We start from the raw sequence: 57,671 nt of genomic DNA, 5'->3' as shown, positions 1-57,671 counted from the left end.
CCATAAGGATCGACCTGCGTGTGCCCGATTTCGACCAGATTCCGACTTCTCGCATGGAGGATGCGGCCACCGGTAATCACACCCGCACCGACGTTATGGTCGATCACCACCTGAATCACATTTTGGCAATCGCGCGATGCGCCGTATAGCGCTTCGGCCATCGTCCAGGCGCAGATATCATGCTGCAAATACACCGGCAACCCCGTACGTTGTTCCAGTGCTGGGCCAATCGCCATTTCCTCAACGTCATAAAAGGGCATCCGGTGAATAATGCCCTTACTGGCATCAATCATGCCCGGTGCGGTAATCGCGATTGCCGTTAGTCGTTCCAACCGCTTTTGATGACGAATAAAAAACTGGTCGATTTCATTCAAAATACGGTCGAGCAGCGGCTGTGGTGATACGGCGGGAAGCGGGATTTCTTCTTCCACAACCAGCTTGCTGCTGAGATCGCGCAGCGCCAATAACAGGGTATTGTGGCTGATGCGTGCGGAAAGATAATGCCAGGCCTCGGTATCGAGAATCAGGCCGATAGCGGGACGCCCTCTGCTGCCCACATCCTGATATTCAGTTTCCTGTACCAGATGGGCTTCCAGCAGTTCGCGGACGATTTTGGTAATACTGGCGGGCGCGAGCTGAGCGCGTTTGGACAGTTCGATACGTGATATCGGGCCGTACTTATCGATCAGCCGATACACTGCACCGGCATTCATTTGTTTAATTTGATCGATGTGTCCTGGTTGACCGTCGGCTATCACAAACCTGGCTCCTACTCATTATTGCTGGCACTGCTGTTGAAAAATTTATCTTTATTATTGCGGCATGACTATTTTTCACGCTGCAAAATAAAAAAACTGCGGGTATGGTGGGGCTTTTCACTAAACTCGTCAAATATTTGATTCGTTATGTGATTTAGCGCGCATATTTTAACGATTATCCGCCCAGCATCAGCGACATCAGCACTTTCGCGGCTGCACTTTGCGGCTGATGCCGTGCCGTCACCAGCCAGACTTCCGTTGTGGCGTCCTCTTCTTCCAGCAGCAAATATTTCACGCCATCGACCCGAATTCGCAAAAACGATGCAGGCAAGATGGACACGCCCAATCCCGCAGATACCAGCCCGACGATGGTCATCGCCTCACCCACTTCCTGCGTAATGTAGGGGCTGATGCCATAGCGTTTCAGCAGCGTTAGCGTGTCGTCATACAGCGCCGTTCCAACCGCGCGGGAGAAGAAAACGAACGGCTCATTCGCCAGCTGTGTAATGCTGATGGCCCGACCTGCATCCTGCTGCGCTAACGGATGGGATTCCTGCACGACGGCGATCAGCGGTTCGCGCAGCAGCAACTGATGATCCAATGCGTCCGGCAACGGGTTATTGCGCATAATGCCGATATCGAGCTTACCGTTCAGCAGCGGTTCAATTTGCTGCTTGGTATTGAGCTCCATCATTTGAATATGCACTTCTGGGTAGGTTTGGCGAAAACGCAGCAGGCTGCTGGAGATCTTTTTGATAAACGGCGCGGAGGACGTAAAGCCGATCGTTAATTCGCCAATCTCGCCGCGTTGAATGCGGGACGCCCGTTCCGCCGCCTGATCGACCTGACTGATAATCGACCAGGCCTCTTTCAGGAACATCTCGCCTGCTGGCGTGAGTTGGACATTCCGGTTGTTGCGTGCCAACAATTTCGCCCCCACCAGCTCTTCCAGAATCTGAATCTGTTGGCTCAGTGGCGGTTGTGAAATGCGTAATCGTTCTGCGGCTCGGCCAAAATGCAGCTCTTCAGCGACCGCAATAAAATAGCGAAGGTGACGTAGTTCGATATTCATACTTTAAACATATCAATCATGATTATTAATATATTATACAAAATAATATCACTCTTCTATGATCCTCACATTGTTGTTTTACGCCTGATTTACCTTTCTTGGTAAGGAATTATTGTGAGTAACCTGCCATCTTCTGCACCGAACGACTGGCCTCTTTCTATGGCCGACGATGTAGATGATATTGCCCCGAAACATTCTGGTAAAACGCCTTATATTACGCGTGGTACGCCACAATTTATGCGCGTCACGCTGGCGCTGTTTTCTGCCGGGTTAGCAACGTTTGCCCTGCTGTATTGTGTTCAGCCGCTGCTGCCAGTGCTATCTCAGGATTTCGGTATTTCGCCAGCGACCAGCAGCCTGTCACTTTCCGTCTCAACGGTAATGCTGGCGTTTGGGCTGCTGTTTACCGGGCCGCTCTCCGACACCATCGGTCGTAAGAATGTGATGGTCGTGTCCTTGATGCTGGCCGCGGTCTGTACCGTGATTTGCGCATTTATGACCAGTTGGAACGGCGTATTGGTCATGCGGGCAATGATGGGGCTGTCGCTCAGCGGCGTCGCGGCCGTCGCCATGAGCTACCTGAGTGAAGAGATTCATCCCAGCGTGCTGGCGTTTTCGATGGGGTTATATATCAGCGGTAACTCAATTGGCGGTATGAGCGGACGTCTGGTCAGCGGGGTCTTAACGGACTATTTCCCGTGGCGAGTCGCCATCGGTACGATCGGCGTACTGGCGCTCATTGCCGCGATTACGTTCTGGCGTATCCTGCCAGAATCACGCCATTTCCGCCCCGGTTCGCTACGCCCGAAAACGCTGCTGCTGAACAGCAAACTGCACTGGCGCGATGCGGGTTTGCCGCTGCTGTTCCTTCAGGGGTTTTTACTGATGGGCACGTTCGTTACCCTGTTTAACTACATTGGGTATCGGTTACTGGCTCCGCCTTATTTACTCAGTCAGGCGGTGGTTGGCTTACTTTCCGTGGTTTATCTCACCGGAAGCTACAGTTCACCGAAAGCCGGCGCATTAACGGCCTGCTACGGACGCGGCCCGGTGCTAAGCGTCGCAATCCTACTGATGCTAGCGGGACTGGGAATGACAGCCTTGACCCCGCTCTTCGCGATTTTTGGCGGAATGATGCTTTTTACCGCCGGTTTCTTCGCAGCCCACTCGGTAGCCAGCAGTTGGATTGGTCAACGGGCGCGGCGCGCGAAAGGTCAGGCATCATCAATGTATCTCTTTTCTTACTATCTGGGCTCCAGTCTGGCCGGCACGCTGGGAGGATTCTTCTGGCATTCATTCGGCTGGATGGGGATCACCGCGTTTCTGAGCGCCCTGTTACTTCTCGCACTGGCAGTCAGCCTGATACTCAAACGCCGCCTTTAAACTCCTTTCTTACCGGAGTTTGCCTGAATCAGGTAAACTCCGCGTTGTTTCCGCTCGCCCCCTCGATGCCCCCGTTAATCCTGCTTGAAATAATGACGACCACGATTGCTGAAGTGTCCATTTATTAGTATAAAGATAAGTATGTTGTAACTAAAATGAAGTTTATCTATGAATCACTACGCGCTAATCGATCGCATGAACCGCAGTTTCCAGTCGTTAGAAACGAAACTGGCGCTGATGCAGCAACAGTTTGCCGAGTATCGGCTTCTGGCCGGGCGCGTCTATTCCCTTCCGCATGTGGAAAAAGGAACGGAGCACGATCCCATCGAGCATATCGCCGTCACGCAGTACGTCGGGCAGGAGGCGCGCGATAAAGGGTTAGCTCACTTTCAGCGACTGTTCATTCACCACTATCCGGAAACACTCAGTAGTAAAAGCGCGATCCGCTTGCCGGGCGCACTCTGCTTTTCCGTCAACGCCGCGCAGTATCAACAAGCTCAGTCGCTCATCACGGAAATTAACGCACTGAAAAAAGAGTTGGAACAGATTATTACCGTCGAATCCGGGCTGGAGCCGGAACAGCGCTTTGATTTCGTCCACACGCATTTGAAAGGATTGATCACGCTTAGCGCTTACCGTTCGCTGACGCTCATAACGAACCCCGCGTCAGTCCGTTTTGGCTGGGCGAATAAGCACATCATTAAAAATATGACGCGTGTGGAATTACTGGAGAAACTAACCAAAAGCCTGAATGCGGCAAAAAACGCCGCACCGTATACCAAAGCGCAGTGGATTGAGCATGTCGAGCAGGAGATTGACGCTGTATTGTCGCTGCCGGAAGACGCCATTTTGAAGATCAAGCGCCCGGTCAAAGTACAGCCTATCGCCCGAGTGTGGTATCCCGAACAGCAGAAGCAGGTTCAGCATCCCTGCCCGTCTCCCCTACTTGTGCTTTGTCAGCAGGAATCAGGCGGTGACATCCCTATTATCGGCGAACTCAATCCTTATGACGCCAACAACATCAAGCATAAACACAAACCGAAAGCGGCCGAACTTCGCCTGCTCATTCAGCGTTTACACCTGTATACCGATACACCGAAATGAAAAAGAAAAAGCCTGCGGGTAAACACCGGCAGGCTACAGGATAAAACGCTGACTATCGCGTCATTACTTTTTCAGGCTACCGACCATCTCTTCCGGTCGAACCCACTCATCAAACTGTGCTTCGGTTAGGTAGTTCAGTTTGAGCGCAGCCGATTTCAGCGTCAGCCCTTCTTTGTGCGCTTTTTTGGCAATTTCTGCCGCTTTGTCATAGCCAATGTGCGTGTTGAGCGCCGTCACCAGCATTAGAGATTCGTTCAGCAACTGATTGATGCGATCGCGATTCGGTTCGATTCCTACCGCACAGTGCTCATCGAAGCTCTTCATGCCATCAGCCAGCAGGCGAATCGATTGCAGGAAGTTATGAATCACCATCGGGCGATACACGTTCAGCTCAAAGTTACCAGACGCACCGCCGATATTCACCGCAACATCGTTGCCCATCACCTGACAGCACAGCATCGTCAGCGCTTCGCACTGGGTCGGATTGACCTTGCCTGGCATGATGGAGCTACCCGGCTCGTTCTCAGGAATACTCAGTTCGCCGATACCACAGCGCGGGCCGGATGCCAGCCAGCGCACATCGTTGGCAATCTTCATTAACGATGCAGCCAGCCCTTTCAAGGCACCGTGCCCGTGAACCAACGCATCACAGGTCCCCAGCGCTTCGAATTTATTCGGCGAAGTCACAAACGGTTGACCGGTCAGCGTCGCCAGCTCGGCCGCCACGCGCACCGCGTATTCGGGATGCGTGTTTAGTCCTGTTCCGACCGCAGTACCGCCCAGCGCCAGCTCGCAAATGTGCGGCACGCTGTTTTCGATATGCTTCAGGTTATGCTGCAACATCGCGGCCCAGCCGGAGATTTCCTGCCCCAGCGTCAGCGGCGTGGCATCCTGTAAATGCGTACGGCCGATCTTGACGATATCCTTAAACTGCTCGGCCTTCGACGCCAGCGTGGCGTGTAACGCTTTCAATTCAGGAATCAGGTGTTCGTTGATCGCGACGACAGCGGCGACGTGCATCGCCGTTGGGAAAACGTCGTTGGAACTCTGACTTTTGTTGACATCGTCATTGGGATGAACCAGCCGATTGTTGCCCCGCTCTCCCCCCAGCAGTTCACTGGCCCGGTTAGCCAACACCTCGTTCATATTCATATTGCTTTGCGTGCCAGACCCCGTCTGCCAGATCGCTAACGGGAATTCCCCGGCATGCTGGCCAGCCAACACTTCGTCCGCCGCCTGAATAATCGCATTTCCCCGATCGGCAGGCAGAAGCGTGAGATCCATGTTGACGCGGGCCGCCGCACGCTTGGTTTGCGCCAGCGCATAAATCAGCGCACGGGGCATTTTCTCTTCAGAAATACGGAAGTGTTCCAGCGATCGTTGTGTCTGTGCGCCCCATAACCGTTCAGCAGGAACATCAATCGGTCCCATTGAGTCTTTTTCACTACGCGTCGTGCTCATTACCTTTCCTCCTTAAAACACACATTCAAATAGTAGAAGACATCGAATCACATCGCTGGGCCTATTCTGATAACACTCACTGGCCTTATCACGCTTATTGGTCGACTAACACTGTCTGGTATCGCGCTACATAAAACATTACCATGAAGCGAAGAAGATGCAGTGTATTCATAATCACTCAAGCAATTAACAGCTAGCATCACAGAAATTAACAATTAATGTAATAGCAGGGAGCCGACATGCAAAAAATGCTCAATTGCGTCCAGCACTATGCCTGGGGCAGCAAACACGCCTTAACTGAGCTATATAGCATTGATAACCCTAACGATTTACCGATGGCGGAACTTTGGATGGGCGCCCATCCTAAAAGCAGTTCGGCGATTATTGATGAAAAAGGCAACACCCGCAGCCTGCGAGACGTGATTGCCGAAGACGCGACCGCCCATCTTGGCGCAACGATCGCGCAACGTTTTGGCGAATTGCCCTTTTTGTTTAAGGTATTGTGCGCGGAACAGCCGCTTTCTATTCAGGTTCACCCCAGTAAATCGTCGGCAGAACAAGGCTTTGCAAAAGAGAATGCTGCTGGCATCCCACTCGATGCGGCCGAAAGAAACTACAAAGACGCCAATCACAAACCGGAATTGGTCTACGCATTAACGCCCTTTCAGGCCATGAATGGGTTCCGAGAATTATCTGAAATTGTGCAGTTGCTAGAGCCTGTCGCCAGCGCACATCCGTCAATCACCGCATTTTTACAACAGCCCGATGCGAAAAACCTCGCCATGCTGTTCACCAACCTGTTGAGTATGGAAGGTGAGCAAAAATCACGCGCGCTCGGCGTCTTGAAAGCGGCGCTAAATAGTCAAAATGACGAGCCTTGGGCGACCATCCGCGCGATAACCCAATACTATTCTGACGACAGCGGATTGTTCTCTCCGCTGCTGCTGAACGTCATTACGCTGCAACCTGGCGAAGCCATGTTCCTGTTTGCACAAACGCCGCATGCTTATCTGAAAGGCGTGGCATTAGAAGTCATGGCGAACTCAGACAACGTGCTGCGTGCTGGGCTAACGCCGAAATACATTGATATTCCAGAGCTGCTGGATAATGTCGTGTTCGAAGCCAAACCCGCAAACCAGCTGCTGACGACGCCACACCGTCAGGGTAATGAACTCAGCTTCCCGATTCCTGTTGAGGATTTTGCTTTTTCGCTGCACGAACTGAGCCAGAGCCCGCAGACGCTCAGCCAGAATAGTGCCGCCATTGTATTTTGTATTGACGGCCATGCCGTCCTGCAAAAAAATGAGCAGCGGCTCTCGCTACGTCCGGGAGAATCCTGCTTCATTTCCGCCAGTGAGTCACCGATAACGGTTGAGGGACAGGGGCGTCTCGCTCGCGTATTTAACCGATAACTTGTTCCATACGCTGCGGTTACCTGTGGGAAGTTGCCAGCGTTTCGCGTTGAAAACGCGCATTTTTTTACTAAAGGATGAATAAAAATGAAGAAATCGTTAGTCGCCGTAGGCGTTATTGTTGCTCTGGGTGCCATCTGGACCGGCGCATCTTGGTACACCGGCAAGCAGATGGCTCAGCAAATTGATGGTTTTACCGATACGCTGAATACCAAGCTCAAGCAAGCCTACCCGAACGCGGGCCTGAAAGTCGTCTATCGCGACTATAAGGGTGGCGTATTCAGCAGTACGCTATCCTATGTGCTGCAAGCAGATGGCTCAATAGGCACAGCAGAAGGCGCGAAGATCCTTGCGCCCGGTGAAGAACTCGTCTTCAACGAAACCGTGTCTCATGGGCCGTTCCCGCTAGCACAGCTCAAGAAGTTCAACCTCGCTCCGGCGATGGCGTCTGTCCATACCGAGTTGGCCAACACACCTGCCATCAAAGCCTGGTTTGAGCTGACGAAAGATAAACCGTTCTTTACGGCCGAAACGCGTGTCGCTTACAGCGGTGATACGCAGTCACTCGTTACGCTGGCCCCTATCGACCATCAGTCGCCAGAACAGAAATTTTCCTTCAGCGGCGCGGAAGCCGTGGTGGATATCGGGCACGACCTGCGCAGCAGCAAGCTGGATACCACCATCAGCAGCGTGAAGATGGAAAGGAAAAATGCCTGGGGCCAAACAGAGAACGTCGATCTCACCGATTTCTCCATTAAGGGAACCAACCAAAAAGGCAAATTCGATCTTGATTTAGGCGATGGCAATCTGTCCTTTAAAGCGATGACGTTTGCCGTAGAAGGCGGTGAACCCGTTACGTTGAACGACTTCTCTCTGCAAAGCAGCGCAACGGAAGATGATAAAAATCTGGCGGGCAAACTGGGCGTAACGCTGGGATCGTTAATCATCGGCGACCGCAATCTGGGTTCTGGTAACGTGAGTATGTCCATTTCGCAGCTTGACGGCGCGGGCACCAAACAGTTCCTAACCGCCTATCAGGAAAAAGTGCAGAAAATGTTGCAGGATCCGACCGCTATCGATCCTGACACGTATCAGCACGACGTTGCCATGTCGGTTCTGCAATATCTACCACAGCTGCTGAAAGGCAACCCGAGCATTGCCATCTCTCCGGTCAGTTGGAAAAACAGCAAAGGCGAAGGCACGTTCACGCTGGCGCTGGATTTAACCGATCCGTTGCAGAGCACGGATAAAGCGAACGATGCAACCCTGTCGGATGAAGAAAAAATCATTCGTCAGTCGGTCAAAAAACTCGATGCCAAACTCAATCTGCCACTGGATATGCTGGCGGAATTGATGGTGCAGATGAGCCCAAAAACGACCAATGCGGAAGAGCAAAAACAGCTTACTGACATGTCGAAACAACAGGCTGAAATGATGGCCCAGATTGGTGAAGCTAACCAACTGAGCGTCACAAAAGACAACGCCATTACCAGTTCACTGCACTATGCCGATGGTCAAATTGATTTCAACGGCAACAAAATATCACTGGCTGATTTCATCGCACCGTATTTCTCTGTTCCAACGGAAGAAGGTGAAGAGTCTCTGCCTGGCGCACCGCAAGAGCCAATCGCACCACCGGCACAATAATTCGGTAGCATTACGCGCTAAAACACACGGTGGCCGCCCCTGCAGCCACCGTTTTTTCTGCCCGACACTTTCTGCTTCATATTGAGATGACACCATGTCCGCGTTGAAACCCTTCATGGAAACCCATCAGGCTGCGATCTATTTTGTTGCCGTGATAGCGGCAGTGGCAACAGCACTGGTGCTGCCGGGAACGGATCAACTGGATGTAGTAATTAATCCGGCGCTGGCGCTGATGCTGTTTGTCACGTTCCTGCAAGTGCCGCTGACCACGATCGGAAAGCGCATCACTCAGGTCAGATTCATCGGCGCGTTGCTTACTGCCAACTTCATCGTGATTCCCTTGCTGGTCGCGGCGCTGTTGCCCTTTCTCCCCGCCGAACCGCTGGTGAAATTGGGCATCATATTGGTGCTACTCGCCCCCTGTATTGACTACGTAGTGACATTCGCGCATCTGGGACGCGCAGATGCCGCCCGCCTGTTGGCCGCAACGCCTATTTTATTGATGCTGCAAATGTTGGCTCTGCCCTTTTACCTGACGCTATTTCTCGGCCACGGCGCTGCGGGGCTTATCGTCTTCGCGCCCTTTATCGACGCGTTTATCTGGCTGATTGCCGTGCCTTTAGCGCTGGCCGCGCTTCTGCAATGGCTAGCGGCGCGCCAACGCACAATGGCAACATTTTCGGATGCATTGAGCTATCTTCCCGTTCCGGTTACCGCTCTGGTGCTGTTTATCGTCATTGCGGCGGTCATTCCTCAACTCCGTACCACTTGGGCGTCGGTGCTGCTCGCGGTACCGTTTTATCTGCTCTTTGCGCTGCTGGCACCACTGCTCGGCTGGTTCACTGCCCGCGTGTTTCGATTGGATTCGGCTGGCGGGCGCGCCGTGGCCTTCAGCGCCAGCACGCGAAATTCTCTGGTTATTCTGCCGCTGGCGTTGGCAATACCCGGCGCACTGCCTCTGCTTCCGGCCGTGATTGTCTGCCAAACGTTAGTCGAATTGATCAGCGAACTCATTTATATCCGAGCTATTCCTAAGTTGAACGCCCGTTTTACGGGGCAAGAAAAGTAATAACAGATTGTTTTTGCTCAATGATTGTCCATAACACATGAATTTCGACGGTAACAATTAGCTATTTACCACGATTTCTTTTTATACTTTGTCGTACGAAAAACAGTAATCAGACAATAATATTATGATTGATTCTCGCTTACCATTGACAGACATCCACCGCCATTTGGATGGCAATATCCGCGCCCAGAGTATTCTGGAGTTAGGCCGCCAGTACAATATTGCATTACCTGCCAGCGATCTTGACACGCTCCGCCCTCACGTCCAAGTCACCAAGAATGAACCTGACTTACTGAGCTTTTTACAAAAGCTCGACTGGGGCGTAGCCGTACTCGGTTCACTGGATGCCTGCCGCCGCGTGGCTTACGAGAACGTTGAAGATGCCATGAAAGCCGGGTTGGATTACGCAGAACTGCGTTTCTCTCCCTACTATATGGCGATGAATCATAAACTGCCGATTGCTGGCGTTGTTGAAGCCGTGATCGACGGTATTACTGCTGGCAGTCGTGATTTCGATACCGATATCCGTCTGATTGGCATCATGAGTCGGACATTCGGCACTGAGGCCTGCCAGCAAGAGCTGGACGCCCTGCTGTCGCAACGCGATCGCATCGTCGCACTCGATCTGGCGGGTGATGAGTTGGGCCATCCTGGCGCGCAGTTTACTTCTCATTTCCGACAAGCTCGCGATGCCGGCTGGCATATCACCGTTCATGCGGGGGAAGCGGCTGGGCCAGAAAGTATCTGGCAAGCGATTAACCATCTGGGTGCAGAGCGCATCGGGCACGGCGTCACCGCCATTATCGATCCTCGCCTGATGACGCACATGGCGGAGCATGGGATCGGCATTGAATCCTGCCTAACCTCTAATATTCAAACCAGTACCGTGGAAACACTGGATAAACATCCGCTGATCCACTTCCTGCGTTATGAAATTCCTGCAACTATTAATACGGACGACCCAGCAGTTCAGGGCATAGAGATTCGTCACGAATATGAGGTCGCAGCCCCACTTGCTGGCCTGACGGCGGTAGAAACGCGCAAAGCGCAGGAAAACGGCCTGAACATTGCGTTTATCAGCGAGCAGGAAAAGCAGCAACTACGCGAAAAGGTTCTGCGCAAACGCGGTGCTACGCAGTAATTTTTATCATCAGCACACAAAAAACGGCTAACTTCCGTTAGCCGTTTGATACGTACTTGTTAAAGATAAATTACAGAGATCAGCTTGGGTTTGCTGAGGAGTGGTGCGACGTAATCAACCACTGCTTCTGTTTCACGTCCCAAGCGTAAGTGTAGGTATAGCGCGCTTTGGCTACGCTACCATCACCGAATGTGAAGGTGTAGGTTCCGGTATCAACGGCCTTATTACAGCCGATGCGGATCGTGCTGGTGTCAATCTTACCAACCGGCTTTTTCGCCAGGAAATGTTCGAAGTAATCAATACGCTCTGCGTCAGTCGTACGCGGTTGATCGGACAGCGTTGGCAGCAGCACCGCGTCTGACGCATAGTTTTTCGCAACTTGCTTCGCATCGCCCGTTTTCAGCGATGCATTCCAACGGTCAAATAACGACGCAATCTCTTTTTGACTGGTTTTTACGCATTGTGCACCCTGAGCAGCCTGCACAGATGCAGAAGCCAGCGTCCCTAACATCGCTAAAGTTAACACCGTTTTTTTAAACATATTTCCCTCGATCTCAAAATAATAATTATCATTAACTGTGTCTTGCTCTATCGCCAACACATCTCGATGAGCGACTATTGTTATAACGTAACGCAACAAAAAAGTAACACCCCTCTGAAACTATCACTGTAATAGATTATTTCTTGTGTTTCCGTGGAGTTACAAGTGTTTGTTACAAATGACAACGCCCTCGGCCTGTGTAGACCGAGGGCGTTTTGTATGATGCGAGAGAACGATAACCTTTTACTGACGGGGCGTATCCTGTTCCTTGTTTATCCGCTTGGCATAGCGCTGGGCCAGCGCGGCGCAGACCATCAGCTGGATTTGATGGAAAATCATCAGCGGCAGCACCATCGCACCAACCGCAGCGGCAGGAAATAGCACGTTTGCCATCGGGATCCCATTAGCCAGACTCTTCTTCGAACCGCAGAATACGATGGTGATTTCATCGGCAGTATTAAAGCCCAGCTTACGGGCGACCAGCGTATTCACCACCAGCACAATCGCTAGCAGCACTATCGAACAACCGACAACGGCGAGCAATGACCAGACGTTGATCTGTCCCCAAATCCCCTGCACAACCGCCTCGCTGAAGGCGACATACACCACCAAAAGAATCGATGACCGGTCAGTGATATTAATCAGCTTACGGTTACGTTCAACCCACTTGGCAATCAACGGGCGAGACAGATGGCCAATCACGAAAGGCACCATTAACTGCATGATAATAGAACCAATAGCGTGCAGCGTATCCGTTTCTCCTCCTTGCGTATGCATCAGCAAACCGACCAGAATCGGCGAGAGAAATACGCCCAAAATACTGGATGCCGAGGCGCTACAAATCGCCGCTGCGACGTTACCACCCGCCATTGAGGTATAAGCAATCGCTGACTGCACCGTCGCCGGTAGCGCGCACAAATAGAGGAAGCCCAGATACAAGGTCGGCGTCAGTACAACGGGCGACAGCAGACTCATGCCGATTCCCAGCAGCGGGAACAGAATAAACGTGCTGGCAAACACCACCAGATGCAAACGCCAGTGCCCCATGCCAGTGGTAATCGCTTCACGCGATAGCTTCGCGCCGTGCATAAAGAACAGCAGAGCAATCGCCGCAGTGGTCAGATGCTCAAAGAAAACCTTCACGGAGCCTTCAGCCGGAAGAACCGACGCCGTCACCACCACAAAAATCAGAACCAATAAGAATTTATCAATGCGTAACCGTTGTAACCACCCCATCCCCGACACCTTTCCCCTAGCCTGTTATCAGCCGAATGAACACCCTAACAAGACGGGCGATCCGAGGATCGCCCAAAGTTATCTATGACTAAATGTGAATCCAGAAATCTGAGCCGATAAATCTGTTTACAGACAGAAAACGGTGGTAATGAGATAAAGGCATCAGAAGCGCCTTCCGAACATCGTAAATCGAACGTAAAAAGACGCATGTACCGCATTTTTACCCTCGACCATTATCACCGTTCGATTGATTTTCTCAGCAGTCTAGGGCGATCCTAAGATCGCCTGTTTAAACAAACCATTAACTATCTGGAATAAAACGCGGTAAATCTAGCTATTTTTCAGCGTGACGGCTTTTTTCTGCTCGTGGGAAAGCAGCCCTAGCTCGATCAGTTCCATCACCTGAATCGCCTGATGCACGCTGACGGGGTTTTCGCCTTTACCCGTCAGCGCATCGCGCACTGCCGCATAGTAAGCCGGATAATTACCTGGAATCGTGGCGATCGTTTGCTCCGCCGTTATGCCATCGCGAGACAGCGTCAGCACGCCATCGTGCTTATCCTGCCCCCAGTCGGCCAGCGGTGGGCGCTCACCCGCCTTCAGGCGATCTTCCTGTGGGTCAAGGCCGTATTTTACAAAGCTGCCGCGTGTGCCATGCACGATATAACGGGCAGACGCTGCTGCCACCAGCATGCTGGCGTGCAGGACAATTCGGCGTTGCGGGTAAATCAGCGTCGCGTGGAAATAATCAATTGCCTTACTGCCAGGTCTCAACCGTGCCATATCGACCTGAATCGCCACTGGCAAGCCAAACAGCTCCAGCGCCTGATCCAGCAAGTGCGGCCCAAGATCGTACCAAATCCCGCTGCCTTCGCTGCCGTCTTCCCGCCAGCGCTGACGCACTTCGGGGCGGAAGCGATCGAAATGCGATTCCATATACACCACATTTCCTAACGTTCCCGCCGCCAGCAGCTGTTTCAGCGTCAGAAAATCGCTGTCCCAACGGCGGTTATGGAAAACAGAAAGCATTTTTCCGACGCGGTCGGCGATGGCACCCAAGTCATATGCTTGTGACAACGTCACCGTAAACGGTTTATCGACGACGACATGCTTGCCCGCTTCCAGCGCCTGTTTCGCCAGCGGGAAGTGCGTGTCATTGGGGGTAGGAATAACAATGAGGTCAATATCGGGATCGTTAAATAACGCCTGAGGGTCTTTCTCTACTCGCAGATTTGCCCAATCTGCATGCACTTTTTCAGCACTGCTGCTGGACACGGCCACCAGCTCCATACCCGTCGTACCTGCAATCAACGGCGCGTGGAATGTCTTACTGGCATAGCCATAGCCCAGCAGTCCAACACGAACGGTCTCACTCATGACGATTCCCCTTAGCTTATTTTGACTTTGTGATTTCTCACTCAGTATATACCCGTCATCCGCCAGATTGCAGAGAGGGATAATAGCCAGGGGAATCTGATTCGTTTTAGTTCACTAGCCGCTCACGGCGCTGGGCATCCGTTCTTCCCACGCCACGGGCAGCGTTTTGGCTGCCGGATAGTTGATTTCACTGCTGCGACGGCGGAAATCGCTGGGGCTAACGCCGACACGCTTACGGAACACGCGTGAGAAATACAGCTGATCGTCATACCCCACCACGCGACCAATGTTGGCGATAGATTCCTGCGTCGTCTGCAATAACAGTTTGGCGCGAATCACGCGCTGATCTTCACGCCAGCGCAGAATGTTAATGCCTACCTGTTCACGGAACAGATGCGCCAACCGAGAAGGCGACAGACAAACGTGCCGCGCGACTTCGTCAATACGCAGCTCACCAGCCAGATTGCTGGTAATAAACTGGCAGGCCTCTATCACACGCGGATCCATAATCTTCTGCGGGCTTTGCGGATCTTCTTCCATCGCGCGGAGCAACAGTCGTTCCAGCAGATTCATACCCAATTCTTCTGAAAAACGACGCCCGGAACGCTGGGTCTGCTCGATATTGGCAAACAGTCTGTCGAATTCCAGCAGCAGTTGGTTATTCGGCAGGCTCATGCGACCAATACCGCTGCTTTTGGTATGCCATTCCAACCAGTCAGCCCAGTAGGCACGCGGGCGAAAATAGACCCAGCGGTGATACCAGCAGTCGCTGCTAGATGAACGACCATAAAAATGCTTCGATTTCGGCGGGAACAGCAGCAGGTCACCGGGATTACAGAAAAAGGTCTCATCGCCATCAAAGACCTGACCCTGACCTTTCATGGTGAGGTTAATGATGTAGCCTTTCATACCATCGGGACGATCGATAAAGAAGTCGAGCGGCCCTTCTGCCAGAATCGGTGTCATACCTGCAACAAGATAAGCGTTGAACGAATATCCCGGCAGCAGCGGATTAGGCTGAGAGTCATGCGCCATACGGTGATACATCGAGCCTCCGGTACACGCGAGTAATGAGATAAAGCGGCAGGGTAACTCACCTGCCGCACGGGCATTTATATCGTTTTCTTCGACAGCTGTTTGTAGCGGTCGAAGATAACCGCCGCCAGCAGAATCAGACCGCGTACCACATACTGGGCAAACGGAGAGATGTTCAGCAGGTTCATCGCGTTTTCAACCGTACCTAAAATCAGCACACCGGCTATGACATAGGAAATTTTACCGATCCCGCCTTTCAACGACACACCGCCCAGTACACAGGCAGAAATCACGATCAGCTCATACCCGATGGAGGTCATCGGCTGACCGCTAGTCATACGCGATGCCAGAATGATCCCCGCTGCCGCCGATACCAGACCGGACAAGGCGAAAATGATGATTTTGGTACGTACGACCGGCACCCCAGCCAGACGCGCCGCCTCTTCATTGCCCCCAATCGCCAGCGTATTACGGCCAAAGGTGGTTTTGTTCAGCAGCAGGCCAAACAGAATCATGCAGCCGATGGTGATCCAGATTGGCGCAGGCAAGCCCAGCCAGTTGGCATAGCCCAGTTCGAAGAAACGCTCATCTTCAATCCCTACCGCTTTACCATCGGAAATGATGTACGCCAGACCGCGCGCAATCTGCATCGTTGCCAGCGTGGTGATCAGCGCGTTAATCTTCAAACGAGCAATCACAAACCCGTTAAGCAAACCGAACGCCACGCCCAGCAGCAGCCCGGCACCGACGCCGATCCACAGGCTTTCACTGATATTGATCACCACCGCCGTCGCTACGCCAGCGCAAGCAATTATTGACGCGACCGACAGGTCAAAATCACCGGAAGCCAGACAGAACAGCATTCCACAAGCCACCATGCCGGACATGGAGATCGCCAGCCCAAGCCCTTTCATATTGATAAACGAGGCGAAGTTGGGGACGAAAATCGCACAGCCAAGAAACAGCACGGCAAACACCACCAGCATGCCGTAGTTATCCCAAATGCGAGATAATCCCGCGCCGTTTTTCTTTTTTTCTGAGGTTGCAGACGTAACCGTTGACATTATTTTGCTCCTTCGCGGTCAGGCAACCGCAGATTCGATATCGGGGGTTCGTAACATGGCCAGACTGAGCACCTTCTGCTCTGTGGCATCGGTATGCAGCAGTTCGCCGGAGACGGCACCTTCGCGCATGACGATAATCCGGTCGGCCAGCCCAAGCACTTCTGGTAAATCGCTGGAGGCAAACAGCACCGCGATCCCCTGATTCGCTAGTTCATAGATGACATGATAAATTTCGTGCTTCGCGCCGACGTCAATGCCGCGCGTGGGTTCATCGAGCAAAATGACCTTCATCTCTTCGGACAGCCAGCGACCAAGAATGGCTTTCTGCTGGTTTCCCCCGGAAAGATTCATAATCAGCTGTTCATCGGACGGCGTTTTGATGTTCAACGCGTCAATGCGCTTCGCGGCGTTATCCGCTTCCCACTGATTATTAATAATAAAACCGGCTTTCAGGCTCTTACGTCTTGCGCTGATATTGATGTTGTCACGCACCGAGTGCACCGGAATGATGCCGTCGGCTTTACGATCTTCCGGGCAAAGCATCACGCCCTGACGAATCGCATCAATGGGGGAATTCACTACCAGCGGTTTGCCATCCAGCAGCACCTGACCGTTGGTGATTTTGGTCGCGCCAAACAACCCTTTCATCAGTTCGCTGCGGCCAGCGCCCACCAGACCAAATAGCCCGACAATTTCTCCCTGCTTCACGTTCAGGGAAACCGTAGATTTCACGCCCGGCGCTTTTACGTCTTTCAGCGTCAGACGCTCTTCGCCGTGCGGACGCGGCGCATAGCCATAGATATCCCCCAGGTTACGCCCTACCATCGCCTGTACCAGCGACTCATGGTTCACCTGCTGCATATCGTCGAACGTGCGCACATAGCGGCCATCTTTAAACACGGTAATGGCATCGCTCAGCGCAAAAATTTCTTCCATCCGGTGCGAAACGTACAAAATGACCCGGCCTTCACTGCGCAATTCCTTAATCACGCGGAAAAGCTGCTCGATTTCACGGGCAGACAGCGAACTGGTCGGCTCATCAAAAGCAATAACCTTGGCGTTACGGGCCAGCGCCTTGGCGATTTCCACCATCTGCCATTGCCCGATAGAGAGGTATTTCAGCGGGGTATCAGGATCGATATCCAACCCCAGATGCTGCAACTGAAGTTTGGCTTCATAGCGCAGCAGCGAATAGTTCACCATGCCGTATTTATGCGGCAGCTGACCTAAGTAGATGTTCTCGGCGACCGTCATTTCCGGCACCAGATGCAGTTCCTGATAAATGATGGCAACGCCCGCATTCAGGGCATCCATCGTGTTGTTAAACTGCACGGGCTTGCCCTGAATATGAATCTCGCCCGCTGACGGTGAATAGTTACCGCTCAGGATCTTTAACAGCGTCGACTTGCCCGCCCCGTTTTCCCCCATCAATGCATGGATCTGGCCGGCATGGCAGGAAAAACTGATATCCGAAAGCGCCTTAACACCGGGAAATTCTTTGCCAATCCCATGAAACGACAAATAGGGTGACTGTGCTGTCATGTCTGTTTCCTCATAACGATGCAGGTAGAGCGCGGATAACCTCGACCAGCATCATGCTGACCGGCGTTATCCGCGTCTTTACGAAATCAGGCGTGATTACATCAGGCCTTTTTTCTCCAGTTCGACCTTAAAGTTGTCACGAGTGATCAGCACCACGTCAGTCACTTCGGTGAATTTCTCCGGCTCAACGCCTTTGGTCACCCAGTCATTCAGCATCTGGATACTCTTGTAACCGTGGATATCTGGGCTCGGCAGCAGTGAACCAAAGAAGCCCGTTGCCTGACCTTTAGACAGCTCGCTCACCGCATCCACGCCGTTGATACCGATACCAATGACGTTTGCGGCTTTAAAGCCCTGACCTTCCGTTGCACGCACGCCACCCAGCACGGTGTTGTCGTTCATGCCGATAATCAGCCAGTTTTTCACGCCCGGATGCTGGACCAGCATGGAGTTAGCGGCGTCAAATGCACCGGGGATATCGTTAGATTTGGTCGGCACTTTGTAGATCTGTTTTTCTGGGAACCCTGCGGTTTTCAGCGCGTCCATAGAGCCAGACGTGCGGCGACGTGCGGTATCCAGCTCATCAGCGGTAATCGCCATCACGGCGGTTTCCTCTACTTTCCAGCCGCGTTTGGTCATCTCTTTATACAGTTCCTGACCCTGACGCTCGCCAATTTTGGTGGCCGCCATCATCACCAATGGCACGGTATCCATTGGTTGGCCTTTGGCATTCACGAACTGGTCATCAACCGCAATCACTTTCAGATTGTAGCTGCGTGCTTTCGCTATAATGGCTGGCCCCAACTTCGGATCCGGCGTACAGATAACGAAGCCTTTCGCGCCACTAGCCGCCAGACTGTCGATCGCGTTCAGGGTCTTTTCACCATCAGGAACTGCGATTTTTATCACATCAAAACCAAGGTCTTTCCCTGCTTTATCAGCGAACTTCCATTCCGTCTGGAACCAGGGTTCTTCCGGCTGTTTAACCAGAAAGCCCAGCTTTAAGTTCTCTGCCATAGCTGATTGTGACATAACAGCGGCCAACCCGATTGCTGCCAGCGCCTTAGTGAATTTATGCATGATGTTCTCCGGTGTAATTATCTTTTCATTCGTCAGCAACGCTGAAACGAGTTCGAGTTCCTGGTAGGGTATTTCCGGTCTGGATAAAGGAAAAACACTGACTTAGCACAATTCCTTTACTCAGTAGCATTCAGACGCTTTATGTTTTAGTCGTTATTCTCGGTAAGAATGTAGAGCTTTATCACAGTCCGGAACAATGACAGGTTTGTGCATACATTTAGCGAATTTAACCAATCATTAACCTTTGACCAGCATCACAAAATGGCTGCTGGCGACAGAAAAATACATACTTCCAGCTAACCGCTCCTCACCGCCTCTCGTTATCCCTGCCATCGTAAACACCAACGATCTGGGATTAATGAGGAGCAAAGCATGAGTGCGGGCGCTATTACGATTGGTCTCGACTTCGGCAGTGATTCGGTACGCGCCTTAGCCGTTGACTGCCAAAGCGGGCAAGAGTTGGAAACAGAAGTGGTCTACTACCCCCGCTGGCGCGAGGGGAAATATTGTCAGCCTGCCAACAACCAGTTCCGACATCACCCACTGGACTATATTGAATCGCTGGAACAGGCGGTTAAGGTCGTGGTCTCCCGCCTGACGCATGAACAGCGGCAGAACATCATCGGTATTGGCGTGGATTCAACCGGGTCAACCCCTGCACCGATTGATGAGCAAGGCCAGATCCTCGCACTACGCCCCGAATTTGCCGACAACCCCAATGCGATGTTCGTGCTGTGGAAAGACCACACGGCAATAGAAGAAGCAGAAGCCATCAACGCGCTGTGCCGTAGCGGCCAGTTCCCGGATTACACCCGCTATATCGGCGGCGTTTATTCGTCCGAATGGTTCTGGGCCAAAATCCTGCATGTCTCGCGCGACGACGCAGCGGTGCGTCAGGCCGCCGTATCCTGGATCGAACTGTGTGACTGGGTGCCCGCCCTGCTTTCCGGTACGCAAGCGCCAGCCGATATTCGTCGTGGACGGTGCAGTGCCGGACACAAATCACTCTGGCACCCGAGCTGGGGCGGACTACCGCCGAAAGATTTCTTGCACGCACTCGATCCCTGCCTGACCGAGACATTACAGTACCCGCTGTTTACCGATACCTGGACCGCCGAACAGCCGGTCGGCACCATCACCGCCGAGTGGGCACAGCGGCTCGGCATCCCCGAAACGGTCATCCTGGCGGGCGGTGCGTTTGACTGCCACGTCGGCACCGTCGGCGCAGGCGCACAACCTTATACGCTGGTCAAAGTGATTGGCACGTCCACCTGCGACATTCTGATTGCCGACGACGCACGCATTGCCGATCGCACCATCGCCGGTATCTGTGGGCAGGTCGACGGCAGCGTTGTTCCCGGTTATATCGGTCTCGAAGCTGGGCAATCCGCTTTCGGCGACATGTACGCCTGGTTTGGGCGACTGTTGGGCTGGTCGTTACAGGAAGCGGCGAAAGACCATCCTGAACTCAAAACGTCATTACAGGCGATGGAAGCCAAACTGCTGGAGCGACTCACGCACAGCTGGGCGGAAAACCCGACGCTGGATCACCTGCCTGTCGTGCTGGACTGGTTCAACGGCCGCAGAACGCCGTTCGCCAATCAGCGACTGAAAGGCGTGATTACCGACCTCAATCTGGGCACCGATGCCCCCACGCTGTTCGGCGGTTTCATTGCTGCCACGGCCTTTGGCGCGCGCGCGATCATGGAATGCTTTGAAGATCAGGGCGTTCCCGTCGAGAACGTGCTAGCGCTGGGCGGTATCGCACGGAAATCCCCCGTCATCATGCAGGTCTGTACCGACGTGATGAATCGCCCCTTGCAGATCGTCGCCTCCGATCAGTGCTGTGCACTGGGCGCCGCGATCTTTGCCGCCGTCGCCGCTGGCGTTCACGGCGATATCCCAACGGCACAGCAGCATATGGCCAGCGGCATAGAGCGCACCTTAATGCCGGACAGCCAGCGCGTCGCCCGTTATCAGCAGCTTTATGAGCGCTATCAGCAGTGGTGCCGCCTCGCGGAACCAGCCTATAGCCCAACGTCTACGGCAAAAAACTAATTTTATCCCTCTGGGGATCACGTTACAGGAGTCATCATGGATCATTTTAAGCAGCTTGAAGTCTGGTTCGTCATCGGTAGCCAACATCTCTACGGGCCGGAAACGTTACGTCAGGTAAAAGAGAACGCGGAAAAAGTCGTCGCCGGATTGAATCAACAGGCCAACCTGCCCGTTAAGCTGGTACTGAAACCGCTGGTGAAAACACCAGACGAAATTCTGGCACTGTGTCGCGATGCCAATTATCAGGATAACTGTATCGGCCTGCTGACCTGGCTGCATACCTTCTCTCCGGCCAAAATGTGGATTGGCGGCCTGAGCGTACTCAGCAAACCGCTGCTACAATTCCACACCCAGTTCAATGCCGAAGTACCGTGGGACACCATGGACATGGATTTCATGAACCTGAACCAAACCGCGCACGGCGGACGTGAATTTGGTTTCATCGGTGCCCGGATGCGGCAGGCACATCAGGTTGTCGTCGGCCACTGGCAGGATAAGAACGCCCATGCCCGTATCGGCAAATGGATGCGGGTTGCCGCCGCCATCCAGGAAAGCAAACAGCTGAAGGTTGCGCGCTTTGGCGACAACATGCGTGAAGTTGCCGTCACCGAAGGCGATAAAGTCGGCGCGCAGATCCAGTTCGGTTACTCCGTCAGCGCCTGGGGATTAGGGGATTTAACCGCCGTGGTCGATGCCGTAACCAAAGGCGATATCGATGCGCTGGTTGAAGAGTACGAAGCCAGCTACCAGTTAACAGATGCGGTGAAACTCAACGGTGCGAACCGTCAGAACCTGCTGGACGCGGCACAAATTGAACTCGGGATGAAACGCTTTTTGGAACAAGGCGGCTATCACGCGTTCACCACCGATTTTGAAAACCTGTACGGCTTGAAACAACTGCCGGGTCTGGCGGTACAGCGCCTAATGCAGCAAGGCTATGGTTTCGGTGGCGAAGGCGACTGGAAAACCGCCGCGCTGCTGCGCATTATGAAAGTGATGGCCGGCGGGTTGTCGGGCGGGACGTCCTTCATGGAGGACTACACCTATAACTTCCAGAACGGTAACGATCTGGTCGTCGGCTCTCACATGCTGGAAGTCTGCCCGACGATTGCGAAAGAGCAGAAACCGATTCTGGATGCGCAACACCTTGGCATTGGCGGCAAAGCCGACCCTGCCCGTTTGATTTTCTCAACGCCGGCTGGGCCGTCTCTCAACGCCAGCGTGATCGACATGGGTGACCGTTTCAGGATGCTGGTTAATCTGGTCGATACTATCGAACAGCCGCGCCCGCTGCCGAAATTGCCGGTTGCCCGTGCTATCTGGAAAGCCCAACCGTCGCTGGAAGTGGCGGCCGAAGCCTGGATTCTGGCTGGCGGTGCGCACCACACTGTCTTTAGTCAGGCGCTGGATCTCGAACATATGCGGCTCTACGCCGAGATGCAGAACATTGAACTGCTGGTGATCGATAACGACACTCGACTCCACGAATTCAAAGATGCGCTGCGCTGGAACGAGGTGTATTACAAACTGTGTAGCCGCTAAGCCTGTTCTCAGGGGTAGGTTGTCTATGGATTCGTCGTCCGTGAACAATCTGCCCCTTTGTAGGCACTCGTATAGGCACTCGCCACCTCACGCTCCGATTTGCCATCGCCCTACCACCCGACGCTCCCCTAAACGCCGTAGTATTTTCCTGTCAATCTATTATTTTTCATTTTCATTCGTTTGTTGTTGAAAAATAAGCGTACTTTTTTCATCACCCTCTAGACAGGCTTTTTCGCTTGAATATACTTAGTCATCTCAACCACATAACTATTAGACCAATCACCATGACCGTTCATGACTATTTGCTCAAATTCAGGAAAGTCAGTTCAACAGAAAGTCTGGAAAAACTCTTTGATCACCTCAATTATTCTCTGACAGACAGTCAGGAAATCATCAACATGTACCGTGCTGCGGACCATCGGCGGGCCGAGTTGGCATCTGGCGGGCGCTTGTTCGATCTCGGCTGCGTACCAAAATCTGTCTGGCATCACGTTCTGTAGTTGTTAGCAACAAAAAGAATAGTTATGCAATAATTTCCTTCCGGGATATTACGCAGAACGCTCAGCTCGTTACTGTATAATAGCCCGGTGCTTCTGTTATTAAGCGAATCTGACCTTCCGCCCCTTGAAGGGGACGGCGATAACCCTACTTTGGGTATGTTGTCGAAAACCCAACAATGCCTGATAATAGTCCGGTTTTGTTTTCTAGGCACCGTAATGACCGAATACGCATTGCTCTTTGTTAGCATCCTTCTGGTAAATAATTTCGTCTTAGTGAAGTTTCTTGGGCTGTGCCCCTTTATGGGCGTGTCCAAAAAGCTCGAGACGGCGATTGGCATGGGCATGGCGACCACGTTTGTGATGACTGTCGGCTCCATGTTTTCCTGGTTGGTCAACGAATTTATTCTCGTTCCGCTCGATATTCTCTATTTGCGCACCATGGCCTTTATTTTGGTGCTCGCCGTGGTGGTGCAGTTCTCCGAGATGTTCGTGCGCAAAGTCAGCCCTGAGCTGTACCGACTGCTGGGGATTTTCCTACCGCTGATTACCACCAACTGTGCGGTGCTTGGCGTCGTGCTGCTCAACATCAACCTGTCGCACGGTTTCCTGCAATCGACAATTTATGGTTTCGGCGGCGCGGCGGGCTTCTCGCTGGTGATGGTACTCTTCGCCGCCATTCGTGAACGCCTTGCCGTGTCAGATATTCCTGCACCGTTCCGCGGTTCGTCTATCGCGCTGGTCACCGCAGGCCTGATGTCGCTGGCGTTTATGGGCTTTGCCGGACTGGTGAAATTCTGATGATCGCTATCTGGATTGCCATTGCGGCATTAAGCGCTCTCGCGCTGGCATTCGGTCTGGTGCTCGGCTACGCCTCCCGTCGGTTTGAAGTCGAAAACGATCCGATTGTGGAAGAAGTGGAAGCCATGCTGCCACAAAGCCAGTGCGGCCAGTGCGGTTACCCTGGCTGTCGGCCCTACGCCGAAGCGGTCGCGCTGAATGGTGAAAGTATTAATAAGTGTGGCCCCGGCGGCGAAGCGATGATGCTGAAGCTGGCTGAAAAGCTCAACGTCGATCCGCAACCGCTGGAAGGTGACGCCGATGTTCAAGCTCCCGCGCGCCATGTTGCCTGGATCGATGAAAGCAACTGCATCGGCTGCACCAAGTGCATTCAGGCCTGTCCGGTTGATGCCATCATCGGTAGCACCAAAGCGGTACACACCGTCGTCAGCGATTTGTGCACCGGCTGCGATCTCTGCGTCTCCCCTTGCCCGACGGACTGTATCGAATTACGTCCTATCGCGCCGACTCCCGCTAACTGGAAATGGGATCTCGATACGATTCCAGTACGCGTTATTCAAGTAGAACGACATGCTTAAGCTGTTTTCCGCCTTTAAAAAAGACAGAATCTGGGATTTCGACGGAGGCATTCATCCGCCGGAAATGAAGACGCAGTCCAGCCAGATACCACTGCGCCAGATCCCGCTGCCAGAACAGTTCATTATTCCGCTCAAGCAGCATCTTGGGCCGGAAGGCGAGATCTGCGTCAGCGTCGGCGATAAAGTCCTGCGCGGTCAGCCGTTAACGCGGGGAAAAGGCCGCACCTTGCCCGTTCACGCACCGACGTCGGGAACGGTGAACGCGATTCGCCAGCACACGACGGCGCACCCGTCTGGCCTGTCCGAACTCAGTATTATCATCGTGCCGGATGGCGACGATCGCTGGTGCGAACGCCAAACCTTGACGGATTACCGTGCGCAAAGCGTCGATACCCTGCTTGCCCATCTGCATCAGGCTGGCATCGCGGGCTTGGGTGGCGCCGGCTTCCCTACCGCGGCCAAGTTACAAGGCGGGATGCGCGGGATTGAAACCCTGATTATCAACGGCGCAGAGTGTGAACCCTATATCACCGCCGATGACCGACTCATGCAGGAGTGCGCCGAAGAGATTATTCAGGGCGTCGAGATTCTGTCATTCCTGTTGCAGCCGAAACGCATTCTGATTGGGATCGAAGATAACAAACCGGAAGCCATCAGCGCTCTGCGACTGGCCTTGGGTAAACGCAGCGACATGCAGCTGCGCGTCATCCCAACCAAGTATCCATCAGGCGGTGCCAAACAGCTCACCAAGATTCTGACTGGCAAGGAAGTCCCGTTCGGTAAACACTCCGCCGCCATTGGCGTACTGATGCAGAACGTCGGAACGGCTTTCGCCATCAAACGTGCCGTGATCGACGGCGAACCGCTCACCGAACGCGTGGTAACGCTGACCGGTGAAGCCTTGCGCCAGCCCGGCAACGTCTGGGCACGACTGGGGACACCAGTACGCCACCTGCTCAAACAAGGTGGCTTCCACGTCAATAAGCAGCCGATGGTCGTGATGGGTGGGCCGCTGATGGGCTTTACCCTGCCGTCGCTGGATGTCCCTATCGTCAAAATCAGTAACTGCCTGCTCGCGCCGTCACATGCGGAAATGGAGCCCGTTGCTGAAGAACAATCCTGCATTCGCTGTAGCAAATGTGCCGATGCTTGTCCGGCAGGCCTGTTACCGCAGCAGCTTTACTGGTTCAGTCGCGGGCAGGAACACGAAAAAGCCCGCAATCACCATCTGTTTGACTGCATCGAATGCGGTGCCTGCGCTTACGTCTGCCCTAGTAATATTCCGCTGGTGCAGTACTACCGTCAGGAAAAGGCCGAAATTCGGGCCATCGATGAAGAGGCACAGCGTGCTGCGCAGGCCAAAGTGCGCTTTGATGCTAAACAGGCTCGTCTGGAGCGGGAAAAAGCGGCACGCGAACTGCGCCACAAAAAGGCGGCGGCTAGCGTTTCCACCACGGATAAAGATGCCGTTCAGGCCGCGTTGGAGCGCGTACGCCGTAAGCAAACCGCTGCAACAGAGGTCGGTTCGCCAATCGAGGTCATCCCCGACGCACAGCCGGATAACAGTGCCGCCATCGCCGCGCGTGCTGCCCGCAAAACATTAGTACGCGAAGAACGGGCACGTGAAGAACGCTCACGTGAACAACCGACGCAGCAGGAAGCGCCTGCGGTCGAGGTTCCCTCTGCCGAGCTTGACGATCCCCGCAAAGCCGCCGTGGCCGCCGCTCTGGCACGCGTTAAAGCGCGTAAGGCTGCACAGCAGTCTGAGGCAGTAAACCCAGAAAGTACGGAAGAAGCGTCAATTCCCGCGGTTTCCAACGTGGCGGCAGAACCGATTGCTGTTGTTGAAGTACAAGAGTCGGACGATCCGCGTAAAGCTGCTGTTGCCGCTGCTATCGCACGCGTTAAAGCCCGCAAAGCCGCGCAGCAACCTGCAACAACCACGGAAGAGCCTGTTTCGGCGGCTGCCCCTGACGTAGTAGCAGAACCGACTGCCGTTGTTGAAGTACAAGAGCCAGAAGATCCACGTAAGGCTGCCGTTGCCGCCGCTATCGCGCGCGTTAAAGCTCGTAAAGCCGCGCAGCAATCAGCAACAAATACGGAAGAGCCTATTCCGTCGGCTGTCCCTGAAGTGGTAGTAGAACCGATTGCCGTTGTTGAAGTACAAGAGCCGGAAGATCCGCGCAAGGCTGCCGTTGCTGCCGCTATCGCTCGCGTTAAAGCCCGTAAAGCCGCGCAGGCATCGTCATATCAAGAGGAATAAATGGCTTTTAGAATTGCGAGTTCACCGTTCACACATAACCAGCAGCGCACACAGCGCATCATGCTGCTGGTCATTCTGGCCTGTCTGCCGGGTATGCTGGCGCAGTATTACTTCTTTGGCTACGGTAACCTGATTCAGGTCGGGCTAGCATCTGCTACCGCGCTTATCGCAGAAGGTGTGACACTGTCACTGAGGAAATTTGCCGTACGCACCACGCTGGCTGATAATTCCGCACTATTGACCGCCGTACTGCTCGGCATCAGCCTGCCACCGCTTGCGCCCTGGTGGATGGTGGTCATGGCGACCGTCTTCGCTATCATTATCGCTAAACAGCTGTATGGCGGCTTAGGGCAAAACCCTTTTAACCCTGCGATGATTGGCTATGTGGTGCTGCTGATCTCTTTCCCGGTCCAGATGACAAGCTGGCTGCCGCCCGCGCCGCTGCAAACCATTCCCGTCGGTTTCCATGATGCGTTAGTTATCATCTTTACCGGACACACCCCTGACGGGTACACCATGCAGCAGCTGATGCACAACGTTGATGGCGTCAGTCAGGCTACCCCGCTGGATACGTTTAAAACCAGCCTGCGCTCCGGCCAAACGCCGCAGGACATTCTGCAACAGCCGATGTTTGCCCAATCGCTGTCCGGTATTGGCTGGCAGTGGGTGAATATCGGTTTTCTTATCGGCGGACTGTTTTTGCTGATGCGCGGCACCATTCGCTGGCATATTCCGGTCAGTTTCCTGCTGTCGCTGATGTTCTGCGCCTCGCTAAGCTGGATCATTTCGCCGGAGAAATTCGCGCCACCGATGCTACATCTGCTGTCCGGGGCGACTATGCTCGGCGCATTTTTCATCGCAACCGATCCCGTTACCGCATCAACCACCAACCGAGGCCGCCTGATTTTCGGGGCACTGATTGGGTTACTGGTCTGGCTGATTCGTACCTACGGTGGCTACCCGGACGGCGTCGCGTTTGCCGTTCTTCTGGCAAATATCACCGTGCCGCTGATCGACTATTACACCAAGCCACGCGCTTACGGCCACCATCGCTGAGGAGACGCCCATGATGACGACAATGCGCCGCCACGCGACAACACTGGCCTTATTTGCTGCTGGCACGACTGCACTAACCGCCGTGGTGAACATGTTAACGGAACCGACGATCTCGCATCAGGCGATGTTGCAGCAAAAGATGCTGTTGGATCAGGTGGTTCCCGCCGAGTTATACAACAGTGACATGCAAAAAGAGTGTTACGTTGTCACTAACCCTGCACTCGGATCGTCAGCGCCGCACCGCGTGTTTATCGCCCGCCAGAACGGAGAACCGGTCGCTGCCGCACTGGAAAGTACCGCGCCAGATGGCTATTCTGGTGCTATTCGGCTGCTGGTCGGGGCTGATTTTCACGGAAAAGTACTCGGTGTTCGCGTTACCGAGCATCATGAAACACCGGGGCTCGGTGATAAAATCGAAGTACGAATCTCAGACTGGATCACTCGATTCAGTGGACAAACGGTACAGGACGAGCGAGATGCCCGCTGGGCAGTGAAGAAAGAAGGCGGAATGTTTGATCAATTTACCGGCGCCACCATTACGCCGCGCGCCGTCATTAACAGCGTAAAACGCAGCGCCCTTTACCTGCAAACGCTGCCGCCACAAATCAACACGCTGTCCGCCTGTGGAGAGAATCAATGAGTCAGACCAAAGCACTTTTCATTGACGGGTTATGGAAGAACAACTCGGCACTGGTTCAATTGCTGGGCCTTTGCCCCCTGCTGGCCGTGTCATCAACTGCGACTAACGCGCTGGGATTAGGGCTGGCAACCACGCTGGTTCTCACCTGTACCAACATGGCTGTCTCCGCGCTGCGTCGCTGGGTACCGGCGGAAATCCGTATTCCCATTTACGTCATGATCATCGCTTCGGTGGTTAGTACCGTGCAGATGCTGATCAACGCTTACGCCTATGGCTTATATCAATCGCTGGGGATTTTTATCCCGCTGATCGTGACGAACTGTATCGTTATCGGCCGGGCAGAAGCCTTTGCCTCCAAGAATGCGGTTTTCCCTTCCGCCATTGACGGTTTGGCAATGGGTTTAGGGGCGACCAGCGCACTGGTGGTACTCGGTTCTCTACGTGAAATTCTGGGTAACGGCACATTATTCGACGGCGCAGATTTGCTGTTGGGTAGTTGGGCTAAAGCTCTGCGCATTGAGGTTGTCCACCTCGATTCCCCGTTCCTGCTGGCAATGCTGCCACCGGGCGCGTTTATCGGCCTGGGACTGTTGCTGTCCGTGAAATATTTGATCGATGAGAAAATGAAACAACGCCGAGCCCGTGCCGCTGCCGCCGAAGGGAAAGCGGTGCCAACAACGGGTGCTGTAGGGGAATCGCTGTGAACAAGGTCAAACGGGTTGAGATCTTAACGCGTTTACGCGACAACAATCCCCATCCGACGACTGAATTACATTTCAGCACGCCGTTTGAACTGCTCATTGCCGTGCTGCTTTCCGCTCAGGCAACCGATGTCAGTGTGAACAAGGCAACCGCAAAGCTCTACCCTGTTGCCAACACGCCGGAAGCCCTGCTTGAACTCGGCGTAGACGGTGTGAAAGACTACATCAAGACAATCGGCCTGTTTAACAGCAAAGCGGAAAACGTCATCAAGACCTGCCGTTTATTGCTGGAAAAGCATCAGGGAGAGGTTCCCGAAGATCGCGCCGCGCTGGAAGCCTTACCCGGCGTAGGACGAAAAACGGCAAACGTCGTCCTGAATACCGCGTTTGGCTGGCCGACGATTGCCGTTGATACGCACATCTTTCGCGTCAGTAACCGGACAGGATTCGCTCCGGGTAAAAATGTCGAACAGGTAGAGGAAAAACTGCTGAAAGTGGTTCCGGCAGAATTTAAAGTCGACTGCCATCACTGGCTAATTCTGCATGGTCGTTACACCTGTATTGCCCGTAAACCGCGCTGCGGTTCCTGCCTGATTGAAGATTTATGTGAATTTGGCGAAAAGGTAGACGCCTAATCTGTCGTGGTCTGGTGGAATCCTTCTCACCAGATCGCCTTCTCCGTTATTCCTCACTCAGCCTCGTCTTTTGCTCTCTCATTAGCAAAGTGAGCCGCGTGTTCTCCACATTTTACTGCTCAGACAACGATGCTCTCAGGGGGTTTATTCGATGTGCTGTCGCGTATTCCTCTATCAAAAAGCCTGTATAAAAGTACAAGTAACCACTATTTAAGGCTAATAAGTTATTTTTAATAGAAAATTTAGTGATTGAAAGTCACGTGAGGTGATTATATCGATATTTATCTTATCGCCTGCTATTGATGTATTTTTATACTCACTGCATATTTAGTGATATGCAAAACATTAAACCGCATATTCATTCATAGTTAATGATATTATCTTAATTTTAAGTCAAAGGCAGATTATATCCCTTTCGTGGAAAACAAATAGGTAAAACCAATATAATCATTTGAAGCAAAAGAAAGTTATGAAATTAAACTCTGCATAACATTTAATTTATGGTTTTATCCAACACCCAAAACCACTTGTAACAAAACATGTCAAATGACTTGCCTGTCCGTAAAATCACGTCAATATAGCGCCGTTTTTCCTCCCCATAACTAGTCAAAAGAGGTTGCAGTTTCACTGCTTCACTCTTGTTATTTTCTCGTTAAAAAAAACGAGATAAGTAAAATCAGAGGTCTTTGTGTCAACAGCAAACAACAACAACGAATCCCCTGAAAGCGTCAGCATGAACGCCTTCAAACAACCAAAAGCGTTTTATCTCATCTTTAGCATCGAGCTGTGGGAGCGTTTTGGTTACTACGGTCTGCAAGGTATTATGGCGGTTTATCTGGTCAAAATGCTGGGTATGTCCGAAACCGACTCCATTACCCTTTTCTCTTCATTCAGTGCGCTGGTATACGGTTTCGTCGCCATTGGCGGCTGGCTGGGCGATAAAGTCCTCGGCACCAAACGTGTGATCGTACTGGGGGCTATCGTGCTGGCATTTGGCTACACCATGATTGCCTATTCAGGCCACAGCGTGACGTGGGTCTATATCGGCATGGCAACCATCGCCGTCGGTAGCGGGTTGTTTAAAGCGAACCCGTCAGCCCTGCTGTCTACCTGCTATGCAAAAGACGACCCGCGTCTGGATGGTGCTTTCACCATGTACTATATGTCGGTGAACATTGGTTCCTTCTTCTCGATGCTGGCGACACCATGGCTGGCAGCCCACTATGGCTGGAGCGTTGCATTTTCTCTCAGTGTGGTCGGTATGATTCTGACACTGGTGAACTTCATGTTCTGCCGTAAGTGGGTCAGTGCGCACGGTTCACATGCTGATTTCCAACCAATCAATTTATCAAAACTGGCGATGACCCTCGTCGGTATTGTCGCACTGGTCGTACTGTCGACCTGGCTGTTACATAATCAGTCCATCGCTCGCTGGATTCTGACGCTGATTTCGCTGGTCGTCGTCGCTATTTTCACCAAAGAAATATATGCGGTAAACGGCACTCAACGCCGAAAAATGATCGTTGCACTTCTGCTGATGTTGGAAGCGGTTGTCTTCTTTGTGTTGTATAGCCAGATGCCAACATCGCTGAACTTCTTTGCTATCCGCAACGTTGAACATTCGATTTTAGGTTTTGCCTTTGAGCCGGAGCAGTATCAGGCGTTCAATCCGTTCTGGATCATGCTTGCCAGCCCGATTCTGGCTGCGTTTTACAACAAGATGGGTGACCATCTGCCGATGGCGCACAAATTTGCGATTGGTATGGTGCTGTGCTCCGGCGCATTTCTGGTGCTGCCGTGGGGTGCCAGCATGGCAAACGAACAAGGTATTGTGTCCGTCAACTGGCTAATCCTCTGCTATGGCCTGCAAAGTATCGGGGAGTTGATGATTTCCGGTCTGGGCCTCGCGATGGTCGCTCAACTGGTACCACAGCGTCTGATGGGCTTCATTATGGGTGCCTGGTTCCTGACGTCAGCCGGTGCCGCCATTATCGCGGGCTACGTTGCTAATATGATGGCCGTGCCTGAGAATGTCGTAGACCCGCACGCCTCTCTTGAAATTTATAGCAATGTCTTCATGCAGATTGGTATCGTCACGGGCATCATCGCCGTTCTGATGCTGCTGACCGCGCCGAAACTGACGCGTATGACGCAGGATGTCACCGACGCCCCTGCGGACGCCGTCACTACGACAGCCTCTGCCTGATAACTCACCGGAACACGTCACACACATGACGGTATGACGTGTTACTGGTGAAGCGTTAGATGATAGCCAGATGATAAAAAGCCAGACAGTGTCTGGCTTTTTTTACGCTGGTTGATCCGTCCTGAATGATGCTTACTTCACTGGCAGCGTCACATCTTTGAACATCGCTTCAATTTCATCATTCGAACGCAGCGCAACGGCAGAATCAACAACATCGCGCGTTAAGTGCGGCGCAAATCGCTGGATGAAATCGTACATGTAGCTACGCAGGAACGTGCTGCGGCGGAAGCCGATTTTCGTCGTGCTGTAGCTGAAGATGCTGTTCGCGTTGATGGTCACCAGATCGGTTTCCGTCTGTGGATCGACCGCCATATTCGCAATAACCCCGACACCCAACCCTAAACGCACGTAGGTCTTAATGACATCGGCATCCGTGGCGGTAAAGACGATGCGCGGCGTAAGGCCAGCGCGGTTAAACGCCGTATCCAACTCGGAGCGCCCCGTAAAACCAAAGGTATAGGTGACGATAGGATAAGCGGCCAGTTCTTCGATGGTGATATCTGTCTTAGACGCCAACGGGTGATCCGGTTTGACTACCACCGCGCGATTCCAGTGGTAGCACGGCAGCATGATCAGGTCGTCGTACAAATGCAGCGCTTCGGTCGCAATAGCAAAATCCGCAGAGCCTTTCGCAACGGCCTCAGCAATCTGCGTCGGCGAGCCCTGATGCATGTGTAGCGACACGCGAGGGTAGCGATCGATAAAGCCTTTAATGACGCTTGGCAACGCGTAGCGCGCCTGCGTATGCGTGGTCGCGACATACAACGACCCTTTATCAGGATAGGTATGTTCTCCAGCAACCGCTTTGATGGCATCGACTTTCGACAACACTTCACGCGCAATGCGGATGACTTCCTGTCCGGCGGGTGTCACCTGTGTCAGGTGTTTTCCACTACGGGCAAAAATCTGAATGCCCAACTCATCCTCCAGCATGCGGACCTGTTTACTGATCCCCGGCTGGGAGGTGTACAACCCTTCTGCGGTAGAAGACACATTCAGGTTGTGATTAACAACTTCAACAATATAACGAAGCTGTTGTAGTTTCATAATTTATCCCATTCCCAATTGAAGTGTGCGCGTGGCATCTCACGACGTTCTGACGACGTTCCGTTTTATTGACTTTGATTGCGCCTTAACCATCTGGTGCATATTTCCATCAATTAATGTCATTTAATCATAAAAACTATTTTTATATAACCATTTTTGCATGGCGGCAGCGATAAAGAACGCGGTGCAGGCGATTATCACCGAGGTAAACCGCATTATTCTCTATCACGGATCAACAATCCTTATGCTACCGCAGCACAATCTTCATATATCTGTTTTATCTGGATATTTTCTGCGATCAAAAAAGCCAGCCTTGCGGCTGGCTTGATGTAGCGATGTTTTACACATAACCCAGTTATGCGCAGGGTAACTGAAAGAAGTTACTTCTTCCCTTCAACCCATTTGCCATCAATGTAAAACGCTGACCAGCCCGTTGCCTTGCCGTCTTTCTCTGACGAGACATATTGCTGTTTGGTCTTACGGCTGAAACGCACCTGCGTTTTGTTGCCGTCTTTATCAGCCACAGGAGCATCGGCCAGATAGCGCAGTTTTTCCGGTAAACGATCCTTGAATCGCACCAGTTCTTCTACCAGCGGTGCCCGCGTTTCGCGAGATTTCGGGAACGTATTAGCGGCAAGGAAAACCCCTGCTGCGCCATCACGTAATACGAAATAGGCATCAGACTTCTCGCAAGCCAGCTCAGGCAATGGCACCGGATCTTCTTTCGGTGGCGCAACATCGCCATTACGCAGGATCTTACGCGTGTTACTACACGTCTCGCCAGTGCACGCCATGTATTTACCGAAGCGACCCATTTTGAGGTGCATCTCAGAGCCACATTTCTCGCACTCAACAATCGGCCCATCGTAGCCTTTGATGCGGAACTCACCGGCTTCGATCTCATATCCGTCACAGGCTGGGTTATTCCCGCAAACGTGCAGCTTGCGCTGATTATCAATCAGGTAGCTGTCCATCGCCGTACCGCATTTTTCGCAGCGACGACGAGCACGCAGCGCGTTGGTTTCGGCATCGTCGCCTTCCAACACGTTCAGCACTTCCGTTTCCGGTATCAGGTTGATCGTGGTCTTACAGCGCTCTTTCGGCGGCAGTGCATAGCCGGAACAGCCCAGGAACACCCCAGTACTGGCAGTACGGATACCCATTTGACGAGAGCAAGTTGGGCAGTCAATGCTGGTTAATACCATCGCATTGGGGCGCATGCCGCCTTCTTCAGGATCCTGCTCTGCTTTTTCCAACTGCTGGCTAAATTCGTTGAAGAACTCATCCAGTACCGCTTTCCATTCCGCCTGATTATTGGCGACCTGATCGAGGCGGCTTTCCATCCGTGCGGTGAAATCGTAATTCATCAGTTCGCGGAAGTTCTCTTCCAGTCGATCGGTAACGATTTCACCCATTTTCTCGGCGTAGAAACGGCGATTTTCCGCTCGGACATAGCCGCGATCCTGGATGGTTGAAATAATAGATGCGTAGGTAGACGGACGACCAATCCCGCGTTTTTCCAGCTCTTTAACCAGAGAAGCATCGCTGTAACGTGCAGGTGGTTTAGTGAAGTGTTGCCCTGGCAGCAGTTTCTGCAGCGACAGCGCTTCGCCCACCGCCACGGTCGGCAACGTGCGGTCTTCATCATTTTTACGCAGCGCAGGCATGACTTTCGTCCAGCCATCGAAGCGTAGCGTACGGCCTTTGGCACGCAGCTGATAATCGGCAGCTTCCACGATTAACGTGGTGGAATCGTATTGTGCTGGCGTCATTTGGCATGCAACGAACTGACGCCAAATCAGCTGATACAGCTTCTGCGCATCGGCTTCCATATCTTTCAGGTTGTCAGCTAACACGCCGACATCGGAAGGACGAATCGCTTCGTGCGCTTCCTGCGAGTTTTCTTTGCTGCTGTAAAGGTTCGCAGACTCCGGCAGATAGCGCTTGCCGAACTCTTCGCCAATATAGCCACGTACCATCGTCAAGGCATCCTGACTGAGGTTCGTTGAGTCGGTACGCATGTAGGTAATGTAGCCCGCTTCGTACAGACGCTGCGCCATCATCATGGTCTTTTTCACGCCGAAGCCAAGGCGCGTACTGGCAGCCTGTTGCAGCGTGGAGGTGATGAACGGCGCGCCTGGCTTGCTGCTGGTCGGCTTATCTTCACGATCGGCAACCACATAGCGCGCGTTCTCAAGCAGGCTGACCGCCGCATGCGTTTGTTCTTTATTAACCGGTTTAAACGGCTTGCCGTTGTGATGCGTCACCTGCATTTGCAGTTGAATATCGCTGCCTGCCAGCAAATCAGCGTGCAGTTCCCAATATTCTTCCGGCACGAACGCTTTGATTTCACGCTCGCGATCGACAATCAGGCGTACCGCAACCGACTGTACGCGTCCAGCGGACAGGCCACGGGCGATTTTTTTCCACAGCAGCGGAGAAACCATGTAACCCACCACGCGATCCATAAATCGACGTGCCTGCTGGGCATTCACGCGGTCAATATTCAACGTGTCTGGTTTTTCAAACGCCTGTTTAATGGCATTTTTCGTGATTTCGTTAAACACCACGCGGCTGAAACGCTGATCGTCACCACCAATGATTTCCCGCAGGTGCCAGGCAATGGCTTCCCCTTCGCGGTCAAGGTCGGTTGCGAGATAGATGTGGTCAGCATTTTCCGCCAGTGTTTTTAATTCGGAGACAACCTTCTCCTTACCCGGCAGTATTTCGTAGTTGGCTTTCCAGCCATGATAAGGGTCGACGCCCATACGATTAACTAGCGCGGATTTCTCATCCTTTTTGACTTTCTTTTTCGTTTTATCTTTAGTCGTTGAGTCCGCGCTCTTTTTACTGACTGAGCCACTCGTCGGCAAATCGCGCACATGACCGACGCTGGATTTAACCACGTAGTCATTGCCTAAATACTTATTGATCGTTTTGGCTTTTGCCGGGGACTCGACGATAACGAGAGCTTTACCCATATGTACTATTACCTGCTGAATTCTTCTGAAAATCAGATATTTTTCGGGGCATCCAGAGCGGATTCTACTGACTGCGCAAAATCCCACACTCTACCTGATAAATATTGCCACGCAACCTAATTAGCATGGAAACTCTGTTTTATCCGCTTCCTACCACACTGAATATCGGCAGGTAAGCACCTAAAATGTAGTCCCTTTGCATCATAATCTACGCTTTACCCTGAAACCGTATCGCAGTACCCTTTCTCTTGGTGCGACTTTTGAAATAACCGCATTGCGTTTTGAAATCGCTGTGTTGATTTTAGAAATAGCCTTATTGATATAGTGCAACGCCCCCTTTTTTCAAGGGTGAGTACAGGAGTAACAATCATGTCACCTGAACATCAGGTTAACGAAGAAAAGCGTCCTATTGACCGCCAGAGCTTATTAATTGAAGCCAATGACATCATTAAACATCACGATGATTATTTGCATGGCATGGTCGCTGATAGCGTAGAACAAAAAAACGGCGTGCTGGTTTTTCGCGGTGAGTTTTTTCTCGATGAGAACGGAATACCGACCTTAAAAAGCACCGCGGTATTTAACATGTTCAAGCATCTTGCGCATATTTTATCCGAAAAATACGACCTGATCGATTAAATAGCTTGATCGATTAAAAACGAATGCCCGCAAATTCGCGGGCATTTGATTGTGTACGGCTTAATATTTTAGCAATTACAGCAGGGGCTTTGAACCACGTTGCCACCAGCGCAGCATCAGTCGTTCTGCGGTATCACCTGCGCTGCCCGTCAGACGATCCAGCAGGCGTTTACGCCGCGTATAGCGAACGCTTAAGACTTCATGGTTGGCCATTTCAGCAATCAGCAGATCGTCACTGGTGCCGATAGCGTCAATTAACCCCAGATCTTTCGCCTGAGTACCAAACCAGTGCTCTCCCGTCGCTACCGAATCAATATCCAGCGAAGGACGCATCTGCTGTACAAAATCCTTAAACAGCGTGTGTGTGACATTCAGATCTTCGCGGAATTTCTCACGGCCTTGTTCAGTATTCTCACCAAACAGCGTCAGCGTACGTTTGAATTCACCCGCGGTGTGCAGCTCAACATCAATGTCTTTGTTTTTCAGCAAACGGTGGAAATTGGGGATTTGCGCCACAACACCAATAGACCCGACAATCGCAAACGGTGCCGCTACGATGCGGTCAGCCACACAGGCCATCATATATCCGCCGCTGGCAGCCACTTTATCTACGGAAACCGTCAAGCGTACGCCGCCCTGACGTAAACGTTGCAATTGCGAGGCCGCCAACCCATAACCGTGCACTACACCGCCAGGGCTTTCCAGACGCAGCAATACCTCATCTTTCGGTTTCGCCACAGCGAGCACGGCGGAGATCTCTTCACGCAGCGAACTGACTTCGCCCGCATCCATACTGCCGTTGAAATCAAGCACGTACAGGCACGGCTTAACATTTTTCTCTTCGCCACGTTTGGCGCGCTGTTTATCTTGCTTCGCGGTTTCTTTTTCTTTCTTCTTTTCTTGTTTCGATAACAGCTTACGCTCGGTGTCGCTCATACAGGCAGTCTGCATTTCGCGCTGCATTTCCTGATATTGTTCACCCAGATTCGTGACCTGCAACTCACCTTTATGTGGGCGCTTACGCTGCGTCATCCCAAATGCCAGAACAACTAACGCACCAATAGCCACCACGATGGTGAGTACCTTAGCCAGGAATAAACCGTACAGAGAAAGTAATTCCACAAACACCGTCCTCATTGACTGCGTATTAATTAATGTTGGTTTACTCACCAACCATGGCGTTGACGTCGTGCGCCATTCCCTTCCTATAACCTAACTGATGGCACGCAATATGGCGATGTTATTCCTGCGGTTTTTACGCCTGTTGCTGCTTTTTACAACAGCACGGGGATAAATAGAGGCAGTCTCATTGAAAACATACGATATTTGAGGCATAACACCCCCATTCACCCTGCCCGGATGCGCCGTTATCTGACGTTCCGAGCGGCACGACTGACGCATATCGTCGTGCCGACACGCGATGGCAGGTCTATTATCTGAAGCGTGGCTGTTTTGCGCCACGGCAAGAGGAATTCATTGTGCATTACCAACCTAAAATCGATTTACTGCAAAACCGCATCATTCTGGTCACCGGTGCGGGCGACGGCATCGGTCGGGAAGCTGCGCTGACCTACGCCCGCTACGGCGCACACGTCATCTTATTAGGGCGGACAGAAAGTAAACTTCAGTCGGTTAAACAGCAGATCGAGCAGGATCACGGTACGCCAGCGCATGTTGTTGTTTGCGATATGCTGGCTTTATCCTCCGCGCAGTGCTTTCAACTGGCTGACGAACTGGCGCAGGTTGTGCCGCATCTGGATGGGGTTCTCCACAACGCCGGATTACTCGGGGAAATTGCCCCTATCACACAGCAAACGCCGGAAATCTGGCATCAGGTTATGCAGGTCAACGTCAACGCAACCTTTATGCTGACACAGGCGCTGCTGCCTCTATTATTGAAATCGCCTTGCTCCTCTCTGGTTTTCACCAGTTCCAGCGTGGGCCGCGAAGGTCGCGCCGGCTGGGGAGCCTATTCCGTATCCAAGTTCGCGACAGAAGGCTTGATGCAAGTGCTGGCCGAAGAATACCATTCACAAAATCTGCGCGTGAACTGCATCAACCCTGGCGGAACACGTACGGGAATGCGTGCATCGGCCTTCCCCAATGAAGATCCGATGAGACTGAAAACGCCAGCAGATATTATGCCGCTGTATCTCTACCTAATGGGCGATGACAGTCGCCGCAAGACGGGGATGAGTTTTGACGCGCAGCCGGGCAGAAAAGCCGGTCCAGCCGAATAATAGAGAAGAACACGCACGATGAGCGATGAACGCCACCAGCAACGCCAACAGCGCCTGAAAGAAAAGGTCGACGCCCGCATTGCCGCCGCAAATGAAACGCGCGGTATCCTGATCGTCTTCACCGGTAACGGGAAAGGAAAAACCACGGCGGCGTTTGGTACCGTCACGCGAGCGATAGGCCACGGATTACGGGCAGGCGTGATCCAGTTTATTAAAGGCGAATGGCCAAACGGTGAGAAGAACCTGCTGCAACAACACGGCGTGGAATTTCAAGTCATGGCGACGGGCTTTACCTGGGATACACAGAATCGCCAGACGGATACCGAAGCGGCACAGCACGTCTGGCAGCATGGCAAACGCATGTTGGCCGATCCACAGCTCGACCTCGTCGTGTTGGATGAACTGACGTATATGATTAGCTATGATTATCTGGATTTAAGTGACGTTGTCACCGCATTGAAACAGCGTCCTGCCGGGCAGACGGTCATTATTACCGGACGAGGTTGCCATCGTGATTTGTTGGAAATGGCCGATACTGTGACGGAAATGCGTCCAGTAAAACACGCGTTTGATAACGGGATTCAGGCACAGCAAGGCATTGACTGGTAGTCGTTAGCCTTATTGCTGACAAAGGCCGGTGCGCGGGAGTAACGGATAGATCGTAAAGACGCTGCAAGTACGTCCATGTAAGCTCGGATTGCGCCATCCCTGGCGCAAACGCTTTACTCTTCTATTCCGTTACGCCCGTTTTCATTCGGTAAATAACAACCTATTCGGGCAGCGAAGGCTGCCCGTGAAGCGTAGGAATAACGATATTAACCGTTGCGCTTCGACTTTGGCGAGGTACGGCGCGCCGGAGCACTGTTGAGCTGGCTGTGACGTTTTACTGCACGACGGATTTGGTTCGCTTTCACCCGACGGCGCTCACGCTCAACCGGTAGTTTCGATACCGTTTCTGCCGGAAGCTGCACTAATTCACGCAGATAGTTCAATTGTTCCAACGGCATTTCTGTCCAGCCACCGCGCGGAATACCTTTCGGCAACGAAATGTCGCCGTAGCGCACGCGAATCAGGCGGCTAACCTGCACGCCAACCGCTTCCCACAGACGGCGAACTTCACGGTTGCGCCCTTCGGTCAGCGTCACGTTATACCACTGGTTCAGACCTTCACCGCCCTGATAGCGGATAGTGCGGAATGATGCAGGGCCGTCTTCCAGCTGTACACCTTTACTCAGCTGTTTGATCTTTTCGTCGTCAACAACACCGAAGACACGCACGGCATATTCGCGCTCAACTTCACGGCTTGGGTGCATCAGGCGATTGGCTAACTCACCATCGGTCGTGAACAGCAGCAGACCGGAAGTGTTGACATCCAGACGCCCTACTGCAACCCAGCGAGAGCCCTGAATTTTTGGCAGACGGTCAAAGACCGTCGGGCGGCCATCAGGATCGTTACGGGTGCACAACTCACCTTCCGGTTTATAGTACATCAGTACGCGGCACACGGACTCTTCGGTTTCCTTAACGGTAACCACATGACCATCGATACGGATTTTGGTGGCTTTCGTCACTTCAACGCGATCGCCCAGAGTGGCAATCTTACCGTCAACGCTGACGCGTCCAGCCTGAATGATAACTTCAACTTCGCGGCGTGAGCCATGTCCGGCACGCGCCAGAACTTTTTGTAACTTTTCGCTCATTGAGCAACCTCTAGTGTCGCCTTCCCAGGCGTCGGGGGGAGTCATAACTGCTGATAAAATTCAGCACGTTACGTAAAAATAGTGTGTACGTAAAAATCGTTCGTCGTATTAAAAACTGGCGCGATTATACCGATCTTCGCGCCATTTGTATTCCCATTGTTACCGCTCGTCGCTGCACTTATAGGAACGGCGTGACATCACCGGTGCCTTCACGGGCGACGCGCGGCACGGATTCGGTCAAGTCGATAACCGTCGTCGGCTGTTGACCCAGTGAGCCACCGTGAATTATCAAATCCACCAGTTTTCCCAATCTGTCCTGAATTTCTTCGGGATCGGATTCGGCAAAATCATTTCCCGGCAACATCAGCGTGGTCGACATCAGCGGTTCATTCAGCGCGGCCAGCAACTCCAGTGCGATAGGATTAGACGGCACGCGCAGGCCGATGGTTTTACGCTTTTCATTCATTAAGCGGCGAGGCACCTCTTTCGTCGCTTTCAGAATAAACGTGTAATTACCCGGCGTATTATTTTTAATCAACCGGAAAGCCGAGTTATCAACATGGGCATATGTCGACAGTTCGGACAGATCGCGACACATCAACGTGAAGTTATGATCGCTCCCAAGATCGCGAATCCGGCAGATGCGTTCCAGCGCGTTCTTTTCGCCCAACATACAGCCCAACGCGTAACCGGAATCCGTTGGATAAACAATCACCCCACCTTTATGCAAAAATTCCACCGACTGATTGATCAATCGCGGCTGTGGATTCTGTGGGTGAATATAGAAAAACTGGCTCATGACCCTACCTCGTACGTCTGACATTTCGCGGCGTTGTGCATTCCAACCCGCTTCATCGTGCAAATAGTGTAATAGGATTATTATAGAACGTGTTGATGGTAAAAGATTGTTATTCCATGAATTTGTTATTTCAAAAAGAACGACATGGCATCAACACGGCTATGCACCGCTAGTCTACCAACACGGGATGATGCCAAACGGGTTCGACATCGGCAGGTAGCCACAGCTTGCGGCCCAGCTCAATCCAGGCGCACGGCAGATGGAAATCCGATCCTTGCGACGCCATTAGGTTGAAGTCGCGCGCATAGCGCCCCAGCTGCGTACGCTCATCCGGTGCCTGTTGGCATTGCGCCACTTCCATCGCGATCCCGCCGCTTTCTGAGAAGGTAGCTAATAGACGCTTTAACCATTTGGCTGTCAAATCGTAGCGCCCCGGATGCGCCAACACCGACACACCGCCGGATTGATGAATCGCCTCAATCGCTTGCGGAATGGTGCACCACTGCGGTGGCACATAGCCGATTTTGCCTTTCGCCAGATATTTTTTGAACACCTGATTCATATTCGCCGCGATACCCAGTTCGATCAGATAACGCGCAAAATGCGCACGTGTAATCTGCCCTCCGGTCGCCAGACGCTGTGCGCCAGCCAGCGCATCGGGAATACGGTTTTTTTGCAGTCGAGCCGCAATCTGTTCCGCCCGACTCTGCCGACACGCTGCCTGCTGTTGCAGCAACCCCGTTAACGCTGGGTGTGCAATATCCATCCCCAATCCGACAATATGGATCTCATGATTTTCCCACAGCGTGGAGATCTCCACGCCGGGAATCAACCTCAGCGGCAACCCCTGCTGTGCAATCGCATTCTGCGCTTCGTCAAGTCCAGCCGTCGTGTCGTGATCGGTAATGGCCAGCACGCTCACCCGCATGTCTACCGCCCGACTGACCAGCGCCGTCGGCGTTAAAAGGCCATCAGATGCCGTGGTATGGCTATGCAAATCATAAAGTGGAAATGACGATATCGGTTGAGAATCTTCTGGCACAAGCCTATCCATTAACAAGAATAATGCGAAGGCCGCATGATGCCATTAATAGGAAGCAAATGGTAATGCCCGCCGTTTCCCTGAGTAATAAAATAATCATATTGAAGGTGTTGACATTTTATCGCCGAACCAGTTAACTAGTACGCAAGCTCGGTACGCAGACAGTATATAAACAGTGAGATGATGATAATGGCAACGCAGAAAATGATGAAACATGGTTGGTGGCGCGCTTCCCTATCGCGGGTGGACTAATCACGCATCGCTGTTATCACACATGCAGATATTCCCAGGCCCGCTTAACTAAGCGGGCTTTTTATTTGATGGGCACAACATTAAACGGGTAGCAAGAATGCAAACAACACAACCTAAACTGGAACTGGAACTGCTGCGTATCGAGGCCGTTTATCGTAACGACCCCAGCGCCATCTTCCATCAACTCTGCGGTGCCAGACCGGCAACGTTGCTGTTAGAGTCGGCTGAAATCGACAGCAAGCAAAACCTGAAAAGCCTGTTAATCGTCGATAGCGCACTGCGCATCACCGCACTGGGTCAGCAGGTTTCCATTCAGGCATTAACCGCAAACGGTGCCAGCCTCCTGCCGCTTCTGGATGCCGCGCTGCCGGTGGAGATTATCAATCAACCGCGTCCGAACGGTCGTGAACTCACGTTCCCACTGGCAGACGCCATGCAGGACGAAGATGCTCGCCTGCGTTCGCTGTCCGTGTTTGATGCCTTACGCCAGATTTTGACGCTCGTCGCCTGCCCGACAGACGAGCGTGAAGCCATGTTCCTCGGCGGCCTGTTCGCCTACGATCTGGTCGCAGGATTTGAAGAATTACCTGCGCTGAGCCAGCAGCAGCGTTGCCCAGATTTTTGCTTCTATCTGGCAGAAACGCTGCTGGTGCTTGACCACCAAAAACGAGTGACCGCACTGCAAGCCAGCCTGTTTACACCGAACCATAGCGAAAAGCAGCGTCTGCAACAGCGTCTGGAACAGCTGCAACTTCAGCTCACCCAACCCGCGCCTGCGCTGCCGCGTCAGTCCATCGAAGATATGACGCTGAGCTGCAACCAGAGCGATGAAGCCTTCGGGGAAGTCGTCAGTCAGATGCAAGAAGCCATCCGCATCGGTGAAATTTTCCAGGTCGTGCCGTCACGTCGTTTCTCTCTGCCGTGTCCTTCACCGCTGGCCGCCTACCAAACGCTGAAGGATAGCAATCCCAGCCCTTACATGTTTTACATGCAGGATCAGGACTTCACGCTGTTCGGTGCCTCGCCGGAAAGCTCGCTGAAATACGATGCTGACAGCCGCCAAATCGAAATTTACCCCATTGCCGGTACCCGCCCGCGCGGTCGCCGTGCCGATGGCTCGCTGGATCGCGATCTCGATAGCCGCATTGAGTTGGAAATGCGTACCGACCATAAAGAGCTGGCTGAACATTTGATGCTGGTCGATTTAGCCCGTAACGATCTGGCGCGCATCTGTCAGCCGGGTAGCCGTTACGTTGCTGATTTGACCAAAGTTGACCGCTATTCCTTTGTGATGCATCTGGTCTCCCGTGTAGTGGGCACATTGCGTGAAGATTTAGATGTGCTGCACGCCTACCGCGCCTGCATGAACATGGGCACGCTGAGCGGCGCACCGAAAGTCCGGGCCATGCAGCTGATTGCCGAAAGTGAGAAAACCCGACGCGGCAGCTACGGCGGCGCGGTGGGCTACTTCACCGCTCACGGCGATCTGGACACCTGCATCGTCATTCGCTCCGCCTATGTCGAAGATGGTATTGCCACCGTTCAGGCCGGTGCGGGCGTGGTGCTGGATTCTAACCCTCAGGCCGAAGCCGACGAAACGCGTAATAAAGCTCGGGCCGTACTGCGAGCCATTGCCAGTGCGCACCATGCAAAGGAGATTTTCTGATGGCCGACATCCTGCTGCTCGATAATATCGATTCATTCACCTACAACCTGGTGGATCAGCTGCGTGCCAGCGGTCATCAGGTCGTGATTTACCGTAACCATCTGCCTGCCGACGTCATCATCGCGCGGTTACAGCAAATGGAAAAACCGATCCTGATGCTCTCCCCCGGCCCCGGCACGCCGGCAGAAGCAGGTTGTATGCCGGAACTGCTGCAACGTTTACGCGGTCAGTTACCGATCATCGGCATTTGCCTCGGCCATCAGGCCATCGTGGAAGCCTACGGCGGCCATGTCGGTCAGGCGGGTGAAATCCTGCACGGCAAAGCGTCAGCCATCGATCACGATGCCAGCGGCATGTTTACCGGTTTACCGCATCCGTTGCCCGTTGCCCGCTACCACTCGCTGGTCGGCAGCAACATTCCTTCGACGCTGACCGTCAACGCACACTTCAACACGATGGTCATGGCCGTGCGAAACGATGCGGATCGCGTCTGCGGTTTTCAATTCCATCCTGAGTCGATTCTGACCACGCACGGCGCTCGACTGCTGGAACAAACGCTGGACTGGGCGTTGGCTTAACGAGGGATACGATTATGCAACTGTCTGCTACACAACCGTCTTCTAAGACCCGGGAACCGTCTACTGCTCAGGATGTCATGACCATGCAACACATATTGGAAAAATTATACGGCGCGAACCCTATCAGCCGTCAGGAAAGTCAGGCATTGTTTGGTGCCATTATTCGCGGTGAACTGGAAGCCAGCCAGCTGGCAGCGGCGTTGATTAGCATGAAAGTGCGCGGCGAGCATCCCGATGAGATCGCCGGCGCCGCCACGGCCTTGCTGGCCGATGCGCAGCCGTTCCCACGCCCTGACTATTTATTTGCCGATATCGTCGGCACAGGCGGCGACGGTACCAACAGCATCAACATTTCGACGGCCAGTGCCTTCGTTGCTGCCAGCTGTGGCCTGAAAATCGCCAAGCACGGCAACCGCAGCGTATCCAGCCGTTCCGGTTCCTCCGACTTGCTCTCCGCTTTCGGTATTAAGCTGGATATGAGCGCGCAGGATTCCCGTCAGGCGCTGGACGATCTGGGCGTGTGTTTCCTGTTTGCTCCGCAATACCATCTGGGCTTCCGTCATGCCATGCCAGTTCGTCAGCAGCTCAAAACACGCACCGTCTTCAACGTGCTGGGGCCGTTGGTTAACCCCGCTCGCCCGCCGCTGGCGCTGATTGGCGTGTATAGCCCGAATTGGTTCGCCCTATCGCCGAAACGCTGAAGGTGTTGGGCTACCAACGTGCTGCCGTCGTACACGGCGGCGGGATGGATGAAGTCGCGCTTCATGCACCGACGCAGGTTGCTGAGTTGAACAATGGCGAGATCGAAATTTACGAACTGACGCACCGCGATTTCGGTCTGGATGCGTATCCGCTGTCGGCATTACAAGGCGGTACGCCAGAAGAAAATCGTGACATTCTCGCGTCACTGCTACAAGGTAAAGGTGAACGCGCGCACGCCGCTGCGGTTGCCGCCAACGTTGCGCTGCTCCTGAGATTATTCGGACAAGAAGATCTGCGCCAGAATGCGCAACAGGCGCTTGAAGTCATTCATAGTGGACAGGCTTATCAGCGCGTTATCGCCCTGTCCGCCAGAGGATAATGGAACCATGCAGGAAACCGTATTACATAAAATTGTGCGTGATAAAGCGCTCTGGGTTGCGGAACGAGAAAAAGCACAGCCGCTGGCCTCTTTTCAGCATGAGATCGTTCCCAGCCAGCGCGACTTTTATCAGGCGCTGAAACAAGATAAGCCCGCCTTTATTCTTGAATGCAAAAAGGCTTCACCGTCGAAGGGATTGATTCGCGATGATTTCGACCCGGTAGCGATAGCCCAGGTCTATAAAGATTACGCGTCTGCCATTTCCGTTTTGACCGACGAGAAGTATTTTCAGGGCGATTTTGCTTTCCTGCCGCAGGTTAGCGCGGCAGTACATCAGCCGGTGTTGTGCAAAGACTTTATTATTTCGCCCTACCAGATCTATCTGGCTCGTTACTATCAGGCCGATGCCATTCTGCTGATGTTGTCCGTGCTGGACGACGAGCAGTATCAGCAACTGGCCGAAGTAGCGCACAGCCTGAAGCTGGGCGTGTTGACAGAAGTCAGTAATGAAGAAGAACTGCTGCGGGCCATTCAGCTCGAAGCACGCGTCGTTGGGATCAACAACCGCGACCTGCGCGATCTCTCTATTGACCTCAACCGTACCCGGACGCTCGCACCGCGTCTGCCCGCAGGCGTCACCGTGATCAGTGAATCCGGTATCAACTGCCAGGCACAGATTCGTGAACTCAGCGCGTTTGCTCAGGGCTTCCTGATCGGCAGCTCACTGATGTCTGAGCCGGATCTGAACGGCGCGGTACGTCGCGTTATTCTGGGTGAGAACAAAGTTTGTGGACTAACGCGTGCAGCAGATGCACAGGCCGCCTATCAAGCGGGTGCGCTCTACGGCGGTTTAATCTTTGTCGCCAGTTCCCCACGCTATGTTGACGCCAAACAAGCCGCCGACGTTATGACGGGTGCCCCACTGCGCTATGTCGGTGTTTTCCGCAATGCGCCTGTCGAACACATCGTTGCTATCACGACTCAGTTGGGATTAGCAGCCGTTCAACTCCACGGCGATGAAGATCAACAGATCATCAACCAGCTACGTCAGCAATTACCGGCGGCTTGCCAGATTTGGAAAGCGCTGAGCATCGAGGATGTCCTGCCTGAGCGCAATCTCGCCCACGTCGATCGCTACGTGTTTGACAACGGTCAGGGCGGCAGCGGTAAAACCTTCAACTGGTCGCTGCTGGCGAATCAGTCATTGGATAACGTGCTGTTGGCCGGTGGCCTGAATAGCGATAACTGCGCACTGGCAGCACAGCAAGGTTGCGCAGGACTGGATTTCAATTCCGGGGTAGAAAGCGAACCGGGAAAAAAAGACTCACATAAAATTGCTGCGGTTTTTGCGACATTACGTCAACCGCAGCACTAAAACAGACGGGAAAATTATGACATTACTCAACCCTTATTTCGGTGAATTCGGCGGACAGTTTGTTCCGCAGATCCTCATCCCGGCGCTACGCCAGCTGGAAGAGGCTTTCGTCAGCGCACAAAAAGATCCTGAGTTTCAGGCCGAATTTACCGATCTATTGAAAAACTACGCGGGTCGCCCGACAGCGTTAACCCTGTGTAAAAACCTGACCGCTGGGACGAAAACTAAGCTGTACCTGAAACGCGAAGATCTACTGCACGGCGGTGCGCACAAAACCAATCAGGTACTCGGACAGGCGCTGCTGGCTAAACGCATGGGTAAAAGCGAAATCATCGCCGAAACCGGGGCGGGCCAACACGGTGTCGCAACGGCGCTGGCTTGCGCCCTGCTCGGCCTGAAATGCCGCGTCTATATGGGTGCCAAAGACGTTGAGCGCCAGTCGCCGAACGTGTTCCGCATGCGTTTGATGGGGGCAGAAGTAATTCCCGTTCACAGCGGTTCTTCCACGCTGAAAGATGCCTGCAACGAAGCGCTGCGTGACTGGTCCGGCAGCTATGAAACAGCACACTATCTGCTGGGAACGGCCGCTGGCCCGCATCCTTATCCGACTATCGTGCGCGAGTTTCAACGCATGATTGGTGAGGAAACCAAAGCGCAGATCCTGGAAAAAGAAGGTCGTTTGCCAGATGCAGTACTGGCCTGTGTCGGCGGTGGTTCTAACGCGATTGGGATGTTCGCTGATTTTATCGATGATACCGATGTCCGTCTGATCGGCATTGAGCCGGGCGGCTTGGGCATTGAATCCGGGCAGCACGGCGCACCGTTAAAACACGGCCGCGTGGGTATTTATTTCGGTATGAAGTCTCCGATGATGCAAACGTCTGACGGGCAAATTGAAGAGTCCTATTCTATTTCTGCCGGGCTGGATTTCCCGTCCGTAGGGCCGCAGCACGCCTATCTGAACAGCATTGGTCGCGCCGACTATGTCTCAATTACCGATGATGAAGCGTTGGATGCTTTCAAAGCGCTCTGCCGCGGTGAAGGGATTATTCCCGCGCTGGAATCCTCCCACGCTCTGGCGCACGCCTTGAAGATGATCAAAGCGGAACCGGAAAAAGAGCAACTGCTGGTGGTCAACCTGTCCGGCCGTGGTGATAAAGACATCTTTACCGTGCACGATATTTTGAAAGATCGGGGAGAAATCTGATGGAACGCTATCAACAGTTATTTAACCGCCTGTCAGAGAAAAAAGAAGGCGCGTTCGTTCCGTTTGTTACGCTGGGCGATCCCTCTCCCGAGCAGTCCCTGAAAATTATCGACACGCTGATTGCAGCCGGTGCCGATGCGTTGGAGCTGGGCGTGCCCTTCTCTGACCCGTTGGCGGATGGCCCGACCATTCAGGATGCCAACCTGCGCGCCTTTGCAGCAGGTGTCACACCAGACCAATGCTTCGAAATGCTGGCGGCCATACGTCAAAAATACCCGGAAATCCCGATTGGCCTGCTGATGTATGCCAATCTGGTCTTCAGCAACGGTATTGATGAATTTTATCAGCGCTGTGCGCAGGTTGGTGTCGATTCAGTTTTAGTGGCAGATGTGCCAGTGGTCGAGTCTGCACCGTTCCGTACAGCTGCGATGCGACACGGCATTGCCCCCATTTTTATTTGTCCACCCAATGCTGACGATGAACTGCTGCGCGAGATCGCCTCTTATGGCCGCGGCTACACCTATTTAGTGTCACGTGCGGGCGTGACTGGGGCAGAAAAGCGTGCGCAACTGCCGCTGAGTCATCTGGTTGCCAAACTGAACGCGTATCATGCAGCCCCCCCGCTGCAAGGATTTGGCATTTCCGATCCTGCTCAAGTGCGGGAAACGTTAGCATCAGGTGCCGCGGGTGCCATTTCTGGCTCCGCGATCGTACGGATTATCGAAAAAAATCTGAACCAGCCCGACGTCATGCTGTCAGAATTACACGCCTTTGTGAGTGAAATGAAAGCGGCTACGCGTTCATAACACGTTTCAGGCGCGCGATTTGTGCTTCACACAAGTCCTATCGCGCGCCGAATAATGTTTCAAATTATTTCTTATTTAATTAACGCGAAGCATCTTCAATTATTATTTAGTTTCCACTTTATTATAATTGTAAGAAATGTTTTCAAATTGAAATAATTATTTAATTCCGCATCAACAAAATAAATTAATTACCCCTTAACTTTTAAACCGCATAAATCCCACGAATAAAATACGAAGAAAATCACAGAACTGAGATCATTTAAAATTTTCTCTTTTTAACGATCTTGTTCACATTACTGTAAGAAATAATAAATAGAATGGAATCGCTGAACAAAAGTGGCAGCGCGTTTTTAAATAATAATTCTCTTTGACTTGGGATAATAAAATGAAAGTTAAAATATTGACGATGGTGGTAACCTCCTTAATCAGCTTAAGCTCCATGGCTGTGACGATTGACTATCGTCATGAAATGAATGATTCGGCAAAGAACGATCATAAAGATCGCCTGCTGATGTCTCACCGTTTTGACAACGGTTTTGGCTTGTCACTGGAAGGCAAATGGGGTCAATCAAAAAATGATACCACCCCAAATAAACCGTATAACGAAACGGTCAGCAACGGTACTGAAGTGACCGCCAGCTATCAGTACAAATTCGATAAAACTTTTGGATTGGAAGCCGGCTTAAACATGGTTACCACTTCAGACGATAACAATTACCGTCCTTACCTCAAAGGCACGGCCAACATTACCGATTCCTTATACTATGGTCTGCGCTACCGTGCATCTTACCTGCGTAAAAGTAACAACATCGGTAATACCAGTACAGCTGCGAACCCTACCGATATTAAAGGCTACACCATCACCAGTACGCTGGGTTATAAACTGCCTGCGAACTTTGTGGTTGAATACGAATTTGAATACGACAAGAAGACCAAAGCTGGAGCTCCTGGTTACATTGCCGACAACGACAACTATGGCCTGACTCACAACGTTAAGTTAGCGTATAAATATGACAAAAACTGGACGCCTTATGCTGAAGTCGGCAACGTTGTTGGCAGCAAAAACACTGACGAGCGTCAAACTCGCTACCGTGTTGGCGTACAATACAATTTCTAATGGCTAACGCCATCTAGATAATTGCTGTAATAAAAATAGCGTTCTCTTTATTGGTTTGTTATTTCCTGTCTATAAAAACGGCGACGTTATTCACGTCGCCGTTTTTTTATGGCGTGCCATCCATGGCCGCCACCCTTACGGGCCGTTGCTAACGCAACGTTAAAAATTTCTCCCGGAAATTTTTTATTCTTCACATCAAATCAAATTAACAATCAGAAGCGATAGCCTACGCCAAACATAAAGGCCCATGGATCAAGTTTAGTATGGATGCTTTGCTGATCGTTACCGGCTTTAAATTTCACATCAGTATCAATATCCATCCACCACACGGACATATTAAGCAGCCAGTTTTTATCCAGGTTGTAATCCAATCCTGCCTGCGCAGCAAGACCCCAGGAATTCTTCAGGCTCAGATCGCTCAGCCCTGCACCTTTCCCCGTATCATTAAATTTCTCATCGAAGAACAGGGTGTAATTCAGGCCAACACCTAAATAGGGACGTAATTTATCTTGAGTATCACCAAAATAGTACTGCGCGACCAGTGAAGGCGGCAGGTGTTTAACTTCCGCAATAGTCCCCGTTCCCGGTGTTCCGACTTTATGTTTGAACGGCGTGGCGGCAAGTAATTCAACCCCAATATTGTCCGTCACCATGTAGCTAAACGTCAGACCCAGTTGAGTATTGTTACTCACCTGAAACTCACCTAAACCCAGTACGTTGTCCGAGCTTTCAGCAGGCCGTACGGTTGTTGAACCCGCCCGAACAATGAAATCACCCGCTTGATGAGCCTGCGCCAATGCAGGCATGAGCGCCGCTGCCAACAATAAGAAAGATGTCTTTTTCATTACCCACTCCATTTATAGGGTTTAAATTTCGAGCGAAATATACCCCTAAGTAGGTATTCTTGTTTTAAGCCAGATCACATCTTTTAAAGATTTTAGACCTAAATTGAACTGAATCATTTATCGCTAACTCATTAAAATTAATGAAATTGATCTAGATCAATAGTGACGTAAGGACATCAAATGCGCCGCAGGTGGCGATGAGCGCCATTATGAGCAACCACGCCGCACTGACCTCATAGTGAGGGGAAAAGCAGCATTGCATCGTTGACGGGGTGCCACAGCGCGAATTAACAGGTTACAATTGGGAGTTAAGTTCTCTCTGTCGATTTATCTTTTTTCAAGGAGCCTGCATGCCTATCACGGCTAACACGTTGTACCGTGACACAATGAATTTCACCCGCAACCAGTTCATCAGCATCTTAATGATGTCACTGTTGACGGCATTCATTACTGTCATACTGAATCATGCACTATCGCCTTCTGGAGACGAGTTACAGATTCTGAGCAGTTCCAGCAGCGATCTGTCATCTTCTGTCGAAGCTGGCTTGATGGATATGATTCAGCAGATGACGCCGGAACAACAAACCGTGTTACTGAAAATGTCGGCAGCAGGCACCTTTGCTGCGTTAGTGGGCAATGCGCTGCTGACGGGCGGGGTTCTGATGCTGATCCAGCTGGTTTCTGACGGACAGCGCACCAGTGCACTGCGAGCAATTGGCGCCTCTGCACCCTTTTTACTGCGTCTGCTTATCCTGATCCTGCTGTGCACCCTGCTCATCCAGCTTGGCATGATGCTTTTGATCATTCCTGGCGTGCTGCTCGCTATTGCGCTGAGTTTGTCACCCGTGATTGTCGTTACGGAAAAAAGCGGGATTTTCAATGCGATTAAAGTGAGTACCAAACTGGCTTACGGTAACTTGCGTGCAACCGCGCCTGCCATCGTGATGTGGCTACTGGCTAAAATCGCTATTTTGCTGATCGTGTCGAAGTTACCGATTTCCTCACCGACCGTGCTCGGCGTGGTTCTGAACGGCTTGGGCAACCTGATCTCCGCGATCCTGCTCATTTATCTGTTCCGCCTTTATATGCTGCTGCGCACTTAACTGCCGCTCTCTGCCTATGCCATCGCTCTGGTGGCATAGGTTCCGCCAGATCCCCGTTCGCTATCTACCCAATCGTAATTTTCTGCAAATTATTACAATATCTCGGGAATGGTGTTCCACAATAAAGGATAATGGCATGAGCTATCGGATAACTCTCGCGGGTTATGATTACGACACTGTTGAGTGATGGATTGACATAATGAAGCAACTTCTTGATTTTATACCGTTGGTCGTTTTTTTTGCGGCCTATAAACTTTATGACATCTATATCGCATCGGGTGCACTGATTGCGGCAACGGCGCTGTCACTCGTGGTCACCTGGGTGATGTATCGTAAAATAGAGAAAATGACGCTGGTCACCTTTGCCATGGTCGTCGTTTTCGGTTCGCTAACGCTGGTGTTCCATAACGACCTGTTTATCAAGTGGAAAGTCACCATCATCTACGGCTTGTTCGCCATTGCCCTGCTGGTTAGCCAGTTTGTAATGAAACAAACCCTGATTCAGAAAATGCTGGGTAAAGAGTTAACCTTGCCGCAGCCCGTTTGGGGGAAACTGAATTTCGCCTGGGCCATGTTCTTTCTGGTGTGTGGGCTGGTTAACATCTATATTGCTTTCTGGTTACCGCAAAACGTTTGGGTTAATTTCAAAGTCTTTGGTCTGACCGGTGTGACGCTGCTGTTTACGCTGATTTGTGGCGTTTATATCTATCGTCACTTGCCTAACGATCAGGAAAAGTCAGAAGAAGAAAAAAGCGAACAGCAGCAATAGCCAAAGCGAGATAGACACAATGAGCACACAAAACGTGTTACCACAGGGCGAACTGGTTCTCCGCACGCTGGCAATGCCAGCCGATACCAATGCGAACGGCGATATTTTTGGCGGCTGGCTGATGTCACAAATGGACATGGGCGGCGCGATCCTGGCGAAAGAAATTGCCGAAGGGCGTGTCGTTACCGTACGGGTTGATGGGATGTCATTTTTAAAGCCTGTCGCCGTCGGCGATGTGGTTTGCTGCTATGCACGTTGCTTACGCACGGGCCGCAGCTCTATCAACGTCAACGTTGAAGTGTGGGTGAAGAAAGTCTCCTCTGAGCCGATTGGTCAGCGCTATCGGGCTACCGAAGCGTTATTCACCTACGTCGCCGTAGATGAAGAAGGCCATCCGCGTGAGTTGCCTGCGGGTAAAAGCAACTTCACGCCAAGCGAGTAACGTCTGGCATCAGACTCAGCATTCGCTGGCGCAAGTGCCTAAATTATTACCGGATGCATTGTTACCAGATATATCGTTACCTGATATAAAGACATAACGAAAACGGGGCGCTATCTACACAGATGGCGCCCCGTTTCTTTTTCATATCGGCGTGAATTATTCGACTGCCGCCCCGCCGTCAATTTTAAAGACGATGGTCACAACCAAATCTTTGCCCGGTTTACCCGCTTCATAACGCCATTTACGCATGGCTTGTTTGATATCACGCTCGAACATATTACGTGGCTCAGCAGAAAGCACGCGCACGTTGTCCACGCGCCCAGACTCGTCCACATCAAACTGCATTTTTACCCGCCCTTCAACGCGCAGAGAAAACGCGCGAGCCGGATACTGAGGCTGTGCGCGGCTCAACGGACGTGGCCCGCTTGACTGCGTGCTTGCTGCGGGTGCCGGAGCCTGCTTCACTGGCGCATTCGTCACATTACGCGTTGGCTCTGTGCTGGTAAACGGCGAAGGCGGCTGTTTTTCAACCGTCGGTTCCCGTTTAACCGGCTTCGGTTGCTCAACCTTCTTCACCGGCTTAGGCTCCGGTTTAGGTTTCGGCGGCTTGGGCTTTGGTTCAGGTAATGGCATAGGAACCGGCTGCGGCAATGGCTCCGGTTCTGGAATCGGTTCCGGCTCAGGTTCGGGCTGCTTAACCGGCTCTGGCTCCGGGGCAGATTTAGCAGCAGGTGCCGCTTCATAGGCCGCAGGGTTCACCATCACAACGCTGATGGGCTTAGATTCCTGCGGTAATTCGATTGAATTATTAAATGATGCGTACAGCAAACCTGCAATCAGTGAACCGTGAAAACCGACTGAAAGTATGAATGGCCATGAGTAACGGCGGGTCAAAAAGAACTTTTTTTGCGGCATAGTCTGTCTTTATCCTCTTATGCCGCCCAAGTTTAAATGCAAATAGCAATCATATTCAATAACAACCCGTGGAATTGTTAAAAAAACAGAAATCGTGGGGGATTACTCTGGCAAATCAACCTATTGTCCTCGTACTATTGTCTTCAAACAACATCACGTATGATGATATAAACTCGTTTCTCTTACCCGATAGCGTTTGACCGCTGGGGTCTCAAACCCGGCACCCCAAACGATAAAGGGTACCTTCCCACCTGTGAGGTCGCTATGCTCTATGTCATTTATGCTGAAGATAATGTTGATTCATTAGCAAAACGCCTGTCGGTCAGACCGGACCATCTTGCCCGTTTACAGGCATTGCGTGATCAGGGTCGACTGATTACCGCGGGCCCTTTGCCTGCTATCGACAGCGAAGATCCCGGTCAGGCTGGCTTTAGCGGCTCCGTGATTATCGCCGAATTCACATCGCTGAATGAGGCAACGGCATGGGCCAACGCCGACCCTTACATCGCGGCAGGCGTCTATAAAAACGTCAGCGTGAAACCATTCAAGAAAGTGTTTTAAGGGTTCCCTTGATACAGGTCATGGTTGTACTAAAAAACCATGACCCTTTTCGCCCCCGCTAAAAGCTGAAATATTTTAGTCATTTAACAGTGATAGTTTGACCGCTATTCATTCATAGAGGGTCAGCAATCATGTTAATGCCTGCGATTTTGCAAAACGGAGTTGCTACTATCCGCCGCCGTCATCGCCTCAGTATTCTCTCCGGATTGTTATTGATCATTGGGTTATTTTCTTTACTGCAATTGGTTTCCGTCGGCGTCATTTCGCAAACGATGACTCAGGTTCGGCAGGATATTTCCGCTAACGAGAGCCTTCGCCAGCAACAAGCCTTAATGGATAAAGCGCGGATGGAAGTGATGAGTGCCAGCGATAAGCTCAACCGCGCGGGCATTTATCTGTTAGTAGACAAAGAAACGGGGTCTGAAGGCAGTTGGCACAGCCTGATGGATGAGGCGGAAGTGTCTCTAAAACAGGCGCAGGAGCACTACCAATTGTTGGGGACGGTCACAACAGCTGAAGCGGACTCCGCGGCTTTTATCGATTTGAAAAAGAGCTATAGCCAGCTTTATTCCGGGCTTGTCGAGCTGGCCGAGGGAATAAAGACCACGAATCAGATCGATATTTTCTTTGCCGTTCCGGTACAGGCATACCAAAGCGATTTTACCCAGAAGTATTCACACTATCTGCAAGATACCGATGCGCTGCAAAAGCAGCATGGCCAACAATTTTTATCCTCTCTCGATAACGCAAAAACGATTTTCATTACGGTTCTGGGGCTCTTGCTGGCGATCGCCATCGCCGTGTGGATTGGCGTGAGTCGGATCATTATTCGTCCGCTGACGCACATCATCGCTCATTTAAAACTGATCGCCGCGGGTGACCTTTCGCATGCGGTCAATACAAAAACGCGCGGTACACGCGAAGTTGAACAGCTTAATGCTAGCGTCATTCAAATGCAGGAAGGTCTGGTGACCTTGGTCAATCAGGTTCGCCAAGGCGTTGACCATATGGTGACGCAGGTCGATCGGGTCGCGGCAGATAACCATCGGCTTTCCGAACAGGCAAACCGCCAATCCCACGAGCTCAAAGTCACCACAGAACATATTATTCAGCTTAGCCAACATCTGGAACAAAATACCCAGCATACCCAACAGGCCAATTTGCACGCGGAAGACACCAGTAAAATCGCCACTCAGGGTGAGACAATGATGAATGACGTAAAGGTGGCGATGTCAGACATTGCAGGCAGAACGCGTGAGATGACGGAAGCGATTGGGATGATTGAGAACGTGGCGTTCCAGACGCACATTCTGTCGTTGAACGCCTCCATTGAAGCCGCACGAGCTGGGACGATGGGACGCGGCTTTGCCGTTGTCGCGCGGGAAGTTGGCACGCTGGCCTCGCAAAGCAGCCATTCTGCACAAAATATTAATGTGCTGATTCGTGATTCTGATAACAGCGTCACCGCCGGAACGCGACTGGTGAACAAACTGAATGACAGCCTGCAACACATCATTCAGACCGCGAAAGGCACGGGCACGTTTCTGAGCGAGATTTCGGAAATATCACACCAGCAGAACGAGAGCATCCATGAAGTCACCGCCCGGCTCAGCACGCTGAACGACACCGTCAGAGAAAATGCGGGACAGGTTGAAGCCTCCGCACACACCTTCGCTTCACTGCTGGAGCAAACGGAACGCTTAAATACGTCGGTATCGCTGTTCATCCTACCCTCGACGGAAGATGACATTAACCCGATGATCGATCAGAGAGAAATGGCACAGCGCATTCCAGTAATGGGATGAGCCGATGAGGGAATAAACTCAGAGCGTAATAAACCATGTGATAAAAAAATAGCGACCATACCTCGGGTCGCTATTTTCCTCACTGGCTTACCAGTCGTAGGTTACCGCATAGAGCAATGCCCGTCGCTGCTGCTTTTGTTGCAGATAACGGGCAGAGCGAATATGACGATACGTACGTGATTGAGCCTCTAACCAGCGACTTCTTCTACGCTGGACCTGACGTAACATCCGCCAGCGACCCACTTCATTCCGACTGCGTTTCATTATGCGACTCTTGTTAATACACTCGCGCGGGGCATTATACCCCCCTCATTCGCGGCGACAATCAGTGAATCCCTTTCTCCGCCATTCTCTTCTTAGCCCGCTACGCTATTTTATTCAGAGGAAAGGCATTTCCCCTTTTATAAATCTATGCGTACACTTTGTTAATTCTTTGCAGAAGGGAACTGTGCTGCTTTTATGTCGACATTTTATACTGTAATAAGTTGGTTACTGGTTTTTAGCTACTGGTTGCTGATTGCAGGTGTGACCCTGCGTATTTTAATGAAACGTCGGGCGGTGCCTTCTGCGATGGCTTGGCTGTTGGTGATTTATATTCTGCCACTTGTCGGTATTGTCGCTTATCTTTCGTTTGGCGAGCTCCATCTCGGCAAACGCCGAGCCGAACGTGCCAGCAAAATGTGGCCATCAACGGCAAAATGGCTACGCGAATTAAAAGAATATCGCCGTATTTTCGCGACGG

General features: G+C 52.2%; 51 protein-coding genes, 1 pseudogene and 1 other annotated feature (2 of these 53 running past the window's edge). Of the genes and pseudogenes, 33 read left to right on the top strand and 19 right to left on the bottom strand.

The genetic code is table 11. The features are described 5' to 3' along the window. On the bottom strand, nt 1-758 hold the 5' portion of the coding sequence (gene mlc / locus BJJ97_RS15860; RefSeq protein ID WP_095994551.1) for a sugar metabolism global transcriptional regulator Mlc. Its footprint begins 460 nt before the window's first position; only the first 758 of its 1,218 coding nucleotides appear in the window; it begins with the start codon at nt 756-758; its stop codon lies beyond the left edge, outside the window. A 175-nt stretch (nt 759-933) separates the two neighbouring features. Further along, entirely contained in the window at nt 934-1,830 is an 897-nt protein-coding gene (locus BJJ97_RS15855; RefSeq protein WP_095994550.1) for a LysR family transcriptional regulator, read from the bottom strand. 114 nt (nt 1,831-1,944) lie between these two features. Here BJJ97_RS15855 and BJJ97_RS15850 point away from each other — a divergent pair, with 114 nt between their 5' ends. Continuing rightward, nucleotides 1,945-3,213 carry an MFS transporter gene (locus tag BJJ97_RS15850; RefSeq protein ID WP_095994549.1) on the top strand — a complete coding sequence of 423 codons (1,269 nt, stop codon included), beginning with the start codon at nt 1,945-1,947 and terminating at the stop codon, nt 3,211-3,213. 168 nt (nt 3,214-3,381) lie between these two features. Next, nucleotides 3,382-4,317 (top strand): DNA replication terminus site-binding protein, encoded by a 936-nt coding sequence (tus, locus tag BJJ97_RS15845; RefSeq protein WP_095994548.1) that lies wholly within the window; start codon nt 3,382-3,384, stop codon nt 4,315-4,317. 63 nt (nt 4,318-4,380) lie between these two features. Here the strand turns inward: tus and fumC are convergent, their stop codons facing one another. Continuing rightward, nucleotides 4,381-5,778: a class II fumarate hydratase gene (gene fumC / locus BJJ97_RS15840; RefSeq protein ID WP_095994547.1), complete on the bottom strand. Its 1,398-nt coding sequence runs from the start codon at nt 5,776-5,778 to the stop codon at nt 4,381-4,383. Nucleotides 5,779-6,017: 239 nt separating this feature from the next. Between fumC and manA the strand changes: the two genes are divergently transcribed. The 4 genes from manA (at nt 6,018) to add (ending at nt 11,047) form a co-directional block, all read left to right on the top strand. Next, nucleotides 6,018-7,190: a mannose-6-phosphate isomerase gene (gene manA / locus BJJ97_RS15835; RefSeq protein ID WP_095994546.1), complete on the top strand. Its 1,173-nt coding sequence runs from the start codon at nt 6,018-6,020 to the stop codon at nt 7,188-7,190. An 87-nt stretch (nt 7,191-7,277) separates the two neighbouring features. Next, nucleotides 7,278-8,837, top strand: coding sequence for a YdgA family protein (locus BJJ97_RS15830; protein WP_095994545.1), 1,560 nt, complete (start codon nt 7,278-7,280; stop codon nt 8,835-8,837). 94 nt (nt 8,838-8,931) lie between these two features. Continuing rightward, the gene (locus BJJ97_RS15825; RefSeq protein ID WP_095994544.1) at nt 8,932-9,906 is read left to right on the top strand and encodes a bile acid:sodium symporter; all 975 of its coding nucleotides are present in this window, start codon (nt 8,932-8,934) and stop codon (nt 9,904-9,906) included. A 124-nt stretch (nt 9,907-10,030) separates the two neighbouring features. After that, complete coding sequence (add, locus tag BJJ97_RS15820) at nt 10,031-11,047, top strand: adenosine deaminase (protein ID WP_095699454.1); 1,017 nt, start codon at nt 10,031-10,033, stop codon at nt 11,045-11,047. Between the two features lie 79 nt (nt 11,048-11,126). On the opposite strand, the gene BJJ97_RS15815 is transcribed toward add, so the two are convergent. From BJJ97_RS15815 to BJJ97_RS15785, 7 genes are all read right to left on the bottom strand, one after another. Then, nucleotides 11,127-11,588: an SgcJ/EcaC family oxidoreductase gene (locus BJJ97_RS15815; RefSeq protein ID WP_095994543.1), complete on the bottom strand. Its 462-nt coding sequence runs from the start codon at nt 11,586-11,588 to the stop codon at nt 11,127-11,129. Between the two features lie 243 nt (nt 11,589-11,831). Next, complete coding sequence (locus BJJ97_RS15810) at nt 11,832-12,824, bottom strand: bile acid:sodium symporter family protein (protein WP_095994542.1); 993 nt, start codon at nt 12,822-12,824, stop codon at nt 11,832-11,834. 330 nt (nt 12,825-13,154) lie between these two features. Next, entirely contained in the window at nt 13,155-14,201 is a 1,047-nt protein-coding gene (locus BJJ97_RS15805; RefSeq protein ID WP_095994541.1) for an oxidoreductase, read from the bottom strand. A gap of 114 nt (nt 14,202-14,315) precedes the next feature. Then, complete coding sequence (araC, locus tag BJJ97_RS15800) at nt 14,316-15,248, bottom strand: arabinose operon transcriptional regulator AraC (protein WP_039486905.1); 933 nt, start codon at nt 15,246-15,248, stop codon at nt 14,316-14,318. A gap of 65 nt (nt 15,249-15,313) precedes the next feature. Next, on the bottom strand, nt 15,314-16,300 hold the full coding sequence (gene araH, locus BJJ97_RS15795; protein WP_095994540.1) for an L-arabinose ABC transporter permease AraH: 987 nt from the start codon (nt 16,298-16,300) through the stop codon (nt 15,314-15,316). Nucleotides 16,301-16,318: 18 nt separating this feature from the next. Further along, a complete protein-coding gene (gene araG, locus BJJ97_RS15790) occupies nt 16,319-17,842 on the bottom strand; it encodes an L-arabinose ABC transporter ATP-binding protein AraG (RefSeq protein WP_095994539.1) in 1,524 nt (507 codons plus the stop codon). A 96-nt stretch (nt 17,843-17,938) separates the two neighbouring features. Then, nucleotides 17,939-18,922, bottom strand: a complete 984-nt coding sequence (locus BJJ97_RS15785; protein ID WP_039486909.1) for an arabinose ABC transporter substrate-binding protein — start codon at nt 18,920-18,922, stop codon at nt 17,939-17,941. Nucleotides 18,923-19,294: 372 nt separating this feature from the next. Here BJJ97_RS15785 and BJJ97_RS15780 point away from each other — a divergent pair, with 372 nt between their 5' ends. The 11 genes from BJJ97_RS15780 (at nt 19,295) to dtpA (ending at nt 31,899) form a co-directional block, all read left to right on the top strand. Beyond that, nucleotides 19,295-20,980, top strand: coding sequence for a ribulokinase (locus BJJ97_RS15780; protein WP_095994538.1), 1,686 nt, complete (start codon nt 19,295-19,297; stop codon nt 20,978-20,980). A 36-nt stretch (nt 20,981-21,016) separates the two neighbouring features. After that, nucleotides 21,017-22,522, top strand: a complete 1,506-nt coding sequence (gene araA / locus BJJ97_RS15775) for an L-arabinose isomerase (RefSeq protein ID WP_095994537.1) — start codon at nt 21,017-21,019, stop codon at nt 22,520-22,522. A 284-nt stretch (nt 22,523-22,806) separates the two neighbouring features. Then, a complete protein-coding gene (gene ydgT / locus BJJ97_RS15770) occupies nt 22,807-23,022 on the top strand; it encodes a transcription modulator YdgT (RefSeq protein WP_010275188.1) in 216 nt (71 codons plus the stop codon). Between the two features lie 216 nt (nt 23,023-23,238). Continuing rightward, nucleotides 23,239-23,820 carry an electron transport complex subunit RsxA gene (gene rsxA / locus BJJ97_RS15765; protein WP_095699446.1) on the top strand — a complete coding sequence of 194 codons (582 nt, stop codon included), beginning with the start codon at nt 23,239-23,241 and terminating at the stop codon, nt 23,818-23,820. After that, the gene (rsxB, locus tag BJJ97_RS15760) at nt 23,820-24,398 is read left to right on the top strand and encodes an electron transport complex subunit RsxB (RefSeq protein ID WP_010296123.1); all 579 of its coding nucleotides are present in this window, start codon (nt 23,820-23,822) and stop codon (nt 24,396-24,398) included. The genes rsxA and rsxB overlap by 1 nt, the downstream gene beginning before the upstream one ends. Further along, nucleotides 24,391-26,661: an electron transport complex subunit RsxC gene (gene rsxC / locus BJJ97_RS15755; protein ID WP_095994536.1), complete on the top strand. Its 2,271-nt coding sequence runs from the start codon at nt 24,391-24,393 to the stop codon at nt 26,659-26,661. Before rsxB ends, rsxC begins: the two co-directional genes overlap by 8 nt. Beyond that, the gene (gene rsxD / locus BJJ97_RS15750; protein ID WP_010275198.1) at nt 26,662-27,717 is read left to right on the top strand and encodes an electron transport complex subunit RsxD; all 1,056 of its coding nucleotides are present in this window, start codon (nt 26,662-26,664) and stop codon (nt 27,715-27,717) included. A 10-nt stretch (nt 27,718-27,727) separates the two neighbouring features. Beyond that, on the top strand, nt 27,728-28,357 hold the full coding sequence (gene rsxG, locus BJJ97_RS15745; protein WP_095994535.1) for an electron transport complex subunit RsxG: 630 nt from the start codon (nt 27,728-27,730) through the stop codon (nt 28,355-28,357). Further along, nucleotides 28,354-29,061 (top strand): electron transport complex subunit E, encoded by a 708-nt coding sequence (locus BJJ97_RS15740; protein WP_095994534.1) that lies wholly within the window; start codon nt 28,354-28,356, stop codon nt 29,059-29,061. The genes rsxG and BJJ97_RS15740 overlap by 4 nt, the downstream gene beginning before the upstream one ends. After that, nucleotides 29,058-29,693 carry an endonuclease III gene (gene nth / locus BJJ97_RS15735; protein ID WP_095994533.1) on the top strand — a complete coding sequence of 212 codons (636 nt, stop codon included), beginning with the start codon at nt 29,058-29,060 and terminating at the stop codon, nt 29,691-29,693. Before BJJ97_RS15740 ends, nth begins: the two co-directional genes overlap by 4 nt. Nucleotides 29,694-30,381: 688 nt before the next feature. Beyond that, nucleotides 30,382-31,899: a dipeptide/tripeptide permease DtpA gene (dtpA, locus tag BJJ97_RS15730; RefSeq protein ID WP_095994532.1), complete on the top strand. Its 1,518-nt coding sequence runs from the start codon at nt 30,382-30,384 to the stop codon at nt 31,897-31,899. A 132-nt stretch (nt 31,900-32,031) separates the two neighbouring features. On the opposite strand, the gene cysB is transcribed toward dtpA, so the two are convergent. Further along, nucleotides 32,032-33,006, bottom strand: coding sequence for an HTH-type transcriptional regulator CysB (gene cysB / locus BJJ97_RS15725; RefSeq protein WP_005968651.1), 975 nt, complete (start codon nt 33,004-33,006; stop codon nt 32,032-32,034). A 380-nt stretch (nt 33,007-33,386) separates the two neighbouring features. Next, nucleotides 33,387-35,987, bottom strand: a complete 2,601-nt coding sequence (gene topA, locus BJJ97_RS15720; protein WP_095699439.1) for a type I DNA topoisomerase — start codon at nt 35,985-35,987, stop codon at nt 33,387-33,389. 369 nt (nt 35,988-36,356) lie between these two features. Here topA and BJJ97_RS15715 point away from each other — a divergent pair, with 369 nt between their 5' ends. Further along, nucleotides 36,357-36,626: a YciN family protein gene (locus BJJ97_RS15715; RefSeq protein WP_095994531.1), complete on the top strand. Its 270-nt coding sequence runs from the start codon at nt 36,357-36,359 to the stop codon at nt 36,624-36,626. Nucleotides 36,627-36,701: 75 nt separating this feature from the next. On the opposite strand, the gene sohB is transcribed toward BJJ97_RS15715, so the two are convergent. Next, nucleotides 36,702-37,748, bottom strand: a complete 1,047-nt coding sequence (sohB, locus tag BJJ97_RS15710; protein WP_095994530.1) for a protease SohB — start codon at nt 37,746-37,748, stop codon at nt 36,702-36,704. 356 nt (nt 37,749-38,104) lie between these two features. Here sohB and BJJ97_RS15705 point away from each other — a divergent pair, with 356 nt between their 5' ends. Together BJJ97_RS15705 and cobO are read left to right on the top strand one after the other, a co-directional pair. Then, the gene (locus BJJ97_RS15705) at nt 38,105-38,866 is read left to right on the top strand and encodes a YciK family oxidoreductase (RefSeq protein ID WP_095994529.1); all 762 of its coding nucleotides are present in this window, start codon (nt 38,105-38,107) and stop codon (nt 38,864-38,866) included. Nucleotides 38,867-38,884: 18 nt separating this feature from the next. After that, nucleotides 38,885-39,475: a cob(I)yrinic acid a,c-diamide adenosyltransferase gene (gene cobO / locus BJJ97_RS15700; protein WP_039480859.1), complete on the top strand. Its 591-nt coding sequence runs from the start codon at nt 38,885-38,887 to the stop codon at nt 39,473-39,475. A 206-nt stretch (nt 39,476-39,681) separates the two neighbouring features. Here the strand turns inward: cobO and rluB are convergent, their stop codons facing one another. The 3 genes from rluB to rnm all read right to left on the bottom strand — a co-directional run bounded on the left by rluB (nt 39,682) and on the right by rnm (nt 42,419). After that, nucleotides 39,682-40,566: a 23S rRNA pseudouridine(2605) synthase RluB gene (gene rluB, locus BJJ97_RS15695; protein ID WP_039480862.1), complete on the bottom strand. Its 885-nt coding sequence runs from the start codon at nt 40,564-40,566 to the stop codon at nt 39,682-39,684. 178 nt (nt 40,567-40,744) lie between these two features. After that, nucleotides 40,745-41,365 (bottom strand): L-threonylcarbamoyladenylate synthase, encoded by a 621-nt coding sequence (locus BJJ97_RS15690; protein WP_039480865.1) that lies wholly within the window; start codon nt 41,363-41,365, stop codon nt 40,745-40,747. A gap of 169 nt (nt 41,366-41,534) precedes the next feature. Then, a complete protein-coding gene (gene rnm, locus BJJ97_RS15685) occupies nt 41,535-42,419 on the bottom strand; it encodes an RNase RNM (protein ID WP_167385201.1) in 885 nt (294 codons plus the stop codon). 201 nt (nt 42,420-42,620) lie between these two features. Further along, nucleotides 42,621-42,725: a sequence feature (Trp leader region), on the top strand. A gap of 31 nt (nt 42,726-42,756) precedes the next feature. On the opposite strand from rnm, the gene BJJ97_RS15680 reads away from it, so the two are divergent. The 7 genes and pseudogenes from BJJ97_RS15680 (at nt 42,757) to BJJ97_RS15650 (ending at nt 50,489) form a co-directional block, all read left to right on the top strand. Beyond that, nucleotides 42,757-44,325, top strand: coding sequence for an anthranilate synthase component 1 (locus BJJ97_RS15680; protein WP_095994527.1), 1,569 nt, complete (start codon nt 42,757-42,759; stop codon nt 44,323-44,325). After that, nucleotides 44,325-44,903, top strand: a complete 579-nt coding sequence (locus BJJ97_RS15675; RefSeq protein WP_095994526.1) for a glutamine amidotransferase-related protein — start codon at nt 44,325-44,327, stop codon at nt 44,901-44,903. Before BJJ97_RS15680 ends, BJJ97_RS15675 begins: the two co-directional genes overlap by 1 nt. Nucleotides 44,904-44,986: 83 nt before the next feature. Beyond that, nucleotides 44,987-45,984, top strand: a pseudogene (gene trpD / locus BJJ97_RS15670) (anthranilate phosphoribosyltransferase). 7 nt (nt 45,985-45,991) lie between these two features. Beyond that, nucleotides 45,992-47,359: a bifunctional indole-3-glycerol-phosphate synthase TrpC/phosphoribosylanthranilate isomerase TrpF gene (trpCF, locus tag BJJ97_RS15665; RefSeq protein WP_095994525.1), complete on the top strand. Its 1,368-nt coding sequence runs from the start codon at nt 45,992-45,994 to the stop codon at nt 47,357-47,359. Between the two features lie 13 nt (nt 47,360-47,372). Further along, nucleotides 47,373-48,566 (top strand): tryptophan synthase subunit beta, encoded by a 1,194-nt coding sequence (trpB, locus tag BJJ97_RS15660; protein WP_174866331.1) that lies wholly within the window; start codon nt 47,373-47,375, stop codon nt 48,564-48,566. Further along, a complete protein-coding gene (gene trpA, locus BJJ97_RS15655; RefSeq protein WP_095994523.1) occupies nt 48,566-49,372 on the top strand; it encodes a tryptophan synthase subunit alpha in 807 nt (268 codons plus the stop codon). The genes trpB and trpA overlap by 1 nt, the downstream gene beginning before the upstream one ends. Before the next feature lie 385 nt (nt 49,373-49,757). Continuing rightward, entirely contained in the window at nt 49,758-50,489 is a 732-nt protein-coding gene (locus BJJ97_RS15650; protein WP_095994522.1) for an oligogalacturonate-specific porin KdgM family protein, read from the top strand. A gap of 212 nt (nt 50,490-50,701) precedes the next feature. Here the strand turns inward: BJJ97_RS15650 and ompW are convergent, their stop codons facing one another. After that, a complete protein-coding gene (gene ompW, locus BJJ97_RS15645; protein ID WP_095994521.1) occupies nt 50,702-51,334 on the bottom strand; it encodes an outer membrane protein OmpW in 633 nt (210 codons plus the stop codon). A gap of 350 nt (nt 51,335-51,684) precedes the next feature. Here ompW and BJJ97_RS15640 point away from each other — a divergent pair, with 350 nt between their 5' ends. From BJJ97_RS15640 to yciA, 3 genes are all read left to right on the top strand, one after another. After that, a complete protein-coding gene (locus tag BJJ97_RS15640; protein ID WP_095994520.1) occupies nt 51,685-52,437 on the top strand; it encodes a YciC family protein in 753 nt (250 codons plus the stop codon). 199 nt (nt 52,438-52,636) lie between these two features. Next, complete coding sequence (locus tag BJJ97_RS15635; protein WP_095699426.1) at nt 52,637-53,206, top strand: septation protein A; 570 nt, start codon at nt 52,637-52,639, stop codon at nt 53,204-53,206. A 19-nt stretch (nt 53,207-53,225) separates the two neighbouring features. Further along, nucleotides 53,226-53,648 carry an acyl-CoA thioester hydrolase YciA gene (gene yciA / locus BJJ97_RS15630; RefSeq protein ID WP_039480896.1) on the top strand — a complete coding sequence of 141 codons (423 nt, stop codon included), beginning with the start codon at nt 53,226-53,228 and terminating at the stop codon, nt 53,646-53,648. 156 nt (nt 53,649-53,804) lie between these two features. Here the strand turns inward: yciA and tonB are convergent, their stop codons facing one another. After that, on the bottom strand, nt 53,805-54,563 hold the full coding sequence (gene tonB / locus BJJ97_RS15625) for a TonB system transport protein TonB (protein WP_010275290.1): 759 nt from the start codon (nt 54,561-54,563) through the stop codon (nt 53,805-53,807). Between the two features lie 264 nt (nt 54,564-54,827). On the opposite strand from tonB, the gene BJJ97_RS15620 reads away from it, so the two are divergent. Together BJJ97_RS15620 and BJJ97_RS15615 are read left to right on the top strand one after the other, a co-directional pair. Next, nucleotides 54,828-55,124: a YciI family protein gene (locus tag BJJ97_RS15620; RefSeq protein WP_095994519.1), complete on the top strand. Its 297-nt coding sequence runs from the start codon at nt 54,828-54,830 to the stop codon at nt 55,122-55,124. Nucleotides 55,125-55,255: 131 nt separating this feature from the next. Continuing rightward, nucleotides 55,256-56,929, top strand: coding sequence for a Tar ligand binding domain-containing protein (locus BJJ97_RS15615; protein ID WP_095994518.1), 1,674 nt, complete (start codon nt 55,256-55,258; stop codon nt 56,927-56,929). Nucleotides 56,930-57,016: 87 nt separating this feature from the next. Here the strand turns inward: BJJ97_RS15615 and BJJ97_RS15610 are convergent, their stop codons facing one another. Further along, entirely contained in the window at nt 57,017-57,193 is a 177-nt protein-coding gene (locus BJJ97_RS15610; RefSeq protein WP_085996914.1) for a YciY family protein, read from the bottom strand. 195 nt (nt 57,194-57,388) lie between these two features. Here BJJ97_RS15610 and cls point away from each other — a divergent pair, with 195 nt between their 5' ends. After that, nucleotides 57,389-57,671, top strand: partial view of a cardiolipin synthase gene (gene cls, locus BJJ97_RS15605; protein WP_095699423.1) — the 5' portion only. 1,178 nt of this gene lie beyond the right edge of the window; 283 of the gene's 1,461 nt are visible here — the first part of the coding sequence; it begins with the start codon at nt 57,389-57,391; its stop codon lies off the right edge, out of view.

It is taken from the genome of Pectobacterium polaris (genome assembly GCF_002307355.1).
Lineage (GTDB): Bacteria > Pseudomonadota > Gammaproteobacteria > Enterobacterales > Enterobacteriaceae > Pectobacterium > Pectobacterium polare.
This window is presented reverse-complemented; position numbering and strand designations above follow the sequence as displayed.

Bases quoted from the DNA above. Each gene is read 5' to 3' on its own strand.
- BJJ97_RS15855 (WP_095994550.1), bottom strand. From the start codon at position 1,830: ATGAATATCGAACTACGTCACCTTCGCTATTTTATTGCGGTCGCTGAA.
- tus (WP_095994548.1), top strand. From the start codon at position 3,382: ATGAATCACTACGCGCTAATCGATCGCATGAACCGCAGTTTCCAGTCG.
- fumC (WP_095994547.1), bottom strand. From the start codon at position 5,778: ATGAGCACGACGCGTAGTGAAAAAGACTCAATGGGACCGATTGATGTT.
- manA (WP_095994546.1), top strand. From the start codon at position 6,018: ATGCAAAAAATGCTCAATTGCGTCCAGCACTATGCCTGGGGCAGCAAA.
- BJJ97_RS15830 (WP_095994545.1), top strand. From the start codon at position 7,278: ATGAAGAAATCGTTAGTCGCCGTAGGCGTTATTGTTGCTCTGGGTGCC.
- BJJ97_RS15825 (WP_095994544.1), top strand. From the start codon at position 8,932: ATGTCCGCGTTGAAACCCTTCATGGAAACCCATCAGGCTGCGATCTAT.
- add (WP_095699454.1), top strand. From the start codon at position 10,031: ATGATTGATTCTCGCTTACCATTGACAGACATCCACCGCCATTTGGAT.
- BJJ97_RS15815 (WP_095994543.1), bottom strand. From the start codon at position 11,588: ATGTTTAAAAAAACGGTGTTAACTTTAGCGATGTTAGGGACGCTGGCT.
- BJJ97_RS15810 (WP_095994542.1), bottom strand. From the start codon at position 12,824: ATGGGGTGGTTACAACGGTTACGCATTGATAAATTCTTATTGGTTCTG.
- BJJ97_RS15805 (WP_095994541.1), bottom strand. From the start codon at position 14,201: ATGAGTGAGACCGTTCGTGTTGGACTGCTGGGCTATGGCTATGCCAGT.
- araC (WP_039486905.1), bottom strand. From the start codon at position 15,248: ATGTATCACCGTATGGCGCATGACTCTCAGCCTAATCCGCTGCTGCCG.
- araH (WP_095994540.1), bottom strand. From the start codon at position 16,300: ATGTCAACGGTTACGTCTGCAACCTCAGAAAAAAAGAAAAACGGCGCG.
- araG (WP_095994539.1), bottom strand. From the start codon at position 17,842: ATGACAGCACAGTCACCCTATTTGTCGTTTCATGGGATTGGCAAAGAA.
- BJJ97_RS15785 (WP_039486909.1), bottom strand. From the start codon at position 18,922: ATGCATAAATTCACTAAGGCGCTGGCAGCAATCGGGTTGGCCGCTGTT.
- BJJ97_RS15780 (WP_095994538.1), top strand. From the start codon at position 19,295: ATGAGTGCGGGCGCTATTACGATTGGTCTCGACTTCGGCAGTGATTCG.
- araA (WP_095994537.1), top strand. From the start codon at position 21,017: ATGGATCATTTTAAGCAGCTTGAAGTCTGGTTCGTCATCGGTAGCCAA.
- ydgT (WP_010275188.1), top strand. From the start codon at position 22,807: ATGACCGTTCATGACTATTTGCTCAAATTCAGGAAAGTCAGTTCAACA.
- rsxA (WP_095699446.1), top strand. From the start codon at position 23,239: ATGACCGAATACGCATTGCTCTTTGTTAGCATCCTTCTGGTAAATAAT.
- rsxB (WP_010296123.1), top strand. From the start codon at position 23,820: ATGATCGCTATCTGGATTGCCATTGCGGCATTAAGCGCTCTCGCGCTG.
- rsxC (WP_095994536.1), top strand. From the start codon at position 24,391: ATGCTTAAGCTGTTTTCCGCCTTTAAAAAAGACAGAATCTGGGATTTC.
- rsxD (WP_010275198.1), top strand. From the start codon at position 26,662: ATGGCTTTTAGAATTGCGAGTTCACCGTTCACACATAACCAGCAGCGC.
- rsxG (WP_095994535.1), top strand. From the start codon at position 27,728: ATGATGACGACAATGCGCCGCCACGCGACAACACTGGCCTTATTTGCT.
- BJJ97_RS15740 (WP_095994534.1), top strand. From the start codon at position 28,354: ATGAGTCAGACCAAAGCACTTTTCATTGACGGGTTATGGAAGAACAAC.
- cysB (WP_005968651.1), bottom strand. From the start codon at position 33,006: ATGAAACTACAACAGCTTCGTTATATTGTTGAAGTTGTTAATCACAAC.
- topA (WP_095699439.1), bottom strand. From the start codon at position 35,987: ATGGGTAAAGCTCTCGTTATCGTCGAGTCCCCGGCAAAAGCCAAAACG.
- BJJ97_RS15715 (WP_095994531.1), top strand. From the start codon at position 36,357: ATGTCACCTGAACATCAGGTTAACGAAGAAAAGCGTCCTATTGACCGC.
- cobO (WP_039480859.1), top strand. From the start codon at position 38,885: ATGAGCGATGAACGCCACCAGCAACGCCAACAGCGCCTGAAAGAAAAG.
- rluB (WP_039480862.1), bottom strand. From the start codon at position 40,566: ATGAGCGAAAAGTTACAAAAAGTTCTGGCGCGTGCCGGACATGGCTCA.
- BJJ97_RS15690 (WP_039480865.1), bottom strand. From the start codon at position 41,365: ATGAGCCAGTTTTTCTATATTCACCCACAGAATCCACAGCCGCGATTG.
- rnm (WP_167385201.1), bottom strand. From the start codon at position 42,419: ATGGATAGGCTTGTGCCAGAAGATTCTCAACCGATATCGTCATTTCCA.
- BJJ97_RS15680 (WP_095994527.1), top strand. From the start codon at position 42,757: ATGCAAACAACACAACCTAAACTGGAACTGGAACTGCTGCGTATCGAG.
- BJJ97_RS15675 (WP_095994526.1), top strand. From the start codon at position 44,325: ATGGCCGACATCCTGCTGCTCGATAATATCGATTCATTCACCTACAAC.
- trpCF (WP_095994525.1), top strand. From the start codon at position 45,992: ATGCAGGAAACCGTATTACATAAAATTGTGCGTGATAAAGCGCTCTGG.
- trpA (WP_095994523.1), top strand. From the start codon at position 48,566: ATGGAACGCTATCAACAGTTATTTAACCGCCTGTCAGAGAAAAAAGAA.
- BJJ97_RS15650 (WP_095994522.1), top strand. From the start codon at position 49,758: ATGAAAGTTAAAATATTGACGATGGTGGTAACCTCCTTAATCAGCTTA.
- ompW (WP_095994521.1), bottom strand. From the start codon at position 51,334: ATGAAAAAGACATCTTTCTTATTGTTGGCAGCGGCGCTCATGCCTGCA.
- BJJ97_RS15640 (WP_095994520.1), top strand. From the start codon at position 51,685: ATGCCTATCACGGCTAACACGTTGTACCGTGACACAATGAATTTCACC.
- BJJ97_RS15635 (WP_095699426.1), top strand. From the start codon at position 52,637: ATGAAGCAACTTCTTGATTTTATACCGTTGGTCGTTTTTTTTGCGGCC.
- yciA (WP_039480896.1), top strand. From the start codon at position 53,226: ATGAGCACACAAAACGTGTTACCACAGGGCGAACTGGTTCTCCGCACG.
- tonB (WP_010275290.1), bottom strand. From the start codon at position 54,563: ATGCCGCAAAAAAAGTTCTTTTTGACCCGCCGTTACTCATGGCCATTC.
- BJJ97_RS15620 (WP_095994519.1), top strand. From the start codon at position 54,828: ATGCTCTATGTCATTTATGCTGAAGATAATGTTGATTCATTAGCAAAA.
- BJJ97_RS15615 (WP_095994518.1), top strand. From the start codon at position 55,256: ATGTTAATGCCTGCGATTTTGCAAAACGGAGTTGCTACTATCCGCCGC.
- BJJ97_RS15610 (WP_085996914.1), bottom strand. From the start codon at position 57,193: ATGAAACGCAGTCGGAATGAAGTGGGTCGCTGGCGGATGTTACGTCAG.